Origin of the sequence: Alteraquisediminimonas sediminicola (assembly GCF_019740335.1) — a bacterium.
Lineage (GTDB): Bacteria > Pseudomonadota > Alphaproteobacteria > Sphingomonadales > Sphingomonadaceae > Alteraquisediminimonas > Alteraquisediminimonas sediminicola.
In genome coordinates this window covers 456537-513551 of record NZ_JAHXZS010000001.1, presented here as the reverse complement: position 1 = coordinate 513551, position 57015 = coordinate 456537, and the positions used below count along the sequence as shown (strand labels likewise).

59 protein-coding genes and 1 tRNA gene (1 of these 60 cut by a window edge) are annotated in these 57015 nt (G+C 59.1%); 39 read left to right on the top strand and 21 right to left on the bottom strand.

The features are described 5' to 3' along the window. Positions 1-25 precede the first annotated feature (25 nt). Together hflC and hflK are read right to left on the bottom strand one after the other, a co-directional pair. A complete protein-coding gene (hflC, locus tag K6117_RS02545; RefSeq protein ID WP_425514683.1) occupies positions 26-886 on the bottom strand; it encodes a protease modulator HflC in 861 nt (286 codons plus the stop codon). After that, entirely contained in the window at positions 886-1965 is a 1080-nt protein-coding gene (gene hflK, locus K6117_RS02540) for a protease modulator HflK (protein ID WP_221792174.1), read from the bottom strand. The genes hflC and hflK overlap by 1 nt, the downstream gene beginning before the upstream one ends. A 120-nt stretch (positions 1966-2085) precedes the next feature. On the opposite strand from hflK, the gene K6117_RS02535 reads away from it, so the two are divergent. From K6117_RS02535 to K6117_RS02515, 5 genes are all read left to right on the top strand, one after another. Beyond that, entirely contained in the window at positions 2086-3105 is a 1020-nt protein-coding gene (locus K6117_RS02535; protein WP_221792173.1) for an Mrp/NBP35 family ATP-binding protein, read from the top strand. Then, entirely contained in the window at positions 3102-3530 is a 429-nt protein-coding gene (locus tag K6117_RS02530; RefSeq protein ID WP_221792172.1) for a CoA-binding protein, read from the top strand. Before K6117_RS02535 ends, K6117_RS02530 begins: the two co-directional genes overlap by 4 nt. Positions 3531-3610: 80 nt before the next feature. Continuing rightward, a complete protein-coding gene (locus K6117_RS02525; protein WP_221792171.1) occupies positions 3611-4819 on the top strand; it encodes a trans-sulfuration enzyme family protein in 1209 nt (402 codons plus the stop codon). Next, positions 4819-5217 carry a Co2+/Mg2+ efflux protein ApaG gene (gene apaG / locus K6117_RS02520; protein ID WP_221792844.1) on the top strand — a complete coding sequence of 133 codons (399 nt, stop codon included), beginning with the start codon at positions 4819-4821 and terminating at the stop codon, positions 5215-5217. The genes K6117_RS02525 and apaG overlap by 1 nt, the downstream gene beginning before the upstream one ends. Further along, positions 5214-5975 carry a LysR family transcriptional regulator gene (locus K6117_RS02515; RefSeq protein ID WP_221792170.1) on the top strand — a complete coding sequence of 254 codons (762 nt, stop codon included), beginning with the start codon at positions 5214-5216 and terminating at the stop codon, positions 5973-5975. The genes apaG and K6117_RS02515 overlap by 4 nt, the downstream gene beginning before the upstream one ends. 99 nt (positions 5976-6074) lie before the next feature. Here K6117_RS02515 and K6117_RS02510 read toward each other — a convergent pair whose 3' ends face one another. After that, entirely contained in the window at positions 6075-6755 is a 681-nt protein-coding gene (locus tag K6117_RS02510; protein WP_221792169.1) for a YggS family pyridoxal phosphate-dependent enzyme, read from the bottom strand. Positions 6756-6828: 73 nt separating this feature from the next. Between K6117_RS02510 and K6117_RS02505 the strand changes: the two genes are divergently transcribed. Beyond that, on the top strand, positions 6829-7332 hold the full coding sequence (locus tag K6117_RS02505) for a thiamine phosphate synthase (protein ID WP_246604771.1): 504 nt from the start codon (positions 6829-6831) through the stop codon (positions 7330-7332). A 39-nt stretch (positions 7333-7371) separates the two neighbouring features. On the opposite strand, the gene ahpF is transcribed toward K6117_RS02505, so the two are convergent. The 3 genes from ahpF to ald all read right to left on the bottom strand — a co-directional run bounded on the left by ahpF (position 7372) and on the right by ald (position 10946). Beyond that, positions 7372-8955 carry an alkyl hydroperoxide reductase subunit F gene (gene ahpF, locus K6117_RS02500; protein WP_221792167.1) on the bottom strand — a complete coding sequence of 528 codons (1584 nt, stop codon included), beginning with the start codon at positions 8953-8955 and terminating at the stop codon, positions 7372-7374. A 138-nt stretch (positions 8956-9093) separates the two neighbouring features. After that, positions 9094-9657: an alkyl hydroperoxide reductase subunit C gene (gene ahpC, locus K6117_RS02495; protein WP_221792166.1), complete on the bottom strand. Its 564-nt coding sequence runs from the start codon at positions 9655-9657 to the stop codon at positions 9094-9096. Between the two features lie 173 nt (positions 9658-9830). After that, entirely contained in the window at positions 9831-10946 is a 1116-nt protein-coding gene (ald, locus tag K6117_RS02490) for an alanine dehydrogenase (RefSeq protein ID WP_221792165.1), read from the bottom strand. Positions 10947-11283: 337 nt separating this feature from the next. Between ald and K6117_RS02485 the strand changes: the two genes are divergently transcribed. From K6117_RS02485 to K6117_RS02395, 19 genes are all read left to right on the top strand, one after another. After that, on the top strand, positions 11284-12693 hold the full coding sequence (locus K6117_RS02485; protein WP_221792164.1) for an aspartate ammonia-lyase: 1410 nt from the start codon (positions 11284-11286) through the stop codon (positions 12691-12693). Further along, positions 12690-13451 (top strand): cupin domain-containing protein, encoded by a 762-nt coding sequence (locus K6117_RS02480; RefSeq protein WP_343211729.1) that lies wholly within the window; start codon positions 12690-12692, stop codon positions 13449-13451. Before K6117_RS02485 ends, K6117_RS02480 begins: the two co-directional genes overlap by 4 nt. Positions 13452-13618: 167 nt before the next feature. After that, entirely contained in the window at positions 13619-14362 is a 744-nt protein-coding gene (locus K6117_RS02475) for a DUF4198 domain-containing protein (protein WP_221792163.1), read from the top strand. 34 nt (positions 14363-14396) lie between these two features. After that, positions 14397-14786: a hypothetical protein gene (locus tag K6117_RS02470; protein WP_246604770.1), complete on the top strand. Its 390-nt coding sequence runs from the start codon at positions 14397-14399 to the stop codon at positions 14784-14786. Next, positions 14783-15532: a HupE/UreJ family protein gene (locus K6117_RS02465; RefSeq protein WP_246604769.1), complete on the top strand. Its 750-nt coding sequence runs from the start codon at positions 14783-14785 to the stop codon at positions 15530-15532. Before K6117_RS02470 ends, K6117_RS02465 begins: the two co-directional genes overlap by 4 nt. Before the next feature lie 2 nt (positions 15533-15534). Further along, positions 15535-16131: a hypothetical protein gene (locus K6117_RS02460; RefSeq protein ID WP_246604768.1), complete on the top strand. Its 597-nt coding sequence runs from the start codon at positions 15535-15537 to the stop codon at positions 16129-16131. 33 nt (positions 16132-16164) lie between these two features. After that, positions 16165-17367 carry an acetyltransferase domain-containing protein gene (locus K6117_RS02455; RefSeq protein WP_425514676.1) on the top strand — a complete coding sequence of 401 codons (1203 nt, stop codon included), beginning with the start codon at positions 16165-16167 and terminating at the stop codon, positions 17365-17367. A 295-nt stretch (positions 17368-17662) separates the two neighbouring features. Next, a complete protein-coding gene (locus K6117_RS02450) occupies positions 17663-19816 on the top strand; it encodes a TonB-dependent siderophore receptor (RefSeq protein WP_221792161.1) in 2154 nt (717 codons plus the stop codon). A gap of 146 nt (positions 19817-19962) precedes the next feature. Further along, positions 19963-20994 (top strand): PepSY-associated TM helix domain-containing protein, encoded by a 1032-nt coding sequence (locus K6117_RS02445; RefSeq protein WP_221792160.1) that lies wholly within the window; start codon positions 19963-19965, stop codon positions 20992-20994. Next, positions 20991-21917 (top strand): 2-hydroxyacid dehydrogenase, encoded by a 927-nt coding sequence (locus K6117_RS02440; protein WP_221792159.1) that lies wholly within the window; start codon positions 20991-20993, stop codon positions 21915-21917. Before K6117_RS02445 ends, K6117_RS02440 begins: the two co-directional genes overlap by 4 nt. Positions 21918-22090: 173 nt before the next feature. Continuing rightward, positions 22091-22759: a haloacid dehalogenase type II gene (locus K6117_RS02435; protein WP_221792158.1), complete on the top strand. Its 669-nt coding sequence runs from the start codon at positions 22091-22093 to the stop codon at positions 22757-22759. 5 nt (positions 22760-22764) lie between these two features. Continuing rightward, a complete protein-coding gene (locus K6117_RS02430; RefSeq protein ID WP_221792157.1) occupies positions 22765-24057 on the top strand; it encodes an NAD(P)/FAD-dependent oxidoreductase in 1293 nt (430 codons plus the stop codon). A gap of 11 nt (positions 24058-24068) precedes the next feature. After that, a complete protein-coding gene (locus K6117_RS02425) occupies positions 24069-25586 on the top strand; it encodes an ABC transporter substrate-binding protein (RefSeq protein ID WP_221792156.1) in 1518 nt (505 codons plus the stop codon). Then, positions 25586-26536 (top strand): ABC transporter permease, encoded by a 951-nt coding sequence (locus K6117_RS02420; protein ID WP_221792155.1) that lies wholly within the window; start codon positions 25586-25588, stop codon positions 26534-26536. The genes K6117_RS02425 and K6117_RS02420 overlap by 1 nt, the downstream gene beginning before the upstream one ends. Then, positions 26533-27330 (top strand): ABC transporter permease, encoded by a 798-nt coding sequence (locus tag K6117_RS02415; RefSeq protein ID WP_221792154.1) that lies wholly within the window; start codon positions 26533-26535, stop codon positions 27328-27330. The genes K6117_RS02420 and K6117_RS02415 overlap by 4 nt, the downstream gene beginning before the upstream one ends. Continuing rightward, on the top strand, positions 27327-28907 hold the full coding sequence (locus K6117_RS02410) for an ABC transporter ATP-binding protein (RefSeq protein ID WP_221792153.1): 1581 nt from the start codon (positions 27327-27329) through the stop codon (positions 28905-28907). Before K6117_RS02415 ends, K6117_RS02410 begins: the two co-directional genes overlap by 4 nt. Continuing rightward, a complete protein-coding gene (locus K6117_RS02405) occupies positions 28904-29212 on the top strand; it encodes a (2Fe-2S)-binding protein (RefSeq protein WP_221792152.1) in 309 nt (102 codons plus the stop codon). The genes K6117_RS02410 and K6117_RS02405 overlap by 4 nt, the downstream gene beginning before the upstream one ends. Continuing rightward, entirely contained in the window at positions 29194-30567 is a 1374-nt protein-coding gene (locus tag K6117_RS02400) for an FAD/NAD(P)-dependent oxidoreductase (RefSeq protein WP_221792151.1), read from the top strand. Before K6117_RS02405 ends, K6117_RS02400 begins: the two co-directional genes overlap by 19 nt. Then, positions 30564-31694, top strand: a complete 1131-nt coding sequence (locus K6117_RS02395) for an NAD(P)/FAD-dependent oxidoreductase (RefSeq protein ID WP_221792150.1) — start codon at positions 30564-30566, stop codon at positions 31692-31694. Before K6117_RS02400 ends, K6117_RS02395 begins: the two co-directional genes overlap by 4 nt. A 35-nt stretch (positions 31695-31729) precedes the next feature. Here K6117_RS02395 and K6117_RS02390 read toward each other — a convergent pair whose 3' ends face one another. Then, entirely contained in the window at positions 31730-33208 is a 1479-nt protein-coding gene (locus K6117_RS02390) for an aldehyde dehydrogenase family protein (RefSeq protein WP_221792149.1), read from the bottom strand. Between the two features lie 190 nt (positions 33209-33398). Between K6117_RS02390 and K6117_RS02385 the strand changes: the two genes are divergently transcribed. The 6 genes from K6117_RS02385 to K6117_RS02360 all read left to right on the top strand — a co-directional run bounded on the left by K6117_RS02385 (position 33399) and on the right by K6117_RS02360 (position 40047). Continuing rightward, a complete protein-coding gene (locus tag K6117_RS02385; protein ID WP_246604767.1) occupies positions 33399-34256 on the top strand; it encodes a GNAT family N-acetyltransferase in 858 nt (285 codons plus the stop codon). Further along, the gene (locus tag K6117_RS02380) at positions 34256-35719 is read left to right on the top strand and encodes an NAD-dependent succinate-semialdehyde dehydrogenase (protein ID WP_221792148.1); all 1464 of its coding nucleotides are present in this window, start codon (positions 34256-34258) and stop codon (positions 35717-35719) included. The genes K6117_RS02385 and K6117_RS02380 overlap by 1 nt, the downstream gene beginning before the upstream one ends. Positions 35720-35733: 14 nt before the next feature. Further along, positions 35734-36813, top strand: a complete 1080-nt coding sequence (locus K6117_RS02375; RefSeq protein ID WP_221792147.1) for a tartrate dehydrogenase — start codon at positions 35734-35736, stop codon at positions 36811-36813. 115 nt (positions 36814-36928) lie between these two features. Next, complete coding sequence (locus K6117_RS02370; RefSeq protein ID WP_246604766.1) at positions 36929-38329, top strand: aminotransferase class III-fold pyridoxal phosphate-dependent enzyme; 1401 nt, start codon at positions 36929-36931, stop codon at positions 38327-38329. A gap of 19 nt (positions 38330-38348) precedes the next feature. Further along, complete coding sequence (locus K6117_RS02365; RefSeq protein ID WP_221792146.1) at positions 38349-38885, top strand: Lrp/AsnC family transcriptional regulator; 537 nt, start codon at positions 38349-38351, stop codon at positions 38883-38885. A 4-nt stretch (positions 38886-38889) separates the two neighbouring features. After that, positions 38890-40047 carry a M20 aminoacylase family protein gene (locus K6117_RS02360; RefSeq protein WP_221792145.1) on the top strand — a complete coding sequence of 386 codons (1158 nt, stop codon included), beginning with the start codon at positions 38890-38892 and terminating at the stop codon, positions 40045-40047. Positions 40048-40060: 13 nt separating this feature from the next. On the opposite strand, the gene K6117_RS02355 is transcribed toward K6117_RS02360, so the two are convergent. The 6 genes from K6117_RS02355 to K6117_RS02330 form a co-directional block, all read right to left on the bottom strand. Further along, positions 40061-40846: a copper resistance protein B gene (locus tag K6117_RS02355; RefSeq protein ID WP_221792144.1), complete on the bottom strand. Its 786-nt coding sequence runs from the start codon at positions 40844-40846 to the stop codon at positions 40061-40063. A gap of 149 nt (positions 40847-40995) precedes the next feature. Beyond that, on the bottom strand, positions 40996-41997 hold the full coding sequence (locus K6117_RS02350) for a copper resistance protein B (protein WP_246604765.1): 1002 nt from the start codon (positions 41995-41997) through the stop codon (positions 40996-40998). Next, complete coding sequence (locus K6117_RS02345) at positions 41994-43730, bottom strand: copper resistance system multicopper oxidase (RefSeq protein ID WP_281422087.1); 1737 nt, start codon at positions 43728-43730, stop codon at positions 41994-41996. Before K6117_RS02345 ends, K6117_RS02350 begins: the two co-directional genes overlap by 4 nt. A 55-nt stretch (positions 43731-43785) precedes the next feature. After that, positions 43786-44349: an RNA polymerase sigma factor gene (locus K6117_RS02340; RefSeq protein WP_343211728.1), complete on the bottom strand. Its 564-nt coding sequence runs from the start codon at positions 44347-44349 to the stop codon at positions 43786-43788. Continuing rightward, positions 44346-44783 carry a periplasmic heavy metal sensor gene (locus tag K6117_RS02335; protein ID WP_221792143.1) on the bottom strand — a complete coding sequence of 146 codons (438 nt, stop codon included), beginning with the start codon at positions 44781-44783 and terminating at the stop codon, positions 44346-44348. Before K6117_RS02335 ends, K6117_RS02340 begins: the two co-directional genes overlap by 4 nt. A 1-nt stretch (position 44784) precedes the next feature. Next, the gene (locus K6117_RS02330; protein ID WP_221792142.1) at positions 44785-45054 is read right to left on the bottom strand and encodes a hypothetical protein; all 270 of its coding nucleotides are present in this window, start codon (positions 45052-45054) and stop codon (positions 44785-44787) included. Between the two features lie 211 nt (positions 45055-45265). Here K6117_RS02330 and copC point away from each other — a divergent pair, with 211 nt between their 5' ends. Continuing rightward, positions 45266-45652, top strand: coding sequence for a copper homeostasis periplasmic binding protein CopC (gene copC / locus K6117_RS02325; RefSeq protein ID WP_221792141.1), 387 nt, complete (start codon positions 45266-45268; stop codon positions 45650-45652). Between the two features lie 3 nt (positions 45653-45655). Further along, a complete protein-coding gene (copD, locus tag K6117_RS02320; protein WP_221792140.1) occupies positions 45656-46507 on the top strand; it encodes a copper homeostasis membrane protein CopD in 852 nt (283 codons plus the stop codon). 32 nt (positions 46508-46539) lie between these two features. Here the strand turns inward: copD and K6117_RS02315 are convergent. From K6117_RS02315 to K6117_RS02295, 5 genes are all read right to left on the bottom strand, one after another. Continuing rightward, positions 46540-46616, bottom strand: a tRNA-Arg gene (locus K6117_RS02315). 52 nt (positions 46617-46668) lie between these two features. Further along, positions 46669-47181 carry a DUF1178 family protein gene (locus K6117_RS02310; protein WP_221792139.1) on the bottom strand — a complete coding sequence of 171 codons (513 nt, stop codon included), beginning with the start codon at positions 47179-47181 and terminating at the stop codon, positions 46669-46671. Then, on the bottom strand, positions 47178-48017 hold the full coding sequence (locus tag K6117_RS02305; protein WP_221792138.1) for a carbon-nitrogen hydrolase family protein: 840 nt from the start codon (positions 48015-48017) through the stop codon (positions 47178-47180). Before K6117_RS02305 ends, K6117_RS02310 begins: the two co-directional genes overlap by 4 nt. A 22-nt stretch (positions 48018-48039) precedes the next feature. Next, positions 48040-48297 (bottom strand): glutaredoxin 3, encoded by a 258-nt coding sequence (gene grxC / locus K6117_RS02300; protein ID WP_221792137.1) that lies wholly within the window; start codon positions 48295-48297, stop codon positions 48040-48042. 70 nt (positions 48298-48367) lie between these two features. Then, on the bottom strand, positions 48368-49153 hold the full coding sequence (locus tag K6117_RS02295; RefSeq protein ID WP_343211727.1) for a ComF family protein: 786 nt from the start codon (positions 49151-49153) through the stop codon (positions 48368-48370). 21 nt (positions 49154-49174) lie between these two features. Between K6117_RS02295 and K6117_RS02290 the strand changes: the two genes are divergently transcribed. After that, the gene (locus K6117_RS02290) at positions 49175-49975 is read left to right on the top strand and encodes a class I SAM-dependent methyltransferase (RefSeq protein WP_221792136.1); all 801 of its coding nucleotides are present in this window, start codon (positions 49175-49177) and stop codon (positions 49973-49975) included. Here the strand turns inward: K6117_RS02290 and K6117_RS02285 are convergent. After that, entirely contained in the window at positions 49972-50394 is a 423-nt protein-coding gene (locus K6117_RS02285; RefSeq protein ID WP_221792135.1) for a (deoxy)nucleoside triphosphate pyrophosphohydrolase, read from the bottom strand. The genes K6117_RS02290 and K6117_RS02285 overlap by 4 nt on opposite strands. A 56-nt stretch (positions 50395-50450) precedes the next feature. Between K6117_RS02285 and K6117_RS02280 the strand changes: the two genes are divergently transcribed. The 3 genes from K6117_RS02280 (at position 50451) to K6117_RS02270 (ending at position 51249) form a co-directional block, all read left to right on the top strand. Next, complete coding sequence (locus K6117_RS02280; RefSeq protein ID WP_221792134.1) at positions 50451-50636, top strand: Flp family type IVb pilin; 186 nt, start codon at positions 50451-50453, stop codon at positions 50634-50636. Between the two features lie 157 nt (positions 50637-50793). Further along, entirely contained in the window at positions 50794-50964 is a 171-nt protein-coding gene (locus K6117_RS02275; protein WP_221792133.1) for a Flp family type IVb pilin, read from the top strand. Positions 50965-51081: 117 nt separating this feature from the next. Beyond that, positions 51082-51249 carry a Flp family type IVb pilin gene (locus K6117_RS02270; RefSeq protein WP_221792132.1) on the top strand — a complete coding sequence of 56 codons (168 nt, stop codon included), beginning with the start codon at positions 51082-51084 and terminating at the stop codon, positions 51247-51249. Between the two features lie 91 nt (positions 51250-51340). On the opposite strand, the gene K6117_RS02265 is transcribed toward K6117_RS02270, so the two are convergent. Then, positions 51341-52807 carry a M48 family metalloprotease gene (locus K6117_RS02265; protein ID WP_246604764.1) on the bottom strand — a complete coding sequence of 489 codons (1467 nt, stop codon included), beginning with the start codon at positions 52805-52807 and terminating at the stop codon, positions 51341-51343. A 13-nt stretch (positions 52808-52820) separates the two neighbouring features. Next, positions 52821-55076: a ComEC/Rec2 family competence protein gene (locus tag K6117_RS02260; RefSeq protein ID WP_221792131.1), complete on the bottom strand. Its 2256-nt coding sequence runs from the start codon at positions 55074-55076 to the stop codon at positions 52821-52823. Positions 55077-55102: 26 nt separating this feature from the next. Here K6117_RS02260 and gltX point away from each other — a divergent pair, with 26 nt between their 5' ends. Further along, positions 55103-56530: a glutamate--tRNA ligase gene (gene gltX, locus K6117_RS02255; protein ID WP_221792130.1), complete on the top strand. Its 1428-nt coding sequence runs from the start codon at positions 55103-55105 to the stop codon at positions 56528-56530. Positions 56531-56547: 17 nt separating this feature from the next. After that, on the top strand, positions 56548-57015 hold the beginning of the coding sequence (locus tag K6117_RS02250) for a citrate synthase (protein ID WP_221792129.1). Its footprint extends 819 nt past the window's final position; 468 of the gene's 1287 nt are visible here — the first part of the coding sequence; it begins with the start codon at positions 56548-56550; its stop codon lies off the right edge, out of view.

The window sequence follows — 57015 nt, the reverse complement described above, 5'->3', positions numbered from 1 at the left end:
CGACTATTGCTGGCGATCCGGGGTTTTAGCGTCGGCCCCGGAACTCCCTGAGATAGGCATTGTCCGGTGACAGCAGGATTGAGGACGATCCCTTCTCGTTATTCGTGCCGTCATTGACGAACGTATAACGATAGCTCTGCATCGCCCGATAAAATTCATAAAAATCCGCATCCTTGCCATAGGCATCGGCATAGGTTTTGGCGGCGGCTGCATCTGCATCGGCCTGAATGATCTGGGCCTGTTTCATACCTTGGGCGCGGATGGTGAGCGCCTGTTGCTGACGCGCGGTGCGCATCCGATCAAAGGCGGATTCAAGTGTCGCGCCTTCCGGCAGATCGGCGCGCTTGATGCGGACATCGATGATCACCGCGCCATATTGGCGGGCGACGCGGTCAAGCCCGGCGCGAATGTTGCGCATCACCGTGCCGCGTTCCGGGCTGAGCAAGGCCGCGAACGGACGCTTGCCCAATTCGTTGCGCAGGGCCGAACCGAGGATCGGCTTCAATTGTTCGGACACGCGTTCCGAACTGCCCGCCGAAATATACATGCGCAGCGGATCGACGATGCGATACCGGGCAAAGGCATCGACCTGCAACCGCAATTGATCGGTGGACAGCACCTGTTGCCGCTCCATCGAGATCGACAGCACGCGCTTGTCGATCCAGACGATCTGTTCGGCGAACGGGATGCGCGCGACGATCCCTGCGCCGGTCTGGCCATAGGCTTCGGTCGGTTTGTAACGGTTGATGATCCGCACCGGTTCGCCAAAGCGCACAACAACGCCCTGACTTGTTTCCGGCACCACCGTGAAGATATTGCCGAGCAACAGCAACGCGCCGATAGCACCGATCACATAAGGGATCGGATTACTGGAAATGCGATCAATCATCGAACCACCTCCGTCCCGGTGGCGGGCCGGGCGCGTTTGCCTAGTTCCGGCAAGGGCAGATAGGTGGTGACGTTATTGGCCTCGACCACGATCTTGTCAGTCTTGGACAGCACGGCCTCCATTGTATCATAATACATGCGCTTGCGCGTTACCTCTGGGGCAAGGCGATATTGTGCATAGACCTTGTCGAACGCCGCCGCTTCGCCCTGTGCGCGGGCCGTGACCTGCTGGGCATAGGCATTGGCCCGGTTGACCGAGCTTTGCGCCTCTTGCTGCGCGGCGGACACGTCCTTGAACGCTTCGATCGTCTTGGCGGGCGGATCGGCCTGTTTGATCGCGATGCCCTGCACGCGGATGCCTGATTTATAATTGTCGAGGATCGCCTGCATCATCGAGGCGACCTCTTGTTCGATCTGGCCGCGCTGGGCGCCCATGGCTTGATCGAGGGTCACACTGGAGATCACGGCGCGCATCGCGCTTTCCGAGACTTCGCTGATGGTGGTTTCCGGTTCGGCCAGCGCGAATTGGAACAGTTCCGGATCGCGGATGTTCCAGCGCACCGAATAGGCAAGATCGACGATATTCTGGTCGCCGGTCAGGATCAGCCGTTCGGAATCGCCCGAACCACCGATGTCGATGGTGCGGATTTCTTCGACGTCGAGCTTTTCGACCGAATCGATGGGGGCGGGGAATGACAGGTTGATGCCCGGCTTCATCGTGCCGACATAGCTGCCGAAACGCGTGAGAATGCCGCGTTCCTGCGGCCCGATGCGGTGGACGCTGGTGAGCAATATCCAACTGAGCAAAATCGCAGCAATCGCCCAAAGCCATAATGGCTGGCCACCGACCATGCCCGGGCCTTGATGACCGCCGCCGCCGCCGCCGCCAAGGCGATCGCGCAGCCAATGGATGAGTTGATCAAGTGCGGAAGAACCACCCTGACCCGCAGGGTGGCGATGCCGTTTGCCAGCAGGCGGCATCTGCCAAGGCTGGCGGGGACCATCATCGCCACCGTGATCGCCTCCCTGACCGCTGCTTTGGTCCTTCGGCCCGCTGCCCCATGGGCCGCCAGCCATTTCTAATGCCCCGTTTTTCGCTGTGTCAGCTTCTTTTCGCATCGTCATGGGATCATATATAGAGGGCATATCAGGGAAAAACAGTGCCAGAACGCAGACAAATTGTTTATGGGCCTTTGCATGACTGAAACGACCCCTGAAATCATCGCCGAACTGACGGCGGCACTCGACCAGATTATCGACCCGATTACATCCAAGGGCCTTGTGGCAGCGGGCCGCGCCGCGCCGCCGCGTCTGGCCGATGGCCGCGCTGGCGTGATTCTTGATGTGACCGGATTGAACGCGGAAAGCCGCACGGCGCTAGAAGCGCAAATCAAGGAAAAGCTTGGCGCGTTTGCGGGCGTTGCCGAGGTGCGGGTGGCGATGACATCGTCCAAGGGCGCGGCGGGCGCGGTGAAGCGCGCCAAATTGATCGCGGTGGCCAGTGGTAAGGGCGGTGTCGGCAAATCGACTGTGTCGGCCAATCTAGCGGTCGCGCTGGCACGGCTCGGGGCGAAGGTCGGGGTGATCGATGCCGATATTTACGGGCCAAGCCAGCCGCGCCTGTTGGGGATCGAAGGCATTCGCCCCACCACCAAGGATAATAAATTGGAGCCGGTGGCATCGCCTTATGGCGTGTCTTTGTTGTCGATGGGGCAGATCGTCAAGGACGGGCAGGCAATGGCATGGCGCGGGCCGATGGCGAGCAATGCGCTGGGTCAATTGGTCGATGGTGCATGGGGCGATATGGATTATCTGATCGTCGATATGCCGCCGGGGACCGGTGATGTGCAATTGTCGATGGTGCAAAAGCATAAGCCCGATGGTGTGGTGATCGTTTCCACTCCGCAGGATATTGCCTTGATGGATGCGACCCGCGCCATCGACCTGTTCAATACCGCCCATGTCCCGATTATCGGGCTGATCGAGAATATGGCGGGCTATCAATGCCCGCATTGCGGCGAAGTGTCCGATCCGTTCGGCCATGGCGGGGCAGAGGCTGCGGCAAAGGTGTGCGGCATACCGTTCCTTGGGCGGGTGCCGCTTGAACTGTCGATCCGGATGGCGAGCGATGCGGGCGAACCGCCTGCCGCATCCTCGGATGAGCCGCATTTTGCCGCGCTCGCGGCCAAGATCGCCAATTGGGAGCCAAAGCCATGATTTTAGAACGCGATGAAGATATTGCGCGCTTGTTGTGCTCGGTCCGCACGATTGCCCTTGTCGGCGCATCGGAGAAGGAAGACCGCGCCAGCAACCGGGTGATGAAGTATCTACTGGCCCATGGCTACACTGTTTGGCCGGTGAACCCGCAATTGGTAGGCCGCGTGATCCATGGGCAGACGGTCTATGCGACACTGACCGATCTGCCGGACAAGCCGGATATGGTCGATATTTTCCGCAATAGCGAGGCCGCAGGCGCAGTCACTGATGAGGCGATTGCCGTCGGTGCAAAGTCGGTGTGGATGCAGCTTGAGATCATCAATCAGGCAGCGGCAGAACGCGCAGTGGCGGCAGGGCTTGATGTGGTGATGAACCGCTGCCCCAAGATCGAGATTGCTTGCCATAATGTGCCTGCCATCATCTGACCTTTGATCTGCATATAAGATTGGCGATTTCGGGGCCGGGAATATTTCCATCCGGTACGAATTCGCTTTAAGGAAACAACATGAAACGTACGACCGGACAGAATCGCGCCATCACCAAGACATGGCGTCCCGCTACCCAAGCCATTCGCGGCGGCACGGTCCGCACCGAATTTGGCGAAACATCCGAGGCGTTGTTCCTCACCTCCGGCTATAGCTATGACTGCGCCGAGGATGTGGCCGCGCGCTTTGCCGGTGAACAGGCGGGCATGACCTATAGCCGCCTCCAGAATCCGACGGTCGAGATGCTGGAAGAGCGCATCGCCCTGATGGAAGGGGCCGAGGCATGCCGCGCACAGGCGACTGGCATGGCGGCGATGACGACGGCGTTGCTCTGTCAATTGAGCGCGGGCGATCATGTCGTTGCGGCGCGGGCGGCCTTCGGGTCCTGCCGCTGGTTGACGGACAGTCTGTTGCCGCGCTTCGGCATTACCTCCACCACCATCGATTCCCGCGACAATGATGCGTGGAAGGCCGCGATCCAGCCGAATACCAAGGTGTTCTTCTTTGAAACGCCCGCCAATCCGACGATGGACATTGTTGACATTGAATATGTCTGCACGCTCGCGAAATCGCACGGTATCACCACGGTGGTGGACAATGCGTTTTGCTCGTCCGTGATCCAGCGTCCGATGGATTTCGGCGCGGATGTCGTCGCTTATTCCGCGACCAAGCTGATGGACGGGCAGGGGCGCGTGCTTGCCGGTGCGGTGTGCGGCACGGAAAAATGGATCAACGAGACCTTGTTGCCTTTCCAGCGCAACACCGGCCCTAACCTTGCGCCATTCAATGCATGGGTGGTGTTAAAGGGGCTGGAAACGCTGGAATTGCGCGCGATGCGCCAGTCTGAAAATGCGTTGGCCGTCGGCAAGTTCATGGAAGGCCGTGTGCCGACGATCTTGCACCCCGGTCTGGAAAGCCATCCGCAATATGCGCTGGCGAAAAAGCAGATGAAGGCCTGTGGCCCGATCTTCTCGTTCATTCTGGATGGCGGTCGGCGTCAGGCGCATGATTTGTTGAACGCGCTCGAACTGATCGACATTTCGAATAATATTGGTGACTCGCGCAGCCTGATGACCCATCCTGCATCCACCACCCATCATAATATGGGTGCGGAGGCGCGTGAAGCCATGGGAATCGGCGAAGGTATGTTGCGAATCAATGTCGGGTTGGAAGATCCGCTGGACCTGATCGACGATCTTGATCGGGCGCTGCGGAAGGTCGGCCTTTGATGGAGGCATTCTTCCCCCATGCGGCGACGACGCGGGGGGTGACCGTGCGGGTCGCCGTCACATTCCTGCCGGAACAATCGGACCCGGAAAATGGGCGCTGGTTCTGGTCATATCATATCCGTCTGGAAAATAACGGGCCGCAGACCGTGCAGTTGATGACCCGCCATTGGGTGATCATCGACGGGCGCGGCGCGACCAATGATGTGCAGGGCGATGGCGTGGTGGGGGATCAGCCGATCATCCGCCCCGGCGCGTCTTATGATTATGTGTCGGGTTGTCCGCTGACGACCTCGACCGGGGCGATGCATGGCAGTTTCGGCATGGTGTGCGATGATGGATCGTCATTCGATGCGGAAATTCCTTCTTTTGCGTTGAATGGGCCGGTGAGCGCCCGATGAAGCGGACGCATCTTCCCTTGAATGGCCTGCGCGTATTTGACGCGGCGGCCCGGCATTTGTCATTCACCCGCGCGGCGGATGAACTGGCGGTGACGCCTGCCGCCGTGGGGCAGCAGATCAGGGCGCTGGAAGATACGTTGGGCGTGGTGTTGTTCCGTCGCACGACCAAGGGGCTGGAACTCACGTCCGAGGCAGAGGCCGGTTTGGCGGCGCTGCGGGCCGGGTTCCTGCAATTTGAAGAGGCGGTGCGCGCCATGCAGGTGCAGCAATCGTCCAAGATGCTGACCATCGCCGCGCCGCGCGATGTCAGCGCCAAATGGCTGTTGCCGCGACTGGCGGCTTATGCGGCCAATGACCCGGAATTGCGCCTGCATCTGGTGGATGCCGATGAAGGTGTGGATTTTACTCAGGCCAATATCGATCTGGCGGTGATCCATGCGGAATCGCCCGGCGATCATGAAGGCGTGGCGTTGGATGACGGCATGCTGGTGCGGATCGGCGCGGGGCCTATGATCAGCTGGCCGGGCAACCCGGATGCGGAGGCTGTTTTTTCGGTCGGCAATGCGGGCGCGGCAATCGATGCGGCCATGGCCGGATTGGGCGAGGCTTTGGTGCCGAAATTCCTGCTGAATGATGTGGCAATGGGCGAAAGCGTGCCGGGCAATGGCAATCGCTATTGGCTCGTCGCACCGTTGCCGCAATGGCGGCAGAAAAAGGTCAAGGCGCTCGTCGCCGCCCTTACAGGTGGCGAGCATTAAAGGCGTCGCCGCCCTTACAGGTGGCGAGCATTAAAGGCGTCGCCGCCCTTACAGGTGGCGAACACTAAGGCTTAACGGCGTTGACGGGCGGGGCGTAATTTAGCCTCGTTCCCCGAACAATGCGGTGCCGATCCGCACCTGCGTGGAACCGAGCAAAACCGCCGTTTCATAATCGCCCGACATGCCCATCGACAATTGCGTCAGGTTATGGCGCTTGGCCAGTTCCACCAGCAGGGCGAAGAATGGCGCGGCTTCGATGTCCGCAGGAGGTACGGCCATCAGGCCGACAATGTTCAGTCCCGCCTGTTGGCATTGATCGAGCAGGGCCGGGAGTTCGGCGACCGCGCAGCCGCCCTTTTGTTCTTCATTGCCGATATTGACCTGCACGAAAAAGGGCAGTTGGCGACCCGTTTCGGCCATCGCCTTGCCCAAGGCCGTTACCAGCGACGGACGATCCACGCTGTGGATGACATCGAACAATTCGACCGCATCCTTGGCCTTGTTGCTTTGCAATTGGCCGATCAGGTGGAGCGTGATGTCCGGGAACTCTTGCTTTAACGCGGGCCATTTGCCCTGCGCCTCTTGCACCCGGTTTTCGCCAAAGTCGCGCAGGCCCGCCAATAACAACGGGCGGATCGCATCCGCCTCATGGGTTTTCGACACGGCGATCAATGTCGTGCTGCCGGATTTTCGGCCCGCCAGTCGTTCTTGATGGCGGATGGCAGAGGTCACGGCGTCGATGCGCGTGCGGGCGGCGGCAATGGCTTCCGGTTCGGTCATAGGGGGTGCTATAGGTCGCGTCATGTCGCTGCGCCAGACCCCTAAAGCAAAATCCCTGCCTGATATTTGGCTGATGACCGATCCCCGTTTGGGGGCGGACCTTGTGGGCGTGGTGGCGCGATTGCCCAAAGGGGCGGGTGTGATTTTCCGCCATTATGAATTGCCGCGCGTTGAGCGTTGTGCGTTGTTCGATGCGGTCAGGCGTGTGTGTCGTCGCCAGCGCCGGTTGTTGCTGCTCGCCGGATCGCCGCGCGAGGCGCAGGCTTGGGGGGCGGATGGCTTTCATGGCCGGGTAGGGCGCAGGCTTGGCCCCCATCAAATACACAGTGCGCCGGTCCATAATGTGCCGGAAATACGCGCGGCTGAGGCACTGGGCGCGGACTGCCTGTTATTATCCCCGATATTCGCCACGCGCTCCCATCCCGGTGGCGCGGCCTTGGGGCGGCTGCGGTTCGGGTTGTTGCGGCGGCAGACGCAGCTACCGGTTTATGCGCTGGGGGGGGTGAACAAAATCCGAGCGCATAGCCTTGCCGGGTTCAAGATCACCGGTTGGGCAGGGATCGACGCTCTTAGCTAACAAGGGGCGCAGTCTGCAACTACGCCCCTTATTGATCCATCAGGTCGCAAGTTCCGCCGCATCCACCGGGGTCATGCGGATCAGATGATCAAAGGCGGACAGGCCTGCCTTGGCCCCTTCGCCCATCGCGATCACGATCTGCTTATATGGCACGGTCGTCGCATCGCCTGCCGCGAATATGCCGGGGATGGAGGTTGTGCCACGGGCGTCCACTTCGATCTCGCCACGCGGGCTAAGCGCGATGGAGCCTTTCAGCCATTCGGTGTTCGGCACCAGCCCGATCTGGACGAAAATGCCTTCCAGATCGATGCGGTGGATCTCATCACTATTGCGATCCTGATAGCTTAAACCTTCTACCCGCTCGCCATCGCCATGCACTTCGGTGGTGAGCGCCGAGGTGATGACGTTGACATTGGGCAGGCTGTTGAGCTTGCGCTGCAACACCGCATCGGCGCGCAATTGGCTGTCGAATTCGATCAAGGTCACATGGGCGACGATCCCGGCCAGATCGATGGCCGCTTCGACCCCGCTATTGCCGCCGCCGATCACCGCCACGCGCTTGCCCTTGAACAACGGGCCATCGCAATGCGGGCAATAGGCCACGCCCTTGTTGCGATATTCGTCTTCGCCCGGCACGCCCATCTGCCGCCAGCGCGCGCCGGTGGACAGGATCACGGTCTTGGCCTTGACCGATGCACCGCTTTCCAGCTTGATCTCGTGCAGCCCATCCGGATTACTGGCGGGGATCAGGGCGGTGGCGCGTTGCAGATTCATGATGTCGACATCATAATCGCGGACATGCGCCTCCAACTGGCTGGCGAGCTTTGGCCCTTCGGTATGGCTGACCGAGATGAAATTCTCGATCCCCATCGTGTCCAGCACCTGCCCGCCAAAGCGTTCGGCCAAGACGCCGGTGCGGATGCCCTTGCGTGCGGTGTAAATCGCGGAGGCTGCACCCGCCGGGCCGCCGCCGACGACCAGCACGTCGAAGGCTGGCTTGGCGTTGATTTCTTCCGCCGCCCGCGCCACCGCGCCTGTATCGAGCTTGGCCACGATCTGGGCGAGATCCATCCGGCCTTGACCCCATGGTTCGCCATTCAGGTAAATCGACGGCACGGCCATGACCTTGCGTTCAGTGACCTCGTCCTGAAACAAGGCCCCATCAATCGCGAAATGGGTGATGCGGGGGTTGAGCACGCTCATCAGATTGAGCGCCTGCACCACATCGGGGCAGCTCTGGCAGGACAAAGAGAAATAGGTTTCGAAATGATAATCGCCGTCCAGCGCGCGGACCTGATCCTGCAACGCCTGCGGTTCTTTCGACGGATGGCCGCCGACCTGCAACAAGGCGAGCACCAGCGAGGTGAATTCATGGCCCATCGGAATGCCGGCGAACTGCACGGCCACATCGGTCCCGACGCGGCGGATTTCAAAGCTCGGCTTGCGGGTGGCGGTGCCATTGTCGCGCAGGCTGACCTTATCGGACAGGGCGGCGATTTCGGCCACCAATTCGGCCAGTTCCTTGGCCTTGGGGCTGTCATCAAGGCTTGTCACCAGCTCAATCGGCTGGGTGATGTTGCCCAGATATGCTTGCAATTGCTGCTTCAGATTATCATCGAGCATGGGGGAGTTCCTTGGGGCATTCTAGGGGTTGGCGGGAAGGGCGCAGGCCAAGTCTTGACGCTGCCCCCTCCCACCGCCCCAAGGCACCCCGACTTTAAAGTCGGGATGCCGGGTACGCATTCAATACAATGATCTGGATTAGATCTTGCCGACGAGGTCGAGCGACGGGGCGAGCGTCTTTTCGCCTTCCTGCCACTTGGCCGGGCAAACTTCACCCGGGTGCGATGCGACATATTGTGCGGCCTTGACCTTGCGGAGCAGTTCCGATGCATCGCGGCCAATGCCACCGGCGTTGACTTCGACGATCTGGATCTTGCCTTCAGGATCGACAACGAAGGTGCCACGGTCGGCAAGACCAGCAGCTTCGATCATCACGTCGAAATTGCGGGTGATCGTGCCGGTCGGATCACCGATCATCGTATAGGCGATCTTGCTGATCGCGGGCGAGGTGTCGTGCCATGCCTTGTGCGAGAAATGGGTGTCGGTCGACACGGCATAGATTTCAACGCCGAGCTTCTGGAATTCGGCATAATTATCGGCAAGGTCTTCCAGTTCGGTCGGGCACACAAAGGTGAAATCCGCCGGGTAGAAGAAGAACACGGACCATTTGCCCTTCACGCTGGCATCGGTGACGTCGATGAACTGGCCGTTTTTGAAGGCCTTGGCGCTGAACGGCTTGATCTCGGTGTTGATGAGGGACATGAATTCCATCCTTATCTTTCAAAGCGGTGGCGGGATCGCCTGGAGAGGCAAATAGGCGATGGTTGCTGATCGATCAAGTTGGATTATCTTTCAACTGTGATCGATAAAAGCGATTAATAAAAAAGGGGGGCGGCAATATCTGCCCCCCCCCCTTTTTTTGACAGATACAGCGCTTATGAAATAGCGCTGGCCGGATCGACATAGCCAAGGCCAAGGGCATGGGCGACCGGGGCGCAGGTGATCGCGCCATTCCAGACATTCAGCCCGGCAAGCAGATTATGATCCCGCGCAAGCGCCGCTTTCCAGCCATGATTGGCGATGGCGATGGCATGCGGCAACACCGCATTGTTGAGCGCATAGGTCGAGGTGCGGGCCACCGCGCCCGGCATGTTGGCGACGCAATAATGGACGATGTTATCGACGATATAGGTTGGTTCGGCATGGGTGGTCGCGTGGGATGTTTCAAAACAACCGCCCTGATCGATGGCGACATCGACTAGCACCGCGCCCGGCTTCATCGTGGCGAGCATGTCTTTCGTCACCAATCGCGGTGCGGCTGCACCGGGGACAAGCACCGCGCCGATGACGAGATCCGCGTCGATGATCGCCTTGGCCAGATTGGCATGGCTGGAAAACAGGGTGCGGGCCGCGCCTTTGAAATGGCTGTCGAGCCGTTCCAGCACATCCGGGCTGCGATCGAGGATCGTCACATCCGCGCCCATGCCGACGGCCATCATCGCCGCGTTGAAGCCGACCACGCCGCCGCCGATGATCACGACATTGGCAGGCAAGACGCCCGGCACGCCGCCCAGTAACACGCCGCGCCCGCCATTGGCCTTTTCAAGCGCGGTTGCGCCCGCCTGAATCGACATGCGTCCGGCGACTTGGCTCATCGGTTTCAACAAGGGTAGGCCGCCCTGATTGTCCGTGACGGTTTCATACGCGATGCAGGTTGCGCCGCTGGTGATGAGGTCGCGGGTTTGTTCCGGGTCCGGCGCGAGGTGGAGATAGGTGAACAGGATCTGCCCCTTACGCAGCATCGCGCGTTCGACGGCCTGTGGTTCCTTGACCTTCACCACCATCTCGGCACGGGCAAAGACATCGGCGGCAGTGGCGGCGATGTCTGCACCGGCCAGCGCATAGGCGTTGTCGCTAGCGCCAATTCCTGCGCCTGCATTTGTCTCGACAATGACCTGATGGCCATGTGCGGTCAGTTCCTGCACGCTTTCTGGTGTCAGGCCGACCCGATATTCGTGATTCTTGATTTCGCGTACGGTGCCAATGATCATCTGTAAGCCCCTTAAGTGTTGCAGGTGAATGATGACCTTGGCTGGCAAGCAGTTGTGTTTTGTTTTGCGCCGCTTGCAGATGAATATCGGGGGTGCGGGCGGGTGAAACGGCATCTTGTGCCAAGGCTGTGCTGTGACGGGTTTTCGACGATCTTGAGCTGTGCCTGATGGGGTGTTTGGGCTGCAATCCATCGTGCTGTCAGGGGGCGTCAGGACAGAAGAAATACATTGCCAATGGGTGTAATATGGCATGAATAGCTTGGCGCTGACCGCTAGCTTCAATGCGTTCGACCATGAAGGTCAGGCCATTCATTGATGGCGCGAGGGAGCAAACATCATGACGCAGATCGAGATGGGTGCCGCATATCGTATGGATAGCGATCCGCTGGGCGAAGTGCGCGTGCCGGTGGACAGCCTTTATGGCGCGCAGGCCGAACGCGCGCGCCTCAATTTCCCGCTGACCGGCGCGACGATTGCCGCCATGCCCGAATTATTGGTGGCGCTGGCACAGGTGAAAAAAGCGGCGGCCTTGGTCAATCAGGAGATTGGCGATCTGCCGCAGGACAAGGCCGAGGTTATTATCCGCGCCTGTGACGAGATCATCGCAGGCCAGCATCGCGAGCAGTTTATTGTTGATGTGTGTCAGGGCGGCGCTGGCACCTCGACCAATATGAATGCCAATGAAGTGATTGCGAACCGGGCGTTGCAGTTGATGGGCTTAGCCCCGGGGATGCGCGAGGTGATCCACCCGAACGATCATGTCAATCGCAACCAATCGACCAATGATGCCTATGCGACGGCGGTGCGTTTGTCGGTGATTGCGGTGAATGAACGGCTGATATTGGCGTTGGGCCGGCTGGCCGATGCGATGGATGAGCGGGCCGATGCGTTTCGCGATATTCGCAAGCTGGGCCGCACCCAGATGCAAGATGCTGTGCCGATGACCTTGGGGGAAGAATTCGGCGCCTTTGCCACCACGCTGCGTGAGGATGCACAACGGGCACAGGAAATCGCGCGGTTGTTTCTTGAGGTCAATCTGGGCGGGACGGCGATTGGCACGGGCGTTGCGGCGCTTGAGGATTATCGCCTGAAAATTTGCGATAGGCTGGCCGATGTCACCGGGTTGAAGGTCGAACGCGCCGCCAATCTGATCGAGGCGACATGGGATATGGGGGCGTTTGTCCTCTATAGCGGCATGTTGAAGCGGGTGGCGAGCAAGCTCTCGAAAATCGCCAATGACCTGCGTTTGTTATCCAGCGGGCCAAGCGGCGGGATCGGCGAGATTGCCTTGCCGCGCCGCCAGCCCGGTTCCTCGATCATGCCGGGCAAGGTAAACCCTGTGATCCCGGAGGCGATCAACGGCATCGCCTTTCGCGTCTTCGGCCTTGATCTGACCGTGACCTTTGCCGCCGAGGCCGGGCAATTGCAGTTGAACGCGTTCGAGCCGATCATTTGCTGGTCGATCCATGAGGCCGCGCAATTATTGGTGCATGGCATGGATATGCTGGTCGATCATTGCGTGACCGGGATTGAGGCGCTGGAGCCGCGTTGCCATGCCAATCTGATGCACAGCACGGCCTTGGCCACCGAATTGGTGCCGTTGATCGGCTATGCCCGCGCGGCTCGCGTTGCCGCCGATGCCCAGCAGCGCGGCGATCTTCTGGCTGCGGTGCGGGCGCTGGAGCCTGAATTCGAGGACTTCATTCAGCAACAAATAACACTCACAGATGATGGGACAGACTTGTGACTTCAGAGACTATTACCCCAGACGCCCCGGTTGCCGATATGTTGGCGACCACCACATCCTGCCCGTCGTTCATCGATTTGCGCGCGTTATTTGCGGGTGTGCGGCATAATGCATCGGCGGAGCCTTATTTGGGCAACCGCACGATCTTGTCGTTGCGCGGCGGGCCGGTGGAAGTCGGCAGCATTTGCCTGCCGGCCGGACGCGGCAAGGTCGATCAGGTGGCGGGCGATGAATTTGTGATCGTGGCCGATGGCGCGGTGACATTTACCCGTGATGGCCAGACGGTCGAACTGACCGAGGGACAGTGCTGCGTCTTTACCGATGGGGTCGGTTTCCGCTGGTCGGCGCGGGAAGAAGCCAGACTGATTTATATGCGCTATGTGAACGGAACTGGTGCGGAGGCACGACTGGTGCCGGTTGATGTGCAGGCGAACCTTGCCCCGTCGGGTGCGCCGCTGGCCGAATTGCTGGTCGGGCCGACGCCGCAATGCCGTAATCACACCGATTATCTGTCGGCGGATGGCGAGTTCATGGCGGGCGTGTGGGATTCCACCCCCTATCATCGCCGTGCCATGCCATACCGCCATTTCGAGCTGATGTATCTGTTGCAGGGCAGCGTGACCTTTGTCGATGAGCTGGGGCGCGAAGGGACATTCAGCAAGGGCGATATCTTCCTGATCGAACAGCATGCCCAATGCAGCTGGGAAAGCCGGGAAGACGTGGCAAAAGTCTATGCGATTTACCGCCCGGCGGCATGAGGTGGTATTTTCGGCGAATATGTCAGAAATGTGAACATACGCTGTAACGCGGGGTGAAATGGAATTTTATGCCATGGCGGCACGAAATTCGGAATTTCACCCTTGATGGCCGGCATAACCTGACAAGCAGAACCTATCCGTTTCGGATTTGATTTTTGGAGGGCTTTATGAAGACGTTCCACTGTGTACTGACTTCTGTTCTTGGCGCTGGCATGCTGGCCTCTGCAATGCCTGCCGATGCCCATGGCATCTGGTTTGCCCAGCGCGCCCGCCAGCTTGCTCTTGTCTATGGCGTTGGGGCCGATGACCTTGATGCGGCCAAGCGCGTGCCGTTGATCAATGCGGTCGAAGGGTTTGATGCAGCATGGGCGCCGGTCAAAGCGTCGTTCCGGATCGCCGGGCCGATCCCGTTGGTTGATAGCGATGAACCACTGGCCGCCATTGCCGCTGCGATGGATTATGGCATGTGGAGCAAATCCCCCGATGGTGAATGGCATAATAAGGGCAAGGATGAAGTCCCCGGCGCGATTGTGGCCGAGCGCACGATGAAATTCGCGGTGCATGTGGCGGACCTCGCCAATGCACAGGTGCCGGTGATCGCCAGCCAGACCTTGCAATTGGTGCCGGTCGATAAAGCGTTGCCGGTGGAAATGGGCAAGCCTGTTAAGCTGCGCGTGCTGTTCAAGGGTAAGCCGATTGCAGGCGCGGTGGTCATCAATGATTTCGTCAACGACCCCGATCAGGCCGGGCAGAAATCAGCGGCGGATGGCAGCGTCACCCTCACGGTGCGCAATCAGGGCCTGAATGTGTTGGCGGCGACCTATGTCGGGCCGACCGATGCCCCGACCAAATATGACCGGATCGAATATAAGGCGACCTTGTCGTTCGTTCTGCCGCATTTGCCGGAATGATCGATAATATCACGCTGCTGGAGGAGTTTAAGCGATGAAATTTACACATTATATGGGTACTTTGGGCGCGGCGTTGATGCTTTCGGCGATGGCCGCACCAGTTGCAATGGCGCATGGCAGCATGAAGCCGCAACATCATGGCAAGGTCCAGATGTCGGGCGAAACGGTGGTCGAACTGGTCGCGACGGCCAAGGGCGTGGATGTCTATATCACCGAGGAAGATGAACCGTTGGTGGCGGCCGGTTACACGGCCAAGCTGACGATCACGGCAGCGGGCCAGAAAAAGGAAGTACCGCTTGTCGCCATGGCCGGTAATCGGCTGACGGCGGTGGGCGCGAAGATCCCGGCGGGGGCCAAGACGGTCGTGGCCCTGACCAACAAGGCCAGCGGCGATCGCATCTTCGTCGTATTTCCCGGCAAATGACGTTAGCGCCACGCCTTGACATGCACGGGGTGGGCGCTCGGCTCATTCGCACATGGCCTTGGCTGTGGCCGATATTGGCGGTTGCCCTGATCCTGCTGGGCGCGGTCCCGGATGCGTTGGCCCATGGGGTCAGCGAAAACGACCGCGCCTTTATCGAGGGCGCGGCAGGCGTCAACATCATCCCCTATATGTACCTGGGGGCCAAGCACATGATCACCGGCTATGATCATCTGCTGTTCCTGTTCGGGGTAATCTTCTTCCTCTACCGGTTGAAAGATGTGGCGACCTATGTGACGCTATTTGCCGTGGGTCACAGCACGACATTGTTGCTGGGTGTCTTGCTCGACATCAGGGCCGATGCCTATTTGATCGATGCGATTATCGGGCTTTCCGTGGTGTATAAGGCGTTCGATAATCTCGGCGGGTTCAAGTCCTTGTTAGGATTTACCCCCAATCAAAAGGCGGCGGTGCTGGTCTTTGGTTTTTTCCACGGCTTTGGTCTGGCGACCAAATTGCGCGACCTGTCCTTATCGCCCGATGGTTTGCTGCCCAATTTGATCAGCTTCAACATCGGGGTGGAGATGGGCCAGATGATGGCGCTGACGATGATCTTGTTGTTGATGAGCCTGTGGCGGATGTCGGATAGTTTCCGGCGTAACGCGATCCTTGCCAATGCCGCGTTGATGGCGGCTGGTTTTGTCCTGATCGGTTATCAATTGGCTGGTTATTTCCAGCAGGGAGCATGAACATGACAACCCAGATGGAAACCCTGCATATTGCGCCTGCCAGCCTGGTCAAGGCATGCTTGGGCGCGCTGGCGGCGGCAGGGGTGATCCTCACATTATTTGTGCTGCCTGCTGAAACCGGTTTCGATCTCACCGGCGTTGGCGCAAGATTGGGCCTTACGGATATGGCGGCATCGGGCGAGGAGGCCCCGGCGGCTGCCGATAAGGCAGTGGCTGGTGCAGTGAATGTCGCCAGCATCGGCAAGGCGGACATTATCCGCGCTACGCCCTATCGCACCGATGAAAAAGTGATCGCGCTCTCCCCGCATGAGGGGATCGAGATCAAGGCCCATATGGCCAAGGGCGACACCATCTCCTTTCGCTGGGACGCCAAGGGCGGGCCGGTGAAAATGGATATGCATGGCGAAGCGCCGCAGCCGGTGGAAGGCGAGTTCACGACCTATTGGAAGGAACTCGACCTGACCGAGGCGCAGGGCGTGTTCACCGCGTCATTCGATGGCCGTCATGGCTGGTATTGGCGCAACAAGGGGGATGTGCCTGTCACGATCACCCTCAAGACCTCAGGATTTTACAAGGATCTCTTCCAACCGGAAGAATGATGCCGCTGCACCCAGAAAAGGGGGAGAGATAATATGGTGACCAAAATGGACCCGAATGCCGCCTTTGGCGCAGGGTTGAGGGCAGAAACGCCCGCAATGGCGACGAGCAGACGCCTCATTTCAATTGATGCGCTGCGCGGCCTTGTCATGCTGTTCATGCTGGTCGACCATGTGCGTGAAACATGGTTTCTCCATCTACAGGTGTCCGATCCGGTCGATGCGACGACGGTGATGCCGTCCTTGTTCTTCACCCGGTTGCTCTCCACCTTTTGCGCCCCGACCTTCGTGGCACTGACCGGCCTTTCGGCATGGTTATATGGACAGTCGCACAGCAAGGCCGAGGTCTCGTCCTTTCTGGTGAAACGCGGGCTTTTCCTGATGTTCCTTGAGGTGACGTTCGTCGGCATCGCATGGTCGGGCAAATTGATCCCACAGACTTTCTGGTTGCAGGTGATCTGGACGATCGGGGTCAGCATGATCGCGCTCGCAGCGTTGCTCCACCTCCCACGTTGGGCGCAGCTTGTGGTCGGTCTTGTGATCGTGTGCGGACATAATCTGCTTGATGGCATCGTGCTGACGCCTGCGGATGCCTATTATGTGCCTTGGGCGATGATCCATCAGCGCGCGGTAATCGAACTTGGCGGCGGGATGATCGCCAAGACGACCTATCCGGTATTGCCGTGGATCGGGGTGATCTTGCTTGGCTATTATGCCGGGCCGCTTTTTGCGAAGGGTAGCGATGCGGCGTTGCGGCGCAAGCGGTTGATGCAATTGGGGTTGGGGATGCTGATCGGTTTCGTGGTGATCCGCTTGTCCAATGTCTATGGCGACAAGCCTTGGTTCTTTGGCGAGGACGGGCTGCGCACCGTGATGAGCTTCTTGTCCTTGACCAAATATCCGCCGTCCTTGTTGTTCTTGTTGTCGACGGTCGGGGTGGGTGCGTTGTTGCTCGCTTTGTTCGAGAAATATGAACAGCATCGCGCGATGCCGATGCTCGCGCTGCTCGGTGGCGCGCCGATGTTCTATTATCTCTTGCACCTTTATGTGCTGAAGATCCTCTATCTGATCGCACTCCAGATCTTCGGCCCGACCAAGGGGACCGTCTATGGGGTAGATCATATCTGGATTGTATGGGCGTGGGTCGCGGTGTTGATTGTGCCGCTCTATCTCCCAACCCGTTGGTTTGCGCAGCTTAAGCAGCGTCGCAAGGACATTGTCTGGCTGAAATATATGTGAAGGGGGCCGCTGTCGCCAATCTCGTGTATGAAGGCGGGATTGGCGGCGGCGGAATTTTCCACCCGTGTCACATAGATTTCACAATTATGTGCCGCCAGCGGTGTTGCGTTTGAGGTATTATTTCACTCGTCTCCCATAGCTTGGTTCCACTGACAAAGCGTCTGTAGGGTTATGTAAAAGAGCGGCAGGCAGATAAAAACACAGATGCCCCGCTTTCGTGGTTTGCAATAAAATAACATAAAAACAATGTGATAATTTCGCAGGGAAACGCCACTTTTACTTCGGGGAATGTAACATGAGCAATATTTCAATTTTCCGCCTTTCGCTCGCCGCTGGCGTAGCCGCCTGTGCGATGACGTCGGCATCCTATGCTGCCGAACCCGCTGCCAAGGAAGATGGCGAAATCGTCGTTATCGCGATCAAGCAGCAATATCGCGGCGATGTTGATATCAAGGAACTGCCGCAGTCTGTTTCGGTCATGTCGAATGAATTGCTGAGCAATGCCGGGATTACCCAGCTCGATGCTGCGCTTGATCTGGCGAGCGGCGTCAACCGTCAGAACAATTTCGGCGGCATCTGGGATTCTTTCGCGGTGCGCGGCTTTGCCGGTGATGAAAACCTGCCAAGCGGCGTGCTGGTCAACGGCTTTAATGCCGGTCGTGGTTTCGGCGGTCCGCGCGATGCGTCGAATATCGAGCGTATCGAAGTGCTGAAGGGGCCGAATTCGGCGCTGTTCGGTCGCGGTGAACCGGGTGGTACGGTGAATGTCGTCACCAAAAAGCCGCTGTTCGAAACCAAGGGCAGCGTGACATTGTCTGGTGGCAGCTATGAATATAAGCGCGCCGAGGGTGATTTCACCACGCCGATCAATGACTCGATCGCGGTGCGTATCAATGGCGCTTTCCAGGATGCTGGTTCTTTCCGCGATATCGCCGATACGACCCGCGTCACTGTCACGCCGTCCATTCTGGTGAAGCTGTCGCCCGACACCATTGTGTCGTATGAAATGGAATATATTGATCTGAAAACGCCGTTTGACCGTGGTGTGATTTCGATCAATGGCGAGCTTGGCGTTGTGCCGCGTTCGCGCTTCTTTGGCGAACCGGGCGATGGCCGCAACCATATCACGGCGCTTGGCCATCAGTTGCAGGTGCAGCAGAATCTCGGCAGCGGCTGGAATGCCTTGGTCGGTATCGGCTATCGCGATACGTCGTTCAGCGGCTTTTCAAGCGATGCCGAAATCACGCCGTCGCGTCAGGCGCTCTATCTGGGTGGCTCGAACCTGTCGCGTCAGCGTCGCTATCGCGATTATGACACCAAGAATTTTGTCGCTCGCTCAGAAATCAGCGGCAAATTCTATACCGGCGAAATCAAGCACCATCTGTTGTTCGGTGCCGATTACGACTCGTTGGAAATCGATCAGATCCAGCTGCGTTTCCGCCCAAGCTCGCGGGCATCGCAGACCTCGATCACAGGTAACTGGCTCAACGTTTTCGATCCGGTCTATGGCCAGTTGAAGACGCCGGGCGCGTTCCGCGACAATCTTGAAAAGCAAAAAGGCTGGGGTGCATATTTTCAGGATCAGATCGACCTGACGGATGCGTTCAAGCTGCGTCTGGGTGGTCGTTATGATGAATTCCGTCCGGAATTGATCTTCCGTTCGGGCGATTTCAACTATGCGGCTCGCACCACGGGCAAGGCCAAATATACCAAGTTCAGCCCGCAGGCTGGCGTGGTGTATGAATTCAGCGACATGTTCTCGCTTTATGCCAGCTATGGCAAAGGCTTCCGTCCGAACTCCGGCACGGACGTGAACAGCAAGGCGTTTGAACCGGAAACCACCCGTTCTTATGAAATCGGCGCGAAGTTCACGACCCCGGATGAAAAGCTGAGCGGCACGATCGCCTTGTTCGACATCAAGAAGAGCAATGTGTTGACCGCCGATCCGAACAACGCCGGTTTCTCGCTGGCGCTGGGTAGCGCGACGAGCAAGGGCGTCGAGTTCGACCTGAACGGCGAATTACCGGGTGGCGTCCGTCTGTGGTTGTCTTATGCCTATCTCGATGCTGCGTCCGGCGTCGATGCAGGCGATGCCAACGGCTTCGGCTTCTCGATCAAGAAGGGTGACCCGCTGCTGAACATTCCGAAGCACACGGGTAATATCCTGCTGACCAAGGAATTCGACATCGGCAATGACAAGCTGATGATTGGCGGCGGGGTGAACTATGTCAGCAAGCGTCTGGGCGAAACCGGGGTGCAGAGCTTCCAGCTCCCGGATTACACCTTGGTCAAGCTGATCTCGTCCTACACGTTCACCGAAAATTTCAAGATTTCGGCTGAAGTGAACAACCTGTTCAACACCACTTATTATCCAAGCTCTTATGCGCGCCTGTGGGTGACGCCGGGTACGCCACGGACGGTAGTGGTGCGTGGTACGGTGTCGTTCTGATATCGCACAAATGTTTGTAAATATGTAAAATTGGCCGCTGGCGGGGATCTCCGCCGGCGGCCTTTTTTATAACAGTTCTTATTTGTGATGGCCCGCAATGTGGATGTGCTGCATCCTTGGCCCTTTCGTGTCTGGAGACAGGTTTCATGTCCAAAGCCGCCATGTTCCGCTGGCATCAATATGCGGGGTTGATCATCGCCCTTTTCTTGCTGATTCAAGGCATGACGGGCGCGGTGTTGAGTTGGCGGACGGAACTTGCGCGCCTCATAGATCCGCATGCCATGGTGCGCCAGTCACCGTTGAAGACGGGAGCCGTGCCCTTCAGTTGGATCGTTGATGGGGCGCAAATGAGCGATATGCTGGTGCGCAGGGTCTATGCGCCGGATCGACCTGATGGCGTGTATCTGGTGGAATTGGCCGATGGGGAGGGCGGGGCGCGTTATGCCACGGTCGATCCGGGCGATGGGCGGGTGTTGCGGCGCGGCGGATTGGACTCATTCCCGATCGAGGCGGCGATGCAACTCCATTATCGCATGATGTTGGGGCCGATCGGGACTGCGCTGATTTTCATCAATGGCTGTGCATTATTGTGGATGTTGTTCACCGGTCTTGGCTATTTTTGGCCGAAAAAAGGGCGATGGGCGAAAAGCCTTGCGGTCAAATGGCGTCAGCCAAACCGGCTGGTGTTGCGGCAATTGCATCGCAGCGTCGCGGTGGTGGTGGCGGTGCCGCTGATTGTGATCAGCGGCACCGGCTTGTTGCTGGCGGGGCCGGAGGTGTGGGAAGCCGGAGCCAAGCCGCCAGTGGTGACGCCCGCCCCCTTGGGGCGTCTGGATGCGGCGTTGGCGCACGCGCAATCGGCCTTTCCCGGCCAGCAGATTCGCGATGTGCGCCTGAGCGATGCCCGGATTCGCGTCAATTTCTTCGCGCCTGCGCATGGCCCGCGATCCGTGCATCAAGTGACGGTCGATCTGGCGGATATGAGTCTTAGTAACATTGTGGCGGCGGAAAATAATCCGGCTTTGTGGATGAAAATATTGCCGATCCATAGCGGCGAGATCGCGGGCCAGACGGGGCGGATCTTGTTTACTTTGGTTGCGCTCCTGCTCGCGGCGCTCGCGATGACGGGGCCGTTGATGTGGTGGCAGCGCAAACGGGCGGGGAGGCCCAAAGCATGACAATTCTCTATAAATCAGACCCGGTGCGCGGCGAAAAATGGCGGCATATTTTCATGCAGGATGCGCCGGACATCGATTATCGGATGTGGCCGGAAGACATCGACCCGGCGGCGGTGAAATATCTGGCCGCATGGGCGCCGGGGCCTGAAATTTTCGCCGAACTGCCCCAATTGGAGGTGCTGTTTTCAATTGGGGCGGGGATTGATCAATTCGATCAATCTGCGATCCCGCCCCATGTATCGATTGTGCGGATGATCGAACCCGGCATTGCGGAAGGGATGGTCGAATATGCGACTTTCGCCACGCTCGCTTTGCACCGTCATATGATCGATTATCGCGAGGCGCAGCGTGCGCGGCATTGGCAGGCGATCCCGTTGGTCGCGGCGGCGGATCGGCGGATCGGGGTGATGGGGCTGGGCCAATTGGGGATGAAGGTGATCGAACGGCTCCAGACGTTCGGCTTTCCGATTTCCGCATGGAGCCGTTCGCCGCATGATGTGCCGGGGGTTGCGACTTTTCATGGGGAAGCGGGGTTGCAGCCGTTTTTTAATGGGGTCGATGTGCTGATTTGCCTTGTCCCGCTGACGGCGGAGACGCGCGGGATTTTGTGTCGCGCGACATTTGAGCAATTGCCGCAAGGGGCCGGGATCATCAATGTCGGGCGCGGCGGGCATCTGGTGGAGCATGATCTGCTGTACATGTTGGATAATGGGCATCTTTCCGGGGCGGTTTTGGATGTGTTCGAACCGGAGCCACTGCCTGCTGAACACCCATTCTGGTCGCATCCGCGCATCATGATGACGCCCCATATTGCCAGCATGACCCGCGCAGATAGCGGCGCACGGGCGATTATTGCCAATATCCGTCGCCATCGCGATGGGGTGCCGATGGAGGGGCTGGTCGATCGTGATCGGGGCTATTGAAACGGGGCCAAACACGCCGCATAAAATTCCATGCCGAATGGCGCATGCAAAAGATACAAATCTGCGCTGACCTGCTTGGCAATCGGGCACATGTTCCGGGATCGACATGCGCTAATAGATCGATCGCAAGAGCTGGCAAGGCTGCTCCGCTCCAATAGACGGGAAGAATTAAAATGAGCTTTTTCCGACCGAAATACATCACCTTTGATTGCTATGGCACGCTGATCCGTTTCCACATGTCGGACATGGCGCGCGAATTTTATGGCGACCGTTTGTCGCCAGCGCAGATGGATGCGTTCTGCAAGGATTTCTCGTCCTATCGCTTCGATGAGGTGCTGGGCAATTGGAAGCCGTATCGCGACGTCATCGGCAATGCGCTGGCCCGGACCTGCAAGAAATATGGGCTGGAATATCTCGAATCTCAGGGCGAGGCGATTTACAACGCCGTGCCGACCTGGGGGCCGCATGAAGATGTCCCGGCTGGCCTTGCCAAGACGGCCAAGGAAATTCCGTTGGTCATTTTGTCCAACGCGATGAACTGCCAGATCCATGATAATGTCGCCCTGCTTGGCGCGCCTTTTCATGCCGTCTACACCGCCGAAAGCGCACAGGCATATAAGCCGCGTTTGCAGGCGTTCGAATATATGATCGATCAGCTTGGTTGCGACCCGAAGGACATCATGCATGTCTCGTCGAGCTTCCGTTACGATCAGAATTCGGCGACCGACCTCCGCATCGGTACGCGCGTTTTTGTGGGTCGTGGTCATGAACCGTCCAACCCATTTTATCGCGATGTCGAAATTCCGCACATCGGTTGTCTGCCCGCGTTGGTGGGTCTCTGATCGTCATGACGCATCAGATCGGCCTTCAGTCATTTTGGCTGGCATCGGCACCGCCCTTTACGGGCGGGGCCGAGGGGCCGGTGGAAGGCAAGGCCGATGTCGCCATTATCGGTGGCGGCTATACCGGCATGTCGGCGGCGATTGCGCTCGCCAAGCGCGGCGCATCCGTCGTCGTGCTGGAGGCGGGCGAGGTCGCAAGCGAGGCATCGGGGCGCAATGGCGGCCAGTGCAACGCCGGAACCGCCCATGATTATGGCGCATTGTCCGATGCCTTGGGCCGCGACCGGGCAATGGCTTATTATCGCGCCCATGTCGATGCGGTGGACAGTGTGGAGCGCTTGACCCTTGAAGAGGGCATCGACTGCGCGTTCAATCGCTGTGGGCGGTTGAAGCTGGCGGCGAAGCCCGCGCATTATGAAAAATTCGCCCGCGCCTATGAACGGCTGGTGGCGGAGGTTGATCCACATGTCAGCCTGATTTCGCCGGAACGCATTGGCGATGAAATCGGGTCCGATAAGTTTTTCGGTGGCTTGCTGCAAAAGACCAGCGCGCAACTGCATAGCGGTCGGCTCGGCATCGGTCTGGCGGCGGCGGCGGCCCGCAAGGGCGCACGTATTTTTGAACAGGCTTTGGTCACCGATGTGGCGCGTCAAAGCGATGGGCAATGGTTGGTGACGACTCCGCGCGGCGCGGTGGTGGCAAAACAGGTGTTGATCGCGACCGGCGGCGCGCCCTTTGCCGGGCCGTTTAACTGGTTTCGGCGGCGGATTGTGACGGTTGGCAGCTTTGTGGTGGCGACCGCGCCTTTGCCTGCACCCGTGCTGGCGCAATTATTTCCGCATCGCCGCAATTATGTCACCAGCAAGAATATCGGCAATTATTTCCGCCTGACGGATGATCATCGCCTGATTTTCGGCGGACGCGCGCGTTTTGCGATGTCGAATGATAAATCCGATGTGAAGGGCGGCCATATCTTGCAAAAGACGATGACCGATCTTTTCCCGGCGCTGGCCGATGTGAAGATCGATCATGTCTGGGGCGGCAATGTCGATCTGACTGCCGACCGTCTGCCCCGGGCGGGCGAGCATGACGGGCTGTTTTACGCCATGGGCTATAGCGGCCATGGTGTGCAGATGTCGGTCCATATGGGCGAAAAAATGGCCGCCGTGATGGATGGTCATCCAGACGCCAATCCGTGGCGCGACCTAGATTGGCCCAGCGTGCCGGGTCATTTCGGCAAGCCGTGGTTCCTGCCTTTTGTCGGGCTTTATTATCGCTTTCAGGATATTATTCACTGATGGATGGTCCCATGCCTTTCTCGCGTCGCGAACTGCTGGGGATGGGCTTGGCAGCGACGCTGCTGCCCGATTTCGCAGGGGCGGCATCGAAGCCCCGTCGTGGTGGGCGCATCCGGGTGGCGAGCGTCGCCAGCTCGACGGCGGATACGCTTGATCCGGCCAAGGGATCGCTCTCCACCGATTATGTGCGTCATTATATGGCGTATAGCGGGCTGACCCAGCTTGATCGCCAGATGCAGGCACGTCCTGGTCTGGCCGAAAGCTTTGAAAGCCGCGATCAGATGGTGTGGCGGTTCCACTTACGCAAAGGCGTGACTTTCCATAATGGGAAGAGTCTGGGCGCGGCGGATGTGGTCTATTCATTGCTGCGACACAAGGACCCGCTGACCGGTTCCAAGGTCGCGTCCATCGCCGATCAGTTTTTGGCGGTGCGGGCGGTGAGCACGCATGAGGTAGAAATCACCCTGAGCGGCCCGAATGTCGATTTGCCGATCATCCTGTCGCAATCGCATTTCCTGATCGTGCCCGCTGGCGAAAAGGCATTTCGCACCGGCAATGGCACCGGCCCGTATCGCATTGTCGATTTCAAGCCGGGGATACGCACCATTGGCCGCCGCTTTGAAAATTATTATAAGCCGGGCAAGCCCTATCTCGATGAGATCGAACTGATCGGCATCCCCGATGAGGTGAGCCGGGTGAATGCGTTGTTGTCGGGCGATGTTCATCTGATCAACGCAGTCAACGCCCGGTCGAGCAAGCGCATTTTGGCCGGTGGTCGGGGCTTGTTGGAATCGCAATCGAGTTTCTACACCAATCTGATCATGCGGCAGGACATGCTGCCGACCAGCAATCCCCATTTCGTGATGGCGATGAAGAATTTGCTGGATCGTCCGTTGATCAAACGCGCGCTGTTCCGCAATTATGCGACGATTGCCAATGATCATCCGATCCCGCCATTCCATCCTTTTTACCGGGATGATCTGCCGCAGACCGTGCTTGATCTCGATAAGGCACGCTATCATCTCCGCAAGGCCGGGCTGACCGGGGTGCGCCTGCCGATGTTTGCCGCGCCCGCCGCCGAAGGGTCGGTCGATATGGCGTCGATCCTGCAAGAATATGGCGGTCGGGTCGGGCTTAATCTCGCGGTCAATCGCGTGCCTGCCGATGGCTATTGGTCGACCCATTGGATGAAGCATCCGCTGACATTCGGGAATACCAACCCGCGCCCCACCGCCGATATGCTGTTCAGCGTATTCTACAAATCGGATGCGGCGTGGAATGAATCCGGCTGGAAAAACCCCCGGTTCGATAAATTGCTGGTCGAGGCGCGCGGCGAGGCCGATTTCGCGCGGCGCAAGCAGCTTTATGGCGAAATGCAAGGGCTGGTCCGCGACCATTGCGGCGTCGGCATCCCGGTATTTATCAGCCTGATCGATGGGTATGACAAGCGTTTGAAGGGGCTGTATCCGGTCCCGCTTGGTGGTTTCATGGGCTATACTTTTGCCGAGCATGTCTGGTGGGAGGGGTGATGTCGATCTACCGTCTGATCCTCAATCGCATCGCGTCGGCGCTGCTGACATTGTTGCTGGTGTCATTGGTGATTTTCATCATCAGCGATCTGTTGCCGGGCGATGCGGCGCAGGAAATGCTGGGGCAAAGCGCGACCCCAGAACAGGTCGCGGCGCTGCGCCATGATCTCGGGCTGGATCGTCCGGCCTATGTCCGGTTCGGCGATTGGGTCGGGGGCATTGTTTCCGGTGACCCCGGCACATCGATGGTGGCGAATATGCCGGTGGCGGAGGTGATCGCGGATCGCCTGCCGAACACGCTGCGGCTGGCGGCATTGACGGCAGCCTTTACCGTGCCTTTGTCGTTGTTGATCGGGATTTCCGCCGCGATGAACCGGGGCGGGCGGCTGGACCGGGTGTTGAGCATATCGACACTGGCGATGGTGGCGATGCCGGAATTCCTTGTCGCGACCCTTGGCGTGTTGATCTTTTCGGTCAAATTGCGACTGCTGCCGTCGATCACGATGGTCACAGCGGATCAGCCTTGGGGCGAATTTCTGCGATCCTATACCCTGCCGGTTCTGTCGTTGAGCGTGGTCGTGATTGCCCAGATGTCGCGGATGACGCGCGCGGCGGTGATTGATCAACTGAACCAGCCTTATGTCGAAATGGCGGTGCTGAAAGGTGTCGGGCCGGTGGCGATCGTGCGGCGGCATGTGCTGCCCAATGCGATTGGCCCGATCATCAATGCGATGGCGTTGAGCCTGTCTTATTTGCTCGGGGGCGCGATTATCGTGGAAACGATCTTCAATTATCCGGGGCTGGCTAGCCTGATGGTCAATGCGGTGACAAGCCGTGACACCCCGTTGTTGCAGGCCTGTGCGATGATCTTTTGTTCCGCCTATCTGCTATTGCTGCTGGCGGCCGATATTATCGCGATCCTTGCCAATCCAAGGTTGCACAACAAATGATCCGGTCACTTCCCTTATCCGGCAAGATCGGTCTTGCCACTGTCATCTTCTGGTTGCTGACGGCGATGTTCGGGCCTTTGCTGGCGCCGCATCCGGTGGGCGAATTTGTCGATATGGATGTGTTTAGCGGCATATCGTCCACTTTCCCCTTGGGCACGGATTATCTGGGCCGGGATGTGTTCAGCCGCCTGCTCTATGGCGCGCGCTATACCGTCGGGCTGGCGGCGGCGGCGGCAATGCTGGCGAGCATAACCGGTATCGGTCTGGCGCTCACCGCCGCCGTGGGTAGCCGGGTGCTGGATGAATTATTGTCACGGTTCATGGATACAATGATTTCCATTCCGTCGAAGATTTTGGCGCTGGTGCTGGTCGCGGCCTTTGGATCGTCCATTCCGTTGTTGCTGGTGATTTGCGCCTTTACCTATGTGCCGGGCAGCTATCGCATCGCGCGGTCATTGGCCGTCAATCTGGCGCAGATGGATTATGTCCAGGTGGCAAAGACCCAAGGCGAGGGGCGCTGGCATATCGGTCTGCGGGAAATTCTGCCGAACATGATCCATCCGATGCTGGCCGATTTCGGTTTGCGCTTTGTGTTCATCGTGCTGTTGCTATCGGGCCTGAGCTTCCTTGGTCTGGGCGTGCAGCCGCCGGAGGCGGATTTCGGGTCGTTGGTGCGTGAGAATATCTCCGGTCTGGCCGAAGGCGCGCCCGCGATCATCGTCCCGGCGATTGCGATTGCGACGCTGACCATCGGGGTCAACCTGCTGATCGATGCGATGCGGGGGAAAAGATGATGGCTTATCTTGAGGTCAACCATCTCTGCGTCAAAGCCGATACCGGCAAGACCATCGTTCATGATGCGAGTTTCAGCCTGAACAAGGGCGAGGTGCTGGCGTTGATCGGGGAATCCGGTTCGGGCAAGACGACGATTGCGCTGTCATTGATGGGCTATGCCCGACGCGGGACCCATATCGCGGGCGGCGATGTCCGGCTGGGTGAGGCGCATCTCAAGGATTTGCCCGCATTGCGCGGCAATCGCATCGCCTATATCGCGCAAAGCGCGGCGGCCGCGTTCAACCCGTCGCTCAATATCATGGATCAGGTGATCGAGGCCGCATTGGTCCATCGCATCATGGATCGCGCCCAGGCCGAGGCCAAGGCGATTGAGCTGTTCCACGCGCTGGCACTGCCGTTTCCCGACACCATCGGGCAGCGTTATCCCCATCAATTATCGGGTGGCCAGTTGCAGCGACTGATGGCCGCGATGGCATTCATTACCGATCCAGATCTCGTCATTCTCGATGAACCGACGACCGCGCTTGATGTCACCACACAGGTTGAGGTGCTGCGCGCGTTTAAACAGGTGGTGAAGGATCGCGGGGCGACCGCCGTTTATGTGTCGCATGATCTGGCGGTGGTCGCGCAGATGGCGGACCATATTGTCGTCCTCAACCATGGTGAGATCAAGGAGCAGGGGACGACAGCGGAGATCCTGCATGCGCCCAAGGATGATTATACCAAGCTGCTGATGGCGGCGGCGGAGCCGACAAACCGGGTGGTGGTCGATGCATTGGTCCAGCCTGTGCCATTGCTGGAAGTGCGGGGCGTGAATGCCAGCTATGGCAACCGTCCGATTTTGAAGGACATTAATTTCACGATGCAGCGCGGCGCGATGCTGGGCGTGATCGGGGAATCCGGTTCGGGTAAATCCACACTCGCCCGCGTGATTGCCGGGCTGGTCGTGCCGACATCGGGCGAGGTGCGGCTGGCGGGCGATATCTTGCCTGCGGCCTTGTCGGCGCGCGAGCAAGAGCATTTTCGTCGGGTCCAGATCGTGTTTCAAAATGCGAGCACGGCGCTCAACCCCGCGCATGATGTCGCACAAATTCTGGCAAGACCGCTCGCTTTTTATCACCAGCTCAAGGGCGAGGCGGCGCAAAAGCGGCTGTTGGCCCTGATCGACATGGTGAAATTGCCCGCATCGGTGCTGACGCGGCGCTGCACGGAATTATCGGGTGGGCAGATCCAGCGGATCAACCTTGCCCGCGCCTTGGCCGCCGAGCCGGAATTGGTGTTGTGCGATGAGGTGACGTCCGCGCTTGATACCGTGGTGGGGGCGGCGATCCTTGATCTGCTGGCCGAATTGCGGCGCGAATTGAACCTGAGCATCATGTTCATCAGCCATGATATTTCGACCGTCCGGGCGATTTGCGACGATATCATGGTGCTGTATCAAGGCGCGGTGGTGGAACATGTCCGGGGTAGCGATTTCGATCAGGTGCGCCACCATGATTATACCGAATTATTGCTGTCATCCGTGCCAGAATTGCGCGCCGGATGGCTGGAAGAAAGAAAGGCGCGAACGGCATGAACGGGCGTTTCACGCGATTGGCCGAAACGGACCGGCCCAAAGTCAATATCATCGTCGATGGCCAGCCGGTGCAGGCGATGGCGGGCGATACGTTGATGGTGGCGATGCTATCGAGCGGCACATCATTGCGTTCCGCCGAGTTCGGCCCCGAAAAGCGGGCGGGGTTTTGCCTGATGGGCGCATGTCAGGATTGCTGGGTCTGGACTGCGGATGGCGGGCGGTTGCGCGCTTGTTCGACCCCGGTTGAAAACGGCCAGCAGATCAGCACCAGCCAGCCGGAGGTCACATGGCCGAACCACGGGTAATCGCCGAACCACGGGTAATCATTGTCGGCGCTGGCCCTGCGGGCGTGCGGGCAGCGGAAGTGTTGGTCGCATCGGGCGTGCGCCCGGTCGTGATCGATGAGGGTAGGCGCGATGGCGGGCAGATTTATCGCCGCCAGCCGGAAGGATTTACCCGTGGCTATGACAGCCTGTACGGGACCGAGGCGGATCGCGCGCTTTCGCTGCACGAGACGTTCGACGGGTTGAAGGACAAGATCGATTATCGGCCAGACACTCTGGTCTGGAATATCTCGCAAGGCCGGGTGTGGACCAATGCCAATGGCCGGGTCGATGATCTTGAATATGATGCGCTGTTGCTCTGCACCGGGGCGACGGATCGGGTGATGCCGGTCAAGGGCTGGCAATATGCCGGGGTGTTCAGCCTTGGCGCATCGCAGGTCGCGCTGAAATCGCAGGCCGTGTCGATTGGTCGGCGCGTGGTATTCATGGGTTCGGGGCCGTTATTATATCTGGTGGCGAGCCAATATGTGAAGGCCGGGGCGAATGTCGTTGCCGTGCTGGATACCGCACCATTTTTCGCCCGGATCAAGGCATTGCCCAAGCTCTTGGCCGAACCGGGCGTATTGTGGAACGGCATCATGCTGACCCGGATGCTGCAAAAATCCGGGGTGCGCGTGATGACCGGGGTAAAGCCGCTCGAAATATTGGGCGAACCCGAAACGGGTGTCAGCAGTCTCCAGTTCGAGGCGGGGGGCAAGGTCCATGAGATCGCCTGCGATGCGGTCGCGATGGGGCATCATTTGCGTCCTGAAACACAATTGGCCGATCTCGCCCGTTGTGCATTTCGGTTTGATGCCGTGACACGGCAATGGCTGCCGGTGGTCGATGCGGATGGTCGTAGTTCGGTGGATGGCGTTTATCTCGCGGGCGATGGCGCGCGGATATTGGGGGCGCGTTCGGCGGAAGCCAGCGGCCAATTGGCGGCGATGACCTTGCTCTCTGACTTCGGCATTGCCGCGTCGGATCGTTGGGCGCTGCGGCAGGCGGTCGCCAATTATGCCCGCTTTGCTACAGGCTTGGCGGAAGCCTTTCCTTGGCCGCATGAACAGATTGCGGACCTTGCGGACGATGTGGTCCTATGCCGGTGCGAGGGCGTGACCGTGGGCGAGATGCGCCGGGTCGATGCGCGTGAAGCGAACCGCGCCAAGGCGTTTAACCGGGTTGGCATGGGGCGGTGTCAGGGCCGTTATTGCGGGCTGGCCGGGGCGGAAGTACTGGCGGCGGCGCGTGATCTGCCGGTGGAGGCGATTGGCCGATTGCGCGGGCAGGCACCGGTCAAGCCGATCTCGGTCGGCGTTGCGGAGGATGAGGCATGAGCCGGAGCGATGTGATTATCGTGGGCGGCGGCCTGATGGGCTGTTCTGCGGCCTTTTTCCTGCGGCAACGCGGGCGGTCGGTGACGTTGTTGGAAACCGATCTGGTCGGGCGTCAGGCGAGCGGCACCAATTTCGGCAATGTCCGCCGGCAGGGCCGGCCTATCGATCAACTGCCCTTGGCCAATCGGGCGATTGAAACCTGGCGCAAGGCCAAGGAATTGCTCGGTTCGGATGTGGAATATCTCCAGTCCGGCCATATGCGCGTCTGTTATCGCGACCGTCCGGAAAATGTCGAGAAAATGGAGCAATATGCCGCCGATGCCCGGCAGATGGGGCTGGACCTCGAAATATTGACGGGCAATGCGTTGCGCGCGCGTTTTCCCTTCCTTGGCCCGGAGGTGTTGGCCGGTTCCTATTCGCCATTGGATGGCCATGCCAATCCGCGCCTTGCCAGCCCCGCCTTTGCCCGCGCGGCCAAGCGTTTGGGGGCAGAGATCCATGAAAACACCAAGATGGTGAGCGCCGAGAAAATCGGCACGGATTGGGAAGTGCGGACAGAAGATGGCCGCATTTTTCGCGCGCCGATATTGCTGATCACCGCCGGGGCGTGGGGCGATAAAATCGCGGCCCAATTGGGCGAGCCGGTGCCATTTGCGACCTTGGCCCCGACCATGTCGGTGACCGAGCCTGTGCCTTATGCGATTGCGCCTGCGATGGGCGTGATGACGCCGGTGGAAAAGGAAACCGTCTATTTCCGGCAGGTCGCGCGCGGCAATATCATTTTGGGCGGCAGTACGCGGGCGATATCCTATCCCGATCTTTATCGTGCCTATGTCCTGCCGCAGAATACGGTCAGCCAATTACAGCAGATCCGCCGCCTTGCACCGGCATTGGGCAAGCTCAACATCATCCGGGTCTGGACCGGGATCGAAGGCTATACGCCCGATAGCCTGCCGGTGATGGGACCAAGCGGCAAGGAAAGCGGGCTGTTTTATGCGTTCGGTTTTTCCGGTTCCGGCTTCCAGATCGGGCCGGGCGTGGGCGAAACCATGGCCGAACTGATCGACACGGGGAAAACCGATATTCCGTTGGCGGGCTATGACATCCGGCGGTTCGCAAAAGCCTGAAACCGCCGGATGCGGCCTTGATCAAAACTCGATGATCAAAACTCGATCAGGGCGACCTTGGATTTGAGATTGGCCATATAGGCCTCGCGCCCCAGATCCTTGCCGATGCCGGATTGCTTGAAACCGCCGGTCGGCAAGATCATGTCATTGCTGCGGCCATAACGATTGACCCAGACAGTCCCGGCTTCCAACGCGCGGGTCGCGCGCAATGCGCGGGCGAGGTCGCCGGTATGCACGCCCGCCGCAAGGCCATAACGGCTGTCATTGGCCATGGCATAGGCCTCATCTTCTTCGCTGAACCGCTGGACAGTCAGGACCGGGCCGAAAATCTCGTCACGCACGCATTCGCTGTCGCTGGTGACGTTGGACAATAAGGTCGGGCTGTAAAAGCTGCCCTGTTGCGGCGATGGCGCGCGGCTGCCGCCGGACAGCGCCTCGGCCCCAGAGGCCAGCGCGCGCTGGACCATGCCGTCGATGCGATCAAGCTGTGGTTCGGAAATGATCGGGCCGATGGTGGCATCGCTGTTCCATGTCGGGCCGGGGCGGTGCGCTTTGAAAGCGGTAATGATCCGGTCGATAAATTGATCCGCAACGTTGTCTTGCACCAATAAGCGCGACCCGGCGACGCAGACCTGTCCGGCATTCAACGTAATCGCCTTGGCGACGATGGCCGCTGTTTTATCCAGATCGGCGGTGTCGTTGAACACGATCTGCGGGCTTTTCCCGCCCAGTTCGAGCGTCACCGGCTTTGGCCCGGTTTCGGCGCAGGCCGCCATGATCGCAGCACCCGTGCGGGTCGATCCGGTGAAGGTGACCTTGCCGACCAACGGATGGCGCACCAGCGGATCGCCAACGGCATAGCCTTCGCCCTGCACGATGTTGAACACGCCCTTGGGCAGCCCGGCCTCAATCGCGAGTTCGGCCAGCCGAATTATGCTGAAAGGCGTGAGTTCCGATGGCTTCAGCACGATGGAATTGCCCGCCGCAATCGCGGGCGCGATTTTCCATGCGGACATGACCAATGGCAGATTCCACGGCGCAATCGCGGCGACGACGCCATAAGGCTCGGTGATGGTGAACCCAAGCTTGTTCGGGGTGGTGGTCGCGACTTCGCCGCCGACCTTATCGATAAATTCAGCGAAGAAACGGATGCATTCCGCCGAATAATTGACATCCCATGCGCGGATTTCGGCGATGTTGCGGGTCGATCCCAGCGCCTCCAGCGGGGCGAGGTGATCCATGTCCGCATCGATCAAATCCGCCCAGCGCCGCATCACCCGCATCCGATCACGCGGATCGGCCTTGGCCCAGCCGCTGTGGCGATAGGCGTTGTAACTGTCATTGACGGCCTCTTCGACCTGCGCCGCGCTGGCGCAATCGAGCGTGGCATAATGAAAGCCGTCGGATGGCCGCAAGACCGGGCGCTTGGCGGCATGGCCCATGATCCGCCTGCCGCCGATGAAGTTCGACGAGGCGGCAATACGGATCATATCCGGATCGAATCCATGGCTCATGGCGGCATTCCTGTTCAATTGCCCAGCGGGCAGCGGGTAAGGGGTTGGCATCAATATACAAGAAGTGCTGCGGCATTTGCACGAATACGGGCGCAAAGGATGCGCTATTTTGTTTCGAAACGCGCGTGAAGCCAGCAGCCAATGCCAGTTTGGCTTGTCTATGCTGTGGTCGCAATGCCAAGGAGCATATATGATGGCAACGCCGATCAAGCAGGAAGTAGAGTATCGCGATATGCGGCGGGAGGATCTCGCCGCGGGCTATGCCTTGTCCAGCGAACAGAAATGGCCGCACCGTCCGGAGGATTGGGAGTTTCTTTTCCAAAATGGCCGGGGCTTGGTCGCGGTCTATCAAGGACAGGTCGTCGGTACGATCATGGCGTGGGACTTTGGCGAACACGCCTCGACGCTCGGCATGGTGATTGTTTCCAATCATTGTCAGGGCTTAGGCATTGGCCGCCGGTTGATGCGGGCGATGCTCGATATTCTTGGCGATCGTTCGGTCATGCTCAATGCGACGGCAGAAGGAATTCGCCTGTATGAAAGCGAAGGCTTTGTCGCCACGGGCATGGTGTTTCAGCATCAATCATCGACATTTTCGGTGCCAATGCCTGAATTGCTGCCCGCGCAGCGTGTCCGCCCGATGGGCGTGCGTGATCGCGAGTTGCTGACGCAGATGTTCAGCGCGGCAACGGGCATGGACCGCACTGCCTTGTTCCGCGAATTGCAGCGGGTGGGCCGGGGTGTCGTGCTGACCCGCGATAATGAGCCGGTCGGCTTTTCACTCGTGCGCCGTTTCGGGCGGGGCTATTCGATTGGCCCGACCGTCGCGCCGGATGCCTATGCCGCCAAGGAATTGATCGCGCATTGGCTGGGGCGCAAAGTTGGCAAATTCTGCCGATTGGATGTGACGGCGGATAGCGGTCTTTCGCCATGGCTGGAAGAATTGGGCCTGCCCTGTGTCGGTCAAGTGACCAATATGGTCCGTGGCAAGCCGATTACGCCTTATGGCGATGCTCGAATTTTCTCTTTGGTAAGTCAGGCGATGTGATGACAATTGCACTTAACGATAAAACCCTGTTGATCGGCCAGTCTTATGTAGCTGGCCAATGGATCGGCGCGCGCAGCGGGAAATTGATCGAAGTCGCCAACCCCGCCAATGGCGCGGTGATCGGCACGATCCCCGATTGCGGCACATCGGAAACGGCGGATGCGATTGCGGCGGCCAATGCGGCCTTTCCGGCATGGCGGGCGAAGACGGCGGGCGAACGCGCGGCGTTGCTGGAACGCTGGCATGCGCTGGTGCTGGAGAATATCATCGACCTTGGCCGGATCATGACGGCGGAGCAGGGCAAGCCGACCGCCGAAGCCGAGGGCGAAATTCGCTATGCCGCGAGCTTCATCAAATGGTTCGCGGAAGAGGGCAAAAGGGTGCAGGGCAGCATGATTCCGGCCCCGGAATCGAACCGTCGCATCCTCATCATGAAAGAGCCGATTGGCGTATCCGTGGCGATCACGCCGTGGAATTTTCCGGCGGCGATGATCACCCGCAAATGCGCGCCCGCGTTGGCGGCGGGCTGTCCGGTGGTGATCAAGCCTTCGGAACTGACCCCTTATACCGCGCTTGCGCTGGTGAAGCTGGCGGAACGGGCGGGCTTTCCGGCGGGCGTCATCAATATCGTGACCGGCCATCCGCAGGAAATCGGCGCGGAGCTGACCTCCAGCCCGGTGGTGCGGAAATTGTCCTTCACCGGGTCCACCCGCGTCGGGGCGTTGTTGATGGAACAATGCGCCCCGACGATCAAGAAGCTGAGCCTCGAACTCGGCGGCAATGCGCCGTTGATCGTGTTCGACGATGCGAATCTCGATATGGCGGTGCAAAGCGCGATGGTCAGCAAATTCCGCAATGCGGGCCAGACCTGCGTGTGCGCCAATCGTATCTTGGTGCAAGAGGGCATTTATGATGCGTTTGCGGCGAAATTGGCCAAGGCCGTATCCGAACTGAAGGTCGGGGCGGGCGATATGCCGGGTAGCAATATTGGTCCGCTGATCAATGCGGCGGCGGTCGATAAGGTCCGCAGCCATTTGGACGATGCCTTGTCGCATGGCGCATCGGTGCTGGCGCAGGCGGAAAATAATATGGCCTATCAGAATTTTGCGACGCCGGTCGTGCTGACGGGCGCGACACAGGCGATGCGCGTGGCGACGGAAGAAACCTTCGGCCCGGTCGCACCTTTGTTCCGTTTCCGCCATGACGAAGAAGGCATTGAAATGGCGAACGCCACCAATTTCGGGCTGGCGAGCTATTTCTACACCGAAAATCTGAGCCGCGCCTTCCGCACGGCGGAGCGGTTGGAGGCGGGGATGGTCGCGCTCAACACCGGCTCCATCGCGATGGAAATGGCCCCGTTCGGCGGGATCAAGCAATCCGGCCTTGGCCGCGAAGGCGGGACGATGGGGATTGATGAATATCTGGAGATCAAGGCGTTTCACATCGCCGGTCTCGATTTGTGAAATAGGGGATTGATATGACTGATAAAGCAAGAAATTATCGAATTTCCGTCATTCCCGGCGATGGTATCGGCCAAGAGGTGATGCCAGAGGGCATGCGCGTATTGGAACGCGCGGCCTCGCTTTATGGCTTTACGATTGACCAGAAATGGCATGATTTCGCCCATTGCGATTATTATCTGAAGCATGGCCAGATGATGCCCGATGACTGGAAAGAGCAGATCGGCCATCCGGATGCGATTTTCTTTGGCGCGGTCGGTTGGCCGGAAAAAGTGCCGGACCATATTTCGCTTTGGGGGTCGCTGCTGCAATTCCGGCGCGAATATGATCAATATATCAACCTGCGCCCGGCGCGGTTGATGCCGGGCGTGCCTAGCCCGCTTGCCGGGCGCGAACCGGGCAGCATCGATATGTGGATCGTGCGCGAAAATACCGAGGGTGAATATAGCTCGGTCGGCGGGCATATGTTCCCCGGCACCGACCGCGAAATCGTCATTCAGGAAACCGTGATGACGCGTTACGGCGTCGACCGCGTGCTGCGTTATGCGTTTGAACTGGCGAACCGTCGCCCCGAACGGCATCTGACCTCGGCCACCAAATCGAACGGCATCGCCATCACCATGCCCTTTTGGGATGAACGGGTGGAGGATATGGCGAAATCCTATCCCGATGTGCGCTGGGATAAATATCATATCGATATTCTGACCGCCCAATTCGTGATGAATCCGGATCGCTTCGATGTCGTGGTCGCGTCCAATCTGTTCGGCGACATATTGTCCGATCTGGGGCCAGCCTGCACCGGCACGATTGGCGTCGCGCCATCGGGCAGCATCAACCCGGAAGGCAAATTCCCGTCCTTGTTTGAACCGGTGCATGGTTCCGCCCCGGATATTGCGGGCAAGGGCATTGCCAATCCGATCGGCCAGATCTGGTCGGCGGCGATGATGCTCGAACATCTGGGCGAACAGGCCGCCGCCGATGCGATCATGCGGGCGGTGGAAATGGTGCTGGCCGAACCATTGCTTCGCACCGGCGATCTGAAGGGCGCGGGTAATACTGTGTCGTGCGGCAAGGCCGTGGCGGACGCGCTCTCCTGATTGCACAGCATTTTATGCCGCGCCCTGACTGAAAAAGGCGCAACAGGGCGCGGCAATTCTCATATGTCAGTCGAAACCTTCGTCCACCAAGGCTTAGGTTTGATGCTCAACATAGATGAGTATAGCACCCATGTCGAAACAGAGCCGTTCCCTTGTTGATATCGACCGCGATCATCTGATCCACCCGGTCACCTCGTTCCGCGAGCATGAGGCGCTGGGCGTCAAATTGCTCTCCACGGGCAAGGGCATGTGGCTGACTGATGGGGATGGGCATGAACTGCTCGATGCCTTTGCGGGCCTGTGGTGCGTCAATATCGGCTATGGGCAGGAAAGCGTGGTCGAAGCCGCCGCCGCCCAGATGCGCGCATTGCCTTATGCGACCGGCTATTTCCATTTCGGGTCCGAACCGGCGGTGCGGCTGGCGGAGCGGCTGGTGGAATTGACACCACCGGGGCTGGACCATGTGTATTTCACGCTTGGCGGTTCTGATGCGGTGGATTCGGCCATTCGCTATATCGTCCATTATTTCAATGCCATCGGTAAGCCGAGCAAGAAGCATTTCATCGCGCAGGAACGCGGTTATCATGGATCGACCGCCACGGGTTCCGGCCTGACCGGCCTGCCGGTGTTCCACCGTTTCTTCGACATGCCGACCTCGGTCCAGCATCATATTCCGCCGCCTTATGGCTATCGCTCCGATGCCGCCGATGATGCGGAATTGATCGCGCGTTCGGTCAATAGCCTTAAGGACAAGGTTGCCGCATTGGGCGGGCCGGATCAGGTCGCGGCGTTTTTCTGTGAACCGGTTGTCGGGTCCGGCGGCGTGATCGTGCCGCCCAAGGGCTGGCTGGCCGCGATGCGCCAGGCCTGCACGGAATTGGATATTTTGCTGGTGGTGGATGAAGTCATCACCGGTTTTGGCCGCACCGGCCCGATGTTTGCCTGTGAACATGACGGGGTATCGCCGGATTTGATGACCATGGCCAAGGGCTTGACCTCTGGCTATGCGCCGATGGGTGCGGTGATGATGTCGGATACGGTCTATCAGGGCATCGCCAATGGCGCGGACCCGGCGGTGCCGATTGGCCATGGTGTTACATATTCCGGCCATCCGGTGAGCGCGGCGGTCGCGCTGGAAGTGCTGCGTTTGTATACCGAGGGGGGTATTCTCGCCAATGGCCAGAAGGTCGCGGCCCGTTTTGCGGCGGGTCTTGCCGGTCTGGCCGATCATCCCTTGGTCGGCGATACGCGCGGGCAGGGGCTGTTGGGCGCGATTGAACTGGTAGCGAACAAGACCACCAAGGCCCGTTTCGATCCGACGTTGAACGTCCCGGCGCGGCTGTTTGAGACGGGCTATCGCAAAGGCGTGATTTTCCGTGCTTTTGGCGACAATATTATCGGGCTTGCGCCCGCGCTGTGCTGCGACGATAACGAGATGGACATGATTTTCGCGCGGATCCGCGAAACGTTGGACGAATTGTTGTCGTCGGCCGATATCCGCGCGGCAATCGCCTGAAGCTTGAGGAGAAGATCGGATGATGCCGGGTCCTAAGCTGGATCGTATCGATCTAAAGATTCTGGCCAAGCTGCAACAGTCTGGCCGGATCACCAATGTCGAACTCGCGGATGCGGTCGGCCTGTCGCCCAGCCCGTGCCTGACACGGGCCAAGCGGCTGGAAAAGGCCGGTTATATCACCGGCTATGGGGCCTATTTGAACCTGCACAAGCTTGGCGAGTTCCTCACGATCTTTACCGAGGTCACGCTGACCGAACATCGTATCGGCGATTTTTCCCGGTTTGAATCGAAGATCCGCAAGCTGGATGAAATCGTCGAATGCCATTTGGTGAGCGGCGGCTATGATTATCTGCTGAAATTCATGACGCGCGGCGTCGGCCATTATCAGGAAATCATCGAGGGCATGCTCGAAGGCGATTATGGCATCGAAAAATATTTCAGCTATGTTGTGATCAAATCACCGTTCATCAAGCATCATTACCCGATCCAAAACCTGTTCAGCGCCAAGGCGGCAGAGCGTGAGGCATCAGACCGGGATATATCGGAGCTGGAATAAATATATGACGCAGCACGCGGATGTCGCAGATCTGGTTGAACCCTTGGTGGCATTCCGCCGCGACATTCATCGCCACCCCGAATTGGGGTTTGCGGAACATCGCACCGCCGCCCGCATCGCCGATGCGCTGCGCGAGATCGGGCTGGAGGTGCATGAAGGGATCGGCACGACCGGGGTTGTCGGCGTGTTGAAAGTCGGGACGTCGGATCGTTCCATCGGTCTTCGCGCCGATATGGATGCCCTGCCGATGCAGGAACAGACCAACCTGCCTTATGCAAGCTGCACCCCCGGCGTATTCCATGGGTGCGGCCATGATGGCCATGTGGCGATGCTGTTGGGCGCGGCGCAATATCTGGCGCGGACCCGTGATTTCGACGGCACGGTGAACTTCATCTTCCAGCCTGCCGAAGAGGGCATGGGCGGCGCGGGGGTGATGGTCAAAGAAGGGCTGTTCGATCGTTTCCCGTGTGATCGCGTATTCGCGCTGCATAATTGGCCGGATTTGCCCGCAGGCACAATCGCGACCCGCGCTGGCCCGATCATGGGGGCGGCGGATAAATTCGCGATCACCTTGATCGGCCAAGGCGCACATGCCGCCCTGCCGCATAAATCGCCCGATGCCATTTTGGCGGCGAGCGATCTGGTCCAGCAACTGAACACAATCATTAGCCGACGTATCCCGGCGACGGAATCGGCGGTGTTGTCGGTCACGCAAATCCATGGCGGCGACACGCATAATGTCATACCTGCCGAGGTGAGGGTCAGCGGCACGGTGCGGACCTTCAATCCCGTGGTGCAGGATGTGATCGAGGCGGCAATCCGCCAGGTCATGGCGGGTGTCGCGCTGGCGCATGGCCTGACGGCGCAGATTGAATATGACCGTTATTATCCCGCGACCATCAATGATGCACAGGCCGCTGAGGATGCGCTGGCGATTGCGGCGACAGTCGGCACGGCGCTGCGCGCGCCCGATCCGGCGTTCACCTCAGAAGATTTTTCCTTCATGTTGCAGGCGCGGCCCGGTGCCTATCTCTGGCTGGGGCAGGCCAAGCATGATGGCGCACCGTCGCTGCATCATCCGGGCTATGATTTTAATGATGAGGTGATGGCGACCGGCATTCATATGCATGTCGCATTGGTGGAAACGCATCTGAGCCTGTGAGGTTGCGGCGCAATCAGTCCTGATTGCTGCCGAAGGCGAGAGACAGCCCTGCGACGAAATGGGTTGCATTCCGTTCTTCGCCAGCAGCCCTCGCCATGTCGGCAGTCTTGCCGAGCAAGCGGCCATGCGCCACGCCAATATAAGGAACGATGCGTTGGTGGCCGGTATAACGCAGGCGCAGCGAGACTTCCGCCTCATTCAGCCCCGCCCATGTATCCTCATCAGGAATAGATTGTGCCGACCAGCCAAGGCCCGCCCGCACATCGACCAGCAAGCGGGGGTTGATCGGTGTTTCGATGAACAATTCGGTTTCGCCGGTCAGGTCGCCGCGATCAGACAGAAAGGCAAAGCTTTCCGATGAGAGAATATCCGAAAAGGCGATTTCCGTGCCGATGACGGCATAATTATTATGGGGCGCACCGCGCCAATCATGGCGCACGCCGCCCAGCAGAGCCACTTTATCGCTGATCTGACGGGCATAGAGCAATTGCGTCTCTACCTCATCGACCCGGCGGCCAATTTCTCCGCCGCCGTCGAATTTCACCACAAGCCGGTGGAGATCGCTGCCATAGGACAAACCGCCTTCCCAGATGAGGCGTTCTTCCTTGTTGTTGATCGCCATTTCCAGCAGTTCAAACCCGCCTTCCCATTTCAGGCCTGCGGGATGGCTATCTTGCAAATGCACCTGCTGCACCGGCCCGGATTCGAGATTGGCCATCTCCATCGCAGACGCCGATTGCGGGGCCAATGCGCAAAGCCCGCCCATGATCATCGCTATCAGCGGGTTTTCGCGGGACATTGGCGTATTCCTCTCATCCTGACTTTCAATAATGTGATCAGTTTTAGCGCCGCCCTTTGGTCATAAAAGACCATTGGGCGGCACATCTATCGTGATTTGTTCTGAAAATTTCGTCGGGGCGGCAGGCTATGCCGTCATTAAAACCGGCGTTAAAACAAGAAGCGCACGCCTGCGACAAAATTGGTGCTGGACCGGCTTTCCCCCTCTGCCAGTGCATAGCGCCCGGTATCACCGAATTTGCGTTCCCAATGCACGCCCACATAAGGCGCAAAGGCAGGCGTGTGGGCATAACGCAGGCGCAGGCCGACTTCTGCATCGCTTAGGCCGCTGCCGATCCCTTGTTCTTCTATATCCTGCGCGGACAAGGTGAACTCGACCCGAGGTTGCAGGATCAGATGATTGGTGATCCGCATATCGTGCGAGAATTCGGCGCGGGCGAGCACATCGCCCTTATCCGACAGGAAGAGCGCGCTTTCCGTTTCAATCCAATAAGGCAGCATCGCATCAATGCCGATAGAGGCATAGCCGCGGTTCGGCTTGGGGCGAATGTCATAGCGAATGCCGATTTCAAGATTGGCATAAGGGGCGACGGCATGGCTCCACAGCGCCTGAACTTCCGCCGATTCCACCGTCCCGTTGATCTTGGCTTCGCCTTCTGTTCGGATCAGGATACGGTCGATATCGCCGCCATACCAGGCCCGACCCATCCACGCGAACGCATCGCCCGCATCGCTGGCCCGATATTCGAACTGTTCAGCCAACACCATATGCGAAATTGTCTCGCTTGTGCTTTTGAACAAGGCCGCGCGCGCCGCGGCCATGGCGGGCTGGCCATGGATGGCATCGGCGGCCCAATCCGTTGGGGCTTTGGGCGCGGGCATGTGGCCGATCATCATGTCGGGCTTCATCTGGCCGTGGTGCATGGCGCCGTGGTCCATTGTTTTATGGTCCATTTGGCCATGGTCCATCGCCCCGTGATCCATCGCCATGCCCTCATGGTCCATCTCATCTGCCACGGGTTGAGATGCGTCTGGCGCAGACGCCACGGGCGTCGCGGCATCATGTTGATGCTCTTGTGCCTGTACGGGCAGCGTGATGGCGGTTTGGGCGATGGCCAGCGCGGCCATGCTGGTCAGCAGAGACAGCTTCATGCTGGTGCTCCTTCTTCATGGCGGACTTTGACGATGCGAAACATGCCCATGTCCATATGGAACATCATATGGCAGTGCATCGCCCAGTCACCGAGCGCATCTGCGGTGAGATCGATGGCGATCTTGCCGCCGGGGAGCACGTTCACCGTGTGCTTTAACGGTTGTTTAGCGCGGTCTTGCCCATTGACCAGTTCAAAGAAATGGCCGTGAATATGGATCGGATGCGGCATCATCGTGTCGTTGATCAGGTTGATCCGCACGCGCTCCATATGGCGGAATGCCAAAGGCTCGGTACGCTCGCTCAACCGTTCGCCATCCAGCGACCACATATAGCGTTCCATATTGGCCGTCAGATGAAGATCGATGCTGCGGCTGGGCGCGGGCGTATCGGGATGGGGGGTGAGCGACTTGAGATCGCTATATCGCAAGACGCGATGATCGACATTTTCCAGCCCGGTGGGCCGGTCGCCCACGCGATCGGCGGGCATGGGGGAAATGGTCGCGACCGCCGGGCTCATTTTCACGCCCGGCGCATTGGCAGGATCGCGCATCTTCATCGACCCATGATCCGCGCTGGTGTCCGGCTGGCTCAGGTCCAGCACGGCGGGCATTTGATGGTCCATGCCCATGTCTTTCATGCCCAATAACGGACGCTCGCGCAGCTTCGGCACGGCACCGACCATGCCGCTGGCCGGGGCTAATGTCGCGCGGACCAGACCCGAACGGTCGATAGCCTCGCCAATGATGCCAAAGGCCTGTGCGTCGGTCGGTTCGACGATCACATCATAGGTTTCGGCGACGGCGATCTGGAATTCGTCGACTTCCACCGGCTCGACATGCTGGCCGTCCACCTGCACGATTTTCATCGACAGGCCGGGAATGCGGAAGTTGAAATTGGTCATCGCCGATGCGTTGATGATCCGCAGCCGGACTTTTTCACCCGGCTTGAATAGCCCGGTCCAGTTTTCCTCCAGCCCATGACCATTGATGAGATAGCGATAAACCGATCCGGTCACGTCCGAAATATCGGTAGGGTCCATCCGCATCGCGGCCCATTCCAGCCGGTCCTTCAACGGTTGATCCTTGCCCGCCAGCAGGCCGCCGACAGTCTGTTTCTGGCCGTTGAAATAGCCGCCCGATTGTTTCAGTCGGGTCATTAATTGATGCGGATGGGTAAAGCTCCAATCCGATAGCATCAACACATGTTCGCGATCATACACGACCGGATCTTCGCCCGCAGGATCGATGATGATCGGGCCGAAATGCCCCATCGCTTCCTGCATGCCGGAATGGCTGTGATACCAATAGGTCCCCGCATGTACGATGGGGAAATCATAGGTAAAGGTCTCGCCCGGCTTGATCCCCGGAAAGCTCAGGCCCGGTACGCCATCGAATTGAAATGGCACCAACAGGCCGTGCCAATGGATCGAGGTGTCTTCATCCAATGTATTGGCGACGGACAGGCGGACGCGCTGACCCTCTTTCAGCCGGATCAACGGGCCGGGCAGGGTGCCGTTCACGGTAATGGCATGGCCACTTTTCCCGCCCGTGGTGAATTCGGAATGACCGACGGTCAGCGCAATATCCTCGCCGGTTAAAGTGCCGAGGGTGGGCGCGATGCCTTTGGATACGGCCTGCGCCCATGCCGGGAACATGCTGCCCAATGTCGCCACGCCCGCAAGGCCAGCGGCGGCGCGGATCAATTCGCGTCGATCTAATATCATCTTGTTCATGCCGGATCGGTTTCCCTGTGTCAGACCATTCATGAACATATACGCGAGGGCGCGTTTAATCCCTCAACAATCCCAGCAACATATTCCGCGCGCGATAAAGGCGCATTTCAACGGCTTTGCCGGTGATCCCCAAAGTCTGCGCCACCTCGTTTTGCGAAAATTCTTCGATGGTTCGCAAAATCAGCACCTCTTTCAGCTTGGGCGGCAATTGGGTGATGGCGGCGATCAATTTTTCCTGTTCGTGGCTGTGCGTGAGCTGCTCTTCCGGCGTGGCGGCAAGATCGGCGATTTCAAAAGCCTCTTCAATCGGCGTGGCGAAGGTGAAGAAACGGCGCACCGCCCGCCGCCTTGCCCAATCCCGGCATTTATTGATCGCAATGCGCGAGATCCAGACCCGAAAAGGGCGTTCGGCATCATAACGATCCAGCGCGGCAAAGGCGGCGATAAACGCCTCTTGCGTGATGTCGACGGCCTCATCAGGATCGCCGGTCTGGGTCAGGACAAGGCGGTACACGCCACTGCGATGCCGTTCCATCAGGCAGGCGAACGCCGATTGCTCCCCGCCAAGGGCGCGGCGGGCGAGTTCGCCATCCGTCAACGCTGGCAGGGCTGGCGTCACCGTTCGGGGGCGGTCAGAGCTGATGTAATGGCGTCTTCAAAGCGCTTGGCCTGATCCGGGCGCAGTTCGTTGCGCATAGCAAAGACATGGCGCAATGTTTCTTTCTGGAGTTCCCCCATCGCATGATGCGAACGGTCGATGGCCGCGCTGACCTTGGGGCCATAGCCATGTTCTGCGCGGATTGCGGCGGCGAGCAGGGCATTATCCTGCCGCATCTCATGTTCAAGCGCCGCGCGCCGCGCATTATAATGCAGTTCCAGTGCGTGAATGCGTTGTTCTTGTGCCGGGTCGAGGTTGAGTTCCTCATGCATCAAATGATGCAGTTCGTTCACCTGTGGAGGTTGGGGCATGAAATGACGGCCAAGGCCGACCCCGGCCAGCGCCGCGAGAAACGCGACAGCAGCGATGCCCGCATAATGACGGCCCTTCAGCATCTCATTGTCCCAATAATTGCGAGGGGGCCAAGGTGGATGTACCGAAAATATCGCTGTGCGGCACGGCGGCGCGGACATTTTCGCCGGGCAGGACGCTGCTCGCCACGCCGATCACCAAGGCGAGGCTGGCCGACATCAACATTTGCCGCCGCGCGATGCGGCCATCGCGCCGGACACCGGCAGCATAGATCACCCCATCGCCGATGCGGTTGATCCGGGGATGGATCGGCAGCCCTTGCAGGCCGCGCAATTGTTCGTCTAGCTCATTCATGGGCTGTTATCTCCTCATGTCGTTATACGCATAACGAGGCGGCTTCACTCGCATCATTTCATTGCCCTGATGGCATGTCCAGATGATCGGGCGGGCAGGCGGTCGAAAAAATGTGCGAGAAAGATGCTGGTCAGATGAGGGATAAGCCCACGCCTGCCGTATTCCATGCAAGTGCCTATTTCTTTCACGTGCATTTGAGAAGGATATATCTATGCGTCGTCATTTCCTGCTGTCCGCCTTGCCACTTATCGCTGCGCTGGCTGTTTCCGCCCCGGCAATGGCGCATCCCAAATTGGTGTCGTCCACACCTGCGGCCAATAGCAATGTGTCCAAGCTTAAGGAAATCAGCCTGACGTTCTCCGAAAAGCTGGTGCCGCAATTCAGCAGCTTTGAACTGGTGATGACCGGCATGCCGGGGATGGCAGGCCATGAACCGATGCCGATCAAGGGCTTCACCACCGCCGTGAAGGGCGATGGCAAGACCTTGGCAGCCAGCCTGCCGCGTGCCTTGCCTGCGGGCAGCTATGAACTGAACTGGCATGCGGTGGCGGCGGATACGCACCGGATTCAGGGCAAATTCAACTTCAATGTGAAATAAGTCATGGAAAATGGATGCCTGATCGCGGCGCGGCTTGGTCTGTATCTGAGCCTTGGCCTGCTTGCCGGTCTGCCGCTCTATCGCGCGTTTATTGTCCGCGGTCTGGCACCATTTTCACGTCCGTTATTTTCCGTACTGATCCTGACGGCGCTTGGATTTACGGGCTTTGGCCTGTTGGCCAGCGCATCGGCCATGGCAGGCACACCGATCACCCAGCCGGACTGGTCTGCGGTGCAGATGATGCTGCATGAGACCGATATGGGGTTGGCGATCAAGGTCCGGATCGCCGCATTATTGCTGTTATTGGTCCTGCCCGCGCGGCCTTGGCTGTTGCTCTTGCCCGCGATGGTCGCGCTGGCGACGCTTGCGTGGAATGGCCATGCGGCGGCGACCGAAGGCCCTTGGGGGCAGGCGCATCTGGTGGCGGATATGCTCCACATGCTGGCGGCGGCGGCATGGCTCGGCGCATTGGCGAGCTTTTTACTGGCGGCGTTACGCGGGCGTGACACTTTGAAACTGGCCGCTGACCTCGCCCATTTTGCGCGGGCAGGGTCGGTCATCGTTGCGTTACTCTTGCTCACCGGCGCGGTGAATGTGGTGATGATCGTCGGGGTCGCAGGATTGCCTGCATTGCTCTCCGCCAATTATGGCTGGATATTGGGGGCGAAGCTGTTGCTATTTGCGGGGATGCTCGGTTTGGCCGGGGCCAATCGCTGGCTGTTGACACCGAAATTGGAACGCGAAACCCCCGGCGCGCGCACCCATTTGCGCCTGTCGCTGATGGTCGAAACCACCTTGTGGATCGGAGTCATCGCCTTGGTGGCATATCTTGGCACGCTTGATCCGCAAGCCTGACTTCGGAAAATTATAAATATTCAAGTAAATAATGGTGCACCCGACTGGATTCGAACCAGTGGCCCCCAGATTAGGAATCTGATGCTCTATCCTGCTGAGCTACGGGTGCACGCAGGCGACCGTTAGCGGGAAATCGGTCCAGCGGTCAATCGGTCCAGTGGTCAATTATCCATGCCGGGCGGGCGGACAGGAAAGGGCAAGGGCATGACGCCGATGCCCTCTTCAATCAGGTCGCGGGCCTCATCAAGACTGGTCTGACCGTGGATCGGTGCTTGATCGATATCGCCTTCATGCATGGCGCGGGCCTGATCGGCGAAATCCTTGCCGACCCAAGTCGATGATTTCAGCGCCTCTGCCTGTGCGGTGGCGAGCGCGTTCAACATTGACTTGACCGCCTGTGGGTCGAGGGCTGTCATCGGAACGGAGGGCGCATCACCTCCACCGCCACCGGGATTGGCGGTTTCAGCCATTTGGTGTTGCGGGTTGTGTTCACGGCTTTGATTGCCCTTGGGACCGATTGCCGGGGCCATGACCGCCTTTTCAATCACCGTGTCGCCGCAGATCGGGCAGGATAACAGGCCGCGTTGTTGTTGCGATTCATAATCGGCGGATGAGCCGAACCACGCTTCAAATACATGGCCGCCATGTTGGCAGCGCAGATCGAAGACGATCATTTGGTCACCTGTGCTGTGGGAATAGGGCGACGATGGGCGATCACCGGAATGCGAGCGCGAATATCGTCGATCCGATCGAGTGGCAAATCGACAATGCCAAGCCCTTGCTCCTCCCCGAGCGAGAGCAATATCTCCCCCCAAGGATCGATCACGCAGCTATGGCCATAGGTTTCGCGACCATCTTCATGCAGGCCGGTCTGGGCCGTGGCGATGACGAAGCACGCATTTTCAATGGCGCGGGCGCGTAGCAGCGTTTCCCAATGCGCCAGGCCCGTAGGGACAGTAAAGGCGGCGGGGATCGACAGGATATTTGCCCCGGCGGCGCTTAATGCCTGATAGAGCGCGGGGAAGCGGACATCATAGCAGATCGACAGGCCGATGCCGCCCCAAGGCGTGTCGCCGACGATTGAGGTGTTGCCCGCTGCATAGGCATTGGATTCGCGCCAGCTTTCACCACTGGCGAGATCGACATCGAACAGGTGCATTTTATCGTAACGCGCGCGGATTGCGCCGGTGTCGTCGATCAGGAACGAGCGATTGGCATATTTGCCGTTTTCTCCTTCATGCCGCACCGCGAGTGAGCCGATCAATACCCAGAGATGATATTTGGCAGCCGCCGCGCGGATACGGCGCAGCACCTCATCATCGCCCTCTGCCACGATATGGCTGGCGGCGCGGGTGCGGTCGCGGTCGATGAGGTTGCTCATTTCCGGGGTGCAGAACAATGTCGCCCCGGCCTCAGCAGCCCGCGCCATCGCGTCTTCAATCGCTAAGGCATTGGCAGCCGGATCGATCCCGGCGGACATTTGCAGCAAGGCGGCGCGGAGCATGTTCATGCCCGATCCCTCATATCGGCGATCAGTTGACGAGCAGCGGATCAAGCCCGCCCGCACGATCAAGCGCGACCAGATCGTCGCACCCGCCAATATGGCGGTCATTGATAAAGATCTGCGGCATGGTCATGCGCCCACCCGAGCGTTCGACCATTTCCGCTTTTTTCGGGCCACCCATGGTCACATCATATTCCACCATCTCGACGCCCTTGCTTTGCAGCAACTCAATCGCGCGCACACAATAAGGGCAATAGAATTTGGTGTAGATTTCAACCTTGGTCATGGAGGCTCCGCTATTCAATCCTAACTTCCCAACTGTGGTTGAACCCCGCATCTGTCAAGTCGGCAGGTGGTCAATTCCCTGTATCTTCGCACACCCGCGCCCAGCAAATGACATCGACCCGGTTTGCCCCCGCTTTTTTCAGGGCCAGGGCGCAGGCCTGTGCGGTCGAACCAGTGGTGAATACATCGTCGATCAGGATGATGTTGCGACCCTGCACATCGCCCGCGACCCTGAATGCGCCGGTGACGGCCTTGTGTCGCTGCTGCCGGTTGAGATGGCCAAGTGAGGGGGTCTGTCTGATCCGGCGCAATGCCATGCGATCATGGCGCAGGCCGGACAAGCGGGCGAGATGATCCGCCACCAGCGCAGATTGGTTGAACCCGCGTCGCCATAACCGCCAGCGATGGAGTGGCACGGGGATCAGCATGGCGGGTTTGTCGCTGGAACTGATCGGGACAAGCCGGGCCATCAGCCGCGATATGGTGCGGGCATGGGCAATCTGGCGGCCATATTTCAACTGCAAGGCGACAGCGCGGGCGATGTCGCCATAAGCCATCACTGCTCGGACACTGTCAAATGCGGGGGGCGAGGCAAGGCAGGGGGCGCAATAATAGGTCTGATCCGCGACAAGGGCATTGTCGGGCAGGGGGCGCCCGCATTGGCCGCAGCCCGCGCCGGTCAGAAATCGCGCCTGTCCCCAGCAATCGGCGCACAGGCTGCCGGCATCGGCGACTATCGCGCCACAGGCGATACAGCGCGGCGGTAAAGCGAAGTCCAGCAATATGCCGGCCAGTGACGATAATGTGAGACGCAACATACGCATCGGCTGATCTTGCGGGATTGCACCTGCCTGCACAAGCGCTATGGCAACATCATCATGACTGCCGAACTTGAAATCTATGATCGCGACCTGCTGCGTCGTCATCGCGACCGGGCAGCGCAACTGCCTGCGGATGCGCGGTTCTTGCTGCGACAGGTCGAGGAAGATGTGATCGAGCGCATCGCCTTTGTCCAACGGTCATTCCAGCGCGCTTTGGTGATCGGCGCGGCAGATTCGATGCTGCCAAGCTGGCTGGCGGCGCAAGGGATCTTGGTTGAATGCTGCGATTCCAGCGAGGTCTTCGCGCAAAGGGCAGGGATAAGCTGCGTGGAGCCGGATCGGTTATTCGATCTGGCCGGGGGCTATGATCTGGTGATCGCGCCCGGTGGGCTGGATCTGGTCAATGATCTGCCCGGCATGTTGGTGCAATGTCGGCGGCTGATGGCGCATGATGCGATGTTGATCGGCGCGATGGCGGGGGCGGGGTCGTTGCCGCTGCTGCGCGAGGCATTGCAACAGGCACAAGACGCGGAAGGCCGGGCGGCATCGCCGAGGCTGCATCCGCAAATCGACGTGCGGGCGGCGGGCGATCTATTGTCGCGTGCGGGCTTTGTCCAGCCGGTGGCCGATTCCTTTGGGGTGGAATTGCGGTATCGCGATGCGGCGGATTTATTGGCGGATATTCGTGCGCATGGCGGCGGCAATGCGCTGATCCGGCGTGACCTGCGGCCTTTTGGCAAGCGGGGCTATCGCGCCTTGGCAGCGGCTTTGGATGCCCATGCGGCCCCTGACGGACGGTTTAGCGAGCGGGTCGAACTGCTCACCATCACCGCATGGACACCCGCCAAACCAGCCTAAAGTAACGCGTCGAGCAGGCCAATCAACGGACGATCGGCAGGCGGCATGTCAATCGAGAACATCTGCGCGGGCGTGACCCATTGCATCGCGGTCGCGTCCAGCGGCTTTGGATCGCCCTGCCATTTGCGCAGGACAAAGAGCAGCAACAATAAATGTCGGTCGCCCAATGGCTCGCTCGCGAAACAGGCGGGCGCAAGGCAGCTGTGATCGACAATGATGTCAAGTTCTTCGGCAAGCTCGCGCAAGATGGCGGCTTCCGGTGTTTCGCCATTTTCCACCTTGCCGCCGGGAAACTCCCATAATCCGCCCATCTGTTTATGCGCGGGCCGTTGTTGCAGCAACACGCGGCCGGATGTGTCGACCAATGCGGCGGCAACTACGAGCAGCAAAGGTTGCTGCGGTATTAATTCTCTCATCATAGCAAAGTCTTAACCTGTGGGTGGCAATGAGGGGGCGGGACATAGGGAATACGAACATGCTGATACGGTGGCTAGGCCGCGTTGTACATGCGCTACGCGATATGCGGGGTGGTACGGCGATTGAATATGGTCTGATCTTGTCATTGATGGTGCTCGTGATGCTGTCGGCATTGAGCGACTTTGCCAAGTCGTCGGTCAAAATGTGGACGAATGTCGCGGATCAGGTGAATAAAGCCGGCTGATCCGCCAATAAATCTGGTGGACTAAAAATCTGCCGGATGAAATTAGAGGTGAGTTAAATGTTTTTACACTTATCGCTGCTAATTTCAAAATAATCCAAACCCTTAAGCAAGGTGCGGAGTTGGGAACTACTGAAGCTTGGAACCTAGGAGTAGCGTTATGTATTTTATTCGTAAAATGGTTAAGAACACCAAGGGCGCGACCGCTATTGAATATGGCCTGATCGCTGCCCTGATCGCCGTTGCCGCCATCACCGCCATGCAGGGTCTGGGCAATAGCATGAAGAAGACCTTCGCCAACGTTTCGACCAACCTGAATACCGCCGGCTAAGCCAAGATCTGGCTCACATGTAAATGCCGTGAAAAAGAGAGGGGTCGGTGCTGGATGTTCCGGCCCCTTTTCCAAATGTGGTCAGGGCTGATGCATCGGGAATTTGGGAGTAGGTAAATGTTGCATTTCTTGCATTTGTTGCGGGAGACGAAAGGCGCAACTGCCATTGAATATGGCTTGATATCGGCGCTTATTGCAGTCTCCGCTATCACTGCCATGCAGGGCATGGGCAATAGCATGAAAAAGACTTTAGGTAATGTCACTACGAATTTGAAAGTCGGCTGAATTACAGCTAGGTATTTGACATTATTACGATATAATAAAGGGCCGGCATGGGATGTGCCGGCCCTTTTTCATTCGGTCTCGTTTAGCCCTGTTATTTGCGATAGACGATCAGCTTCAGCTTTTGACCCGGTGTTAATTTGGCATTGCTGTCGAGCGCGTTGAGCGTGAGAAACCGTTCGAGCTTGTAATCCGCATAGGCCATGCGACCCGACAAAGTGGCCGGGGTGTCGCCCGCCTTCACTGTCACAATATCCACTTCGCGCGGTTTGATGGCGGCGGCTTCGGCATCGGTGATCCGGCTAAGGCTGTTGACCAAGGGGCCGAGTGGACCAATGCCCTGACCAGCCGGGGCGATAGTCAGGAAATGATAGGCGGCCTGTCCAAAATCAAAGGCCGTGACGACCACATCGACCTGACCGGATGAGGTGTTCGCCCGTGCGCTTGCCTGTGCGGCGTTGATGCCGTTGATTTTGCTATTGGTGATTTCGCCATATTGGATTGGTGTGTTGCCGCCGACCGCCTTGAACACGGCATCAATATGACCGGCAAGGCCATTGGCGGGCATTTTTCCGGCGGAAAACTGTGCTTTTCCGCCTGTGCCGCTGATGGTGACGGCATCGCTGCCGTTGATGATGTTATAGCCTGTGGGCGCGGTGAATTTCAGTTTCAGGACCGGGTGGATGAACTGTTGTCCAACGACCAGCCCTTCCTTCGGGTCGTCATCATACAACATGCCATCGAGCATCGAAATGAACACATCGCGGTTCCGCAGGCCCTGACCAGTGGGAATGCCGGTGGTGGCGGCCTGTTTGCGCGCGCGGATGACACGATCGGCACTGTTCGGGTGGGTGCTGGTCCATGTCGGTATGTCGCGGGTCTGGCCCGTCACCTTGCCGTCCAATGCGGTCTGCGCGCCAAGGGCGGCCAGCATGTCGGATGCGGCCAGCGGATCATAGCCGCCCCGCGCCAGATAGGCGACGCCGAGATCATCAGCCTGATATTCCTGCTTGCGCGAATAGCCGAGGGTATAAAGCTGGGTGCCATAGCCTGCCAATTGACCAAGCGTGCTATTGCCGGTGAGAATGCCGACGCCCGCCGAGAGAATCTGGCCGATGGTGGAGGTCGTGTTGCGCTTGGCCGAATGGCGGGCCGCGACGTGGCCGACCTCATGGCCCATGACGGAGGCCAGTTCTGCCTCGTCATTCATCAGCGCGAGCAATTGCCGCGTGATGTAGACATAGCCGCCGGGAATCGCGAACGCGTTGTTCACCGGCGAATTGAGCAAGGTAATCGTGAAATCGCCCTCGGCATTGGACAGGCCCGATTGGACCGAGATTTTCTTGCCCACCCGCGTGACATAATCGGCCTGTGGCCCCGTATAAGGCCCGCCATATTCCGCGAGCAGATCCGGATGATATTTCGCGCCCTGCGCCTTTTCAGATGCAGAAATCGAGCGCGGGGCCTTGGCAGGGGCGGCGTTCGCATCGCCTTGGGGGGCATAGCACGCGCCAGTGGCAAGGGCGATGGCGGTACATGCGATCAGGCCGTTGCGCATCATGTCTTGGGTCTCCTCATTCGGATGTATTTCTTTGATAAAAGGGGAACCATGAATGGCGGCTGACGGTCAAGCCAATGTGCGTGGATTTTTGCGCAGCGCGTTGCCACGGATGGTCGCCTATATTGCTCTCCCCCTGCCGGATATTGGGGGGCGAGAGCGACAGCGCCGCGCCGCCCAAAGTGTCAAGCGCGGGCCGGTCCCAACGCAGCCAGCGCGGCATACAGGCGGCGGGTAGCCGACGTGGCGCAATAATGATGTCCAATTGCTGGCAATATCGCCGCATATCATCCCATGGCAGCAGCACATCCGACCGGATAAAGCCGATGGTCCACGCCCGCCCATCGCGACGCAGTCGGGCGGTGCATATATCGCGGGAGCAATCGACGTCGTTACGATCTTGCAGGTCCACGAGGCCTTGGGTCAGAGTGTCGGCATGTACACCTGCACCCTCGGCCAATGTTGTGCGAACATAGTCCCCGGCACGGTTACGTAATAACGCCGTCGCGCCATCATCAAGCCGCAGCAACACATGCCGCCCATCGCGCGTCACCAGCAAATCGGGGGCAGGGGCCATGGCTGTCAACGCCACGCCCGCCGATATGGGCAATAGGCCCGCCCAACGCCAACGGGTCTGCCACAACAACAGCCACAGCCCGCCGCCGATCATCAGGGTAAAGGCCGAGCGCCCCATCGATGGCAACATCAGTGCGGCGCCGGGTAGATTGGCGACCTTGTGCGCGAGAGCAAGCAGGCCCGAAATGCTCTGTTCCACCCCCCACCAAAAAGGCGCGCCAAGGCCGAACGTGTCGAGCAACAGCGCCGCCGCCTCCAATGGCATCACGATGAAGGTGGTGAGGGGAATGGCGACGATATTGGCGAGCGCGCCATAAAGTCCCGCTCGGTGAAAATGATAGAGCACGATCGGCATCAATATAATCTCGACCGCAAGGCCGGTGAGGATCAGCGCTATCACATGGCGGGCCAATCTGGCGAAAAGCGGCTCCTCCCGCCCGGCCAGCAATGCCTTGATCTTGGGATGTTCATGCAAGGCGACAATCGCGATGATGGCGGCAAAGCTCATTTGAAAACTGGGGCCGATCAGGGATTCCGGCCATAAGGGCAGCACGAGCAACGCGCCGGTTGCGACCAACCGCATACTGAGCGCGCGCCGCCCGAGCGCCATGCCGGTGAGGATTAGTAATGCCGCAATGCAGGAGCGCACCGCCGGCACCTCTGCGCCTGTCAACAAGGTATAACCGATGGCGGCCAAGGTGGCGATCCCTGCCCCGATGATCGGAATGGGCAGGCGGAGCGCGATCCGCTGGCTCAATGCCATAAGGGAAGTGGTGAGCAGCACGGTCGCGCCGACCACTGCGCTGATGTGTAGGCCGCTGACGGACAAAAGATGCGCAAGGCCGCTCTGGCGCATGGCATCGGCATCGCTTTCGGGGATTTGTCCTGCGCTGCCCGTCGCGAGCGCAATGGCGACGCCGCCTGCGGCTGGGCTGAGTTTGCTTGTGATATGGGTGGCGATGCGGGCGCGCAGGGGGGCGAGTGCCTGTGCAAATGGCGGGGAGCGGGGGGGCTGGATCAGGCGTGGTGGATCGAGCATCGTCCCGGTTGCGCCCAATCCTTGAAACCATGCGACCCGTTGAAAGCCATAACCGCCGGGCAAAGAGGCGGGCGCAGGCGGCACCAGCCGCGCCCTGACCCGCAACACACCGCCGATACTATCCGGGGGTGGCGCAAAAGCGTGGTTCAATCTCAGCTTTTCGGGCAGGTCGGAGCGATGCAACGGGGCGAGCAGATAGCGCCATTTCTCATTTGAAGCACGATATTCGAGGGCAATCACGCGGGCATCGAACAGGGTGACCAACGGGCGGGCGAGGACGCGGGCGGCGACATGTTCCGCCCGATACCAGACCAGCACGAGGCCAAGGCTGGCCGCGATCCCGGCAATGATCAGGGCGCGTCCGAATAATCGGCTGTGTCCGATGGAAATGCCCAGCCCGCACATCGCCGCAAAGAGGTAGAGCAACGCATACCAATCGGTGCGGTTGGGCAGGATGAACCAGCCCATGATGCCGATCCCCATAAAGACCGGCAACCACAAGGGCAGTTGATGGCGCTCGGCGGCAAGTTGGGCCTCAAGCGTGTCGATGATGTTGCCGATCACGCGGGCGAGAAAGTGGGAAATGCGATTGCACGCGTTGAACAGTTCCATCGTAATGAAAAATGGTTTAGGTGCGCGCTGTTCTGTTTCAAACATCCCATGATTAGTGCGAGGTCAAGCGCGTGAGCGCAAGTGAAAATTCTTCAACGATTGTAACACGTTTCGCCCCGTCGCCCACTGGCTTTTTGCACATTGGCGGCGCGCGTACCGCGTTGTTCAACTGGCTGTTCGCCCGTCATCATGGCGGCAAATTTCTTTTGCGGATCGAAGATACCGACCGCGCGCGTTCGACCCAGCCCGCGATTGACGCCATTCTGGATGGCATGCGCTGGCTCGGGCTTGATTGGGATGGGGAGCCGGTGTTCCAGTTCGCCCGCGCTGATCGCCATGCCGAGGTCGCGAACCAGATGCTGGCCGCAGGCCATGCCTATCGTTGCTATGCCACGCCCGAAGAATTGGAAGCGATGCGTGCCGAACAGCGCGAAAAGAAGCTACCGATGCGCTATGACGGTCGCTGGCGCGATCGCGATCCGTCGGAAGCCCCTGCGGGCGCGCCGTTCGTCATTCGGCTGAAGGCGCCGCGCGAAGGGGCTGTCACTATCCATGATCGGGTGCAGGGCGATGTCACCGTGCAAAATGCCGAGCTGGACGACATGATCCTGCTGCGGTCGGACGGGACGCCGACCTATATGCTAGCGGTGGTAGTCGACGATCATGATATGGCCGTGACCCATGTCATTCGCGGCGACGATCACCTCAACAACGCGTTTCGTCAATTGACGATCTATCGCGCGATGGGCTGGCCGGAGCCGGTATATGCCCATGTGCCGCTCATTCACGGTGCCGATGGCGCGAAATTGTCCAAGCGGCATGGCGCGCTCGGCGTTGAGGCCTATCGCGACGAAATGGGGATGCTGCCCGAGGCGGTGTGCAATTACCTGCTGCGTCTCGGCTGGGGCCATGGCGATGATGAGTTCATCAGCCGCGAAGATGCGATCCGCTGGTTTGATATCGGTCAGGTCGGCAAGGCGCCATCGCGTTTCGACCAAAAGAAGCTTGAACATCTGAACGGCCATTATATCCGCGAGTCGGAAAATGCCCGGCTGGCGACCTTGGTGCGACCCGATGTCGAGGCCCTTTTGGGGCATGAATTGACGGATTTTGAAGCTGATGTGTTGCTTCGCAGCATGGAATTCATCAAGCCACGTGCTAAAAATCTCAAGGAAATTGCTGCATCTGCGCTGTTTTTGTTCCGCAACCGCCCAATTGCCATGGACGAGAGCGCAAAAGCACTGCTAGACGATCCATCGAAGACAATCCTTGGACTCGTTTTCGCAGCTCTTGAACCGGTCGCGGACTGGACGGCGGACACCCTTGATGGGGTCATTCGTCAGGTCGCCGAAGCGCAGGAGTTGAAACTCGGCAAGGTGGCGCAGCCGTTGCGGGCAGCGCTGACTGGCCAAGCTACAAGTCCGGGTATTTTTGACGTATTATTGCTGCTCGGACGGGATGAAAGCCTCGGCCGCATCAGCGACCAGATGACGAATTGATCAGGGTGGAGACTGTTATGGGTAAGGAAGCAGCACGGCTCGAACTCGCGGGCAATGCTTCGGATTACAAGGTTATGTCGGGCACGGTCGGTCCGGATGTGATCGATATCCGCAAACTGTATGGCAACACTGGCGCATTTACCTTCGATCCGGGGTTTACGTCGACGGCAAGCTGCGAATCCAAAATTACCTATATCGATGGCGATGAGGGCGTTTTGCTCCACCGCGGCTATCCGATCGATCAGCTGGCCGAACAGTCTAGCTTCATGGAAGTGGCGTATCTGCTGCTGAACGGCGAACTGCCGAACAAGCCGACGCTGGAAACCTTCACCCGCACGATCAGCCGTCACACCATGCTGCATGAACAGCTGGCGACCTTCTATCGCGGCTTCCGTCGCGATGCGCACCCGATGGCGATCATGTGCGGTGTTGTCGGTGCGTTGTCGGCCTTTTATCATGACTCGACCGACATCAACGATCCGCAT

Coding starts and splice junctions, on each gene's coding strand:
- K6117_RS02450 (WP_221792161.1), top strand. CDS start 17,663: ATGAGCAATATTTCAATTTTCCGCCTTTCGCTCGCCGCTGGCGTAGCC.
- K6117_RS02345 (WP_281422087.1), bottom strand. CDS start 43,730: ATGAACAAGATGATATTAGATCGACGCGAATTGATCCGCGCCGCCGCT.
- ahpC (WP_221792166.1), bottom strand. CDS start 9,657: ATGTCCCTCATCAACACCGAGATCAAGCCGTTCAGCGCCAAGGCCTTC.
- K6117_RS02515 (WP_221792170.1), top strand. CDS start 5,214: ATGAAGCGGACGCATCTTCCCTTGAATGGCCTGCGCGTATTTGACGCG.
- K6117_RS02375 (WP_221792147.1), top strand. CDS start 35,734: ATGACTGATAAAGCAAGAAATTATCGAATTTCCGTCATTCCCGGCGAT.
- K6117_RS02365 (WP_221792146.1), top strand. CDS start 38,349: ATGATGCCGGGTCCTAAGCTGGATCGTATCGATCTAAAGATTCTGGCC.
- K6117_RS02530 (WP_221792172.1), top strand. CDS start 3,102: ATGATTTTAGAACGCGATGAAGATATTGCGCGCTTGTTGTGCTCGGTC.
- K6117_RS02460 (WP_246604768.1), top strand. CDS start 15,535: ATGACAACCCAGATGGAAACCCTGCATATTGCGCCTGCCAGCCTGGTC.
- K6117_RS02285 (WP_221792135.1), bottom strand. CDS start 50,394: ATGATGAGAGAATTAATACCGCAGCAACCTTTGCTGCTCGTAGTTGCC.
- K6117_RS02275 (WP_221792133.1), top strand. CDS start 50,794: ATGTATTTTATTCGTAAAATGGTTAAGAACACCAAGGGCGCGACCGCT.
- apaG (WP_221792844.1), top strand. CDS start 4,819: ATGGAGGCATTCTTCCCCCATGCGGCGACGACGCGGGGGGTGACCGTG.
- K6117_RS02415 (WP_221792154.1), top strand. CDS start 26,533: ATGATCCGGTCACTTCCCTTATCCGGCAAGATCGGTCTTGCCACTGTC.
- K6117_RS02330 (WP_221792142.1), bottom strand. CDS start 45,054: ATGAATGAGCTAGACGAACAATTGCGCGGCCTGCAAGGGCTGCCGATC.
- copC (WP_221792141.1), top strand. CDS start 45,266: ATGCGTCGTCATTTCCTGCTGTCCGCCTTGCCACTTATCGCTGCGCTG.
- K6117_RS02280 (WP_221792134.1), top strand. CDS start 50,451: ATGCTGATACGGTGGCTAGGCCGCGTTGTACATGCGCTACGCGATATG.
- K6117_RS02445 (WP_221792160.1), top strand. CDS start 19,963: ATGTCCAAAGCCGCCATGTTCCGCTGGCATCAATATGCGGGGTTGATC.
- K6117_RS02400 (WP_221792151.1), top strand. CDS start 29,194: ATGGCCGAACCACGGGTAATCGCCGAACCACGGGTAATCATTGTCGGC.
- ald (WP_221792165.1), bottom strand. CDS start 10,946: ATGATCATTGGCACCGTACGCGAAATCAAGAATCACGAATATCGGGTC.
- copD (WP_221792140.1), top strand. CDS start 45,656: ATGGAAAATGGATGCCTGATCGCGGCGCGGCTTGGTCTGTATCTGAGC.
- K6117_RS02465 (WP_246604769.1), top strand. CDS start 14,783: ATGACGTTAGCGCCACGCCTTGACATGCACGGGGTGGGCGCTCGGCTC.
- K6117_RS02470 (WP_246604770.1), top strand. CDS start 14,397: ATGAAATTTACACATTATATGGGTACTTTGGGCGCGGCGTTGATGCTT.
- K6117_RS02390 (WP_221792149.1), bottom strand. CDS start 33,208: ATGAGCCATGGATTCGATCCGGATATGATCCGTATTGCCGCCTCGTCG.
- K6117_RS02475 (WP_221792163.1), top strand. CDS start 13,619: ATGAAGACGTTCCACTGTGTACTGACTTCTGTTCTTGGCGCTGGCATG.
- K6117_RS02430 (WP_221792157.1), top strand. CDS start 22,765: ATGACGCATCAGATCGGCCTTCAGTCATTTTGGCTGGCATCGGCACCG.
- K6117_RS02440 (WP_221792159.1), top strand. CDS start 20,991: ATGACAATTCTCTATAAATCAGACCCGGTGCGCGGCGAAAAATGGCGG.
- K6117_RS02270 (WP_221792132.1), top strand. CDS start 51,082: ATGTTGCATTTCTTGCATTTGTTGCGGGAGACGAAAGGCGCAACTGCC.
- K6117_RS02350 (WP_246604765.1), bottom strand. CDS start 41,997: ATGAAGCTGTCTCTGCTGACCAGCATGGCCGCGCTGGCCATCGCCCAA.
- ahpF (WP_221792167.1), bottom strand. CDS start 8,955: ATGCTCGATGATAATCTGAAGCAGCAATTGCAAGCATATCTGGGCAAC.
- K6117_RS02310 (WP_221792139.1), bottom strand. CDS start 47,181: ATGATCGTCTTCGATCTGCGCTGCCAACATGGCGGCCATGTATTTGAA.
- K6117_RS02290 (WP_221792136.1), top strand. CDS start 49,175: ATGACTGCCGAACTTGAAATCTATGATCGCGACCTGCTGCGTCGTCAT.
- K6117_RS02525 (WP_221792171.1), top strand. CDS start 3,611: ATGAAACGTACGACCGGACAGAATCGCGCCATCACCAAGACATGGCGT.
- K6117_RS02505 (WP_246604771.1), top strand. CDS start 6,829: ATGACCGATCCCCGTTTGGGGGCGGACCTTGTGGGCGTGGTGGCGCGA.
- K6117_RS02385 (WP_246604767.1), top strand. CDS start 33,399: ATGATGGCAACGCCGATCAAGCAGGAAGTAGAGTATCGCGATATGCGG.
- K6117_RS02425 (WP_221792156.1), top strand. CDS start 24,069: ATGCCTTTCTCGCGTCGCGAACTGCTGGGGATGGGCTTGGCAGCGACG.
- K6117_RS02405 (WP_221792152.1), top strand. CDS start 28,904: ATGAACGGGCGTTTCACGCGATTGGCCGAAACGGACCGGCCCAAAGTC.
- K6117_RS02395 (WP_221792150.1), top strand. CDS start 30,564: ATGAGCCGGAGCGATGTGATTATCGTGGGCGGCGGCCTGATGGGCTGT.
- hflK (WP_221792174.1), bottom strand. CDS start 1,965: ATGGCTGGCGGCCCATGGGGCAGCGGGCCGAAGGACCAAAGCAGCGGT.
- K6117_RS02410 (WP_221792153.1), top strand. CDS start 27,327: ATGATGGCTTATCTTGAGGTCAACCATCTCTGCGTCAAAGCCGATACC.
- K6117_RS02380 (WP_221792148.1), top strand. CDS start 34,256: ATGACAATTGCACTTAACGATAAAACCCTGTTGATCGGCCAGTCTTAT.
- K6117_RS02265 (WP_246604764.1), bottom strand. CDS start 52,807: ATGATGCGCAACGGCCTGATCGCATGTACCGCCATCGCCCTTGCCACT.
- K6117_RS02435 (WP_221792158.1), top strand. CDS start 22,091: ATGAGCTTTTTCCGACCGAAATACATCACCTTTGATTGCTATGGCACG.
- K6117_RS02535 (WP_221792173.1), top strand. CDS start 2,086: ATGACTGAAACGACCCCTGAAATCATCGCCGAACTGACGGCGGCACTC.
- K6117_RS02360 (WP_221792145.1), top strand. CDS start 38,890: ATGACGCAGCACGCGGATGTCGCAGATCTGGTTGAACCCTTGGTGGCA.
- grxC (WP_221792137.1), bottom strand. CDS start 48,297: ATGACCAAGGTTGAAATCTACACCAAATTCTATTGCCCTTATTGTGTG.
- K6117_RS02485 (WP_221792164.1), top strand. CDS start 11,284: ATGACGCAGATCGAGATGGGTGCCGCATATCGTATGGATAGCGATCCG.
- K6117_RS02305 (WP_221792138.1), bottom strand. CDS start 48,017: ATGAACATGCTCCGCGCCGCCTTGCTGCAAATGTCCGCCGGGATCGAT.
- K6117_RS02420 (WP_221792155.1), top strand. CDS start 25,586: ATGTCGATCTACCGTCTGATCCTCAATCGCATCGCGTCGGCGCTGCTG.
- K6117_RS02335 (WP_221792143.1), bottom strand. CDS start 44,783: ATGCTGAAGGGCCGTCATTATGCGGGCATCGCTGCTGTCGCGTTTCTC.
- K6117_RS02510 (WP_221792169.1), bottom strand. CDS start 6,755: ATGACCGAACCGGAAGCCATTGCCGCCGCCCGCACGCGCATCGACGCC.
- K6117_RS02260 (WP_221792131.1), bottom strand. CDS start 55,076: ATGTTTGAAACAGAACAGCGCGCACCTAAACCATTTTTCATTACGATG.
- K6117_RS02355 (WP_221792144.1), bottom strand. CDS start 40,846: ATGTCCCGCGAAAACCCGCTGATAGCGATGATCATGGGCGGGCTTTGC.
- K6117_RS02370 (WP_246604766.1), top strand. CDS start 36,929: ATGAGTATAGCACCCATGTCGAAACAGAGCCGTTCCCTTGTTGATATC.
- K6117_RS02455 (WP_425514676.1), top strand. CDS start 16,165: ATGGTGACCAAAATGGACCCGAATGCCGCCTTTGGCGCAGGGTTGAGG.